The sequence below is a fragment of the Amycolatopsis thermalba genome (assembly GCF_023376025.1).
GTDB lineage: Bacteria > Actinomycetota > Actinomycetes > Mycobacteriales > Pseudonocardiaceae > Amycolatopsis_E > Amycolatopsis_E thermalba.
The window spans coordinates 57,672-112,878 of the sequence record NZ_CP091196.1; the positions used below are offsets into that span (position 1 = coordinate 57,672).

The window sequence follows — 55,207 nt, forward strand, 5'->3', positions numbered from 1 at the left end:
CGTTGCCGGGCGGTCAGTCGATCGGCTGGGCGCCCAGGTGCTCGGCCAGCAGGCGGCGCGCCAGTTCCCCGCGCACATCAGCTCGGACTCCAACGTCCCGCTTAGCAGGCGGGCCCACCAGCTCCCCAGCTCACCGCGCGCATCAGCCCATCGGCTCGGGCTCCAACACCCGCCAGCAGGCAGCCAGCTCCCCGCGCCGGGCGGTCAGTCGATCGGCTGGGCGCCCAGGTGCTCGGCCAGCAGGCGGCGCGCCAGCTCCTCCGGGTCGTTCTGCGGGGCGGGCGCGCTGTCCGGCACGGGGCCGCCCGCCTCGGCCATCATGGCTTCCTCGTCGTCCGGCTCGGGCGGGAGGGGATGTCGTCGGCGGGCTCCGGGGGTGGTTTCGGGGCTCGCGGGGCCGGCTCGGGTGGTGGCGGGGCGGCCTGGGGGGCCGGGGCCGGGCGCTGGAAGGTCCGCTGTTGCTGCTGCGGGGCCTCGCGCTGGGGCGGGTTCGGGCGCGGGCCCGGGCCGTCGCGGCGGGCTGAGCCGCCGCCTCCGCCGCCGCCGTGCACGCACCGCACCTGCCACGTTCCGCCGAGCACCTCGTGCAGCGCGCCGGCGATGAAGTCCGCGTTGCGCGGCTCCGACAACCGCCGCGCGAGGGGCTCCGCGCTGTGCGCCAGCACGACCAGCGAACCCTCCACGCTCTGCACCGTGGCGTTGATCATCATCGCCTCGGTGCTGCGGCTGGTCTTGCGGATGGCGGACAGCAGGTCCGGCCACACCCGCCGGATCGCGGCCGCATCGATCCCGCCCGGCGCGGGCGCCGCGTCAGCAGGCTCTGGAGCCGCCGGCTCGGTGGGGCGACGCACCGGCGCCTCCGGCGCGGCATCCCCGGCGGGGCGCGCCGTCTGCTCCGGCGCGACGTTCGGTTCCGTGGCCCGGCGCGCCGGTGCCTCCGGCGCCGGCCGGGCAGCGGCCTCGGCTGCCGGGCGCGACGGCCCGTCGGCCGCCGGAGCGGCCTCGGCGGCCGGGGGCGCGGGCGCCTGAGCAGCGCGCTGCGAAGGCCGCTGGAACCGCTCAGGAGCGGCCGCGACCTGCCCGTCGGCGGCCGGCAGGCTTCCCCCGCCGCTCACCGTGACCCGCCGCTCCAGGCGCTCCAGCCGCTGCAGCACCGCCGCTTCGCTCTCCGACGCCGAAGGCAGCAGCATCCGCGCGCACAGCAGCTCCAGCAGCAGCCGCGGCGCGGTCGCGCCCCGCATCTCCAGCAGGCCGTTGTGCACGATCTCCGCGTACCGGGTCAGCGTCGCCAGGCCGGCGCGCTCGGCCTGCGCCGTCATGCGGTCCAGCTCGTCCGCGGGCGCCGACACCAGGTTGCGCGCCGCCGCGTCCGGGACCGACCGCAACAGCACGAGGTCGCGCAGCCGGTCGAGCAGGTCGCTCGCGAAGCGGCGCGGCTCGTGCCCGGCCTCGACCAGCCGCTCGACCGTGCCGAACACCGCGGCCGAATCGTCCGCGGCCAAGCCGTCGATCATGTCGTCGATCAGGGCCGAGTCGGTGACGCCGAGCAGCGAGATGGCCCGGTCGTAGGTCACGCCGTCCGGGCCCGCGCCGGCCAGCAGCTGGTCCAGCACCGACTGCGTGTCGCGCGCCGAACCGCCGCCCGCGCGGATCACCAGCGGGTACACGGCCGGGTCGACGTGGATGCCCTCGGCCGCGACGTTGCGCTCCAGCAGGTCCCGCATCGCGCTGGGCGGGATCAGCCGGAACGGGTAGTGGTGGGTCCGCGACCGGATGGTGGGCAGCACCTTGTCCGGCTCGGTGGTGGCGAAGATGAAGATCAGGTGCTCTGGCGGCTCTTCGACGATCTTCAGCAGGGCGTTGAAGCCCTGCGTGGTGACCATGTGCGCCTCGTCGATGATGAACACCCGGTAGCGCGATTCGGCCGGCGCGTAGAAGGCGCGGTCACGCAGCTCGCGGGCGTCGTCGACACCACCGTGGCTGGCCGCGTCGAGTTCGGTGACGTCGATGCTGCCCGGCCCCTCGGGCGCCAGCGCACGGCACGAGTCGCACTTGCCGCACGGGTCGGGGGTCGGGCCTTCGACGCAGTTCAGCGAGCGGGCCATGATGCGCGCGCTGGAGGTCTTGCCGCAGCCGCGCGGCCCGGAGAACAGGTACGCGTGGTTGATGCGGCCCGCGGTGAGGGCGGCGCGCAGCGGTTCGGTGACGTGCTCCTGCCCGACGACCTCGGCGAAGGTCGCCGGACGGTACTTGCGGTAGAGAGCCAGAGCCACGACGCGAGAGTACCGGCACCCACCGACAAGCCAGGCTCAGCCCACGGCGCCGAAGGAGACACCAGGGAGGAAGGCCGCGGAGCGAAGGCCCAAGCCACGAGGGCACCTGGAGCGAGCTAGAGAGGCAAGGAGGCAGAGGCGAACCGGCAGCCAGCAGCGAGACCGCGAGCCGAGATAGCCCAGCGGCCAGGCAGCGAGTCGGCCCAGCGGCGAGACGGCGAGGCCCCCAGGCGGGGTCGACAGTCAGACAGCCCAGCAGCCAGGCAGCGAGCCAACCCAGCGGTGAGACGGCGACACGCAGGCGGCGAGACAGGCAGCAAAGCACCCGAAAGGAAGCCGACGCGCTGGTCCCCACCCAACGCGCCCAGCGCCCGCCAAGGCGAGGAGCTCGCACCGTGGGGGTCCGGGGGTCGCCCCCCGACGAACACAGCGGACGCAGTCCCCTTCGTGCAAGGGGGAGCCCTTGACGAAGGGGACCCCCGCACCCGTCAGAGCCTGCTTATCCTTGCTGCCTTCCGGCCCTGGGGAGGTTCACAGGATGGACGCCGCGGGGGTCCACCGTCAGTGTACTCAACCGGCCGCGGCCGCTGTCGTCAGGTCGTAGACCGTCGTGCCGCCCACCGTTTGAGCAGTGAAGTTCTCCGTCACCCACTGCTCGATCTCGCCGGAGCCTCGGCCCATGCCGTCGGAGACGTAGTACGTGATCTCCCCGTCGGCGACGTACCGCTTGAACTCGTCCAGCGTCGGCGCCGGGTCGCCGCCGTTGAAGCCGCCGATCGCGATCACGGCGGTGTCCGAGCCGAGCGCGAGGCCGGCCGCCGACTGGGAGCCGTTGGAAGCCGCGGACCACTTCGTCGTGGTCTGCCGGAGCAGCGCGATCAACTCGCTCGACTCCGCGCCTGCCCGGTCGCCGAAGCCCATCGAGTTGCCGGACGGCCCGGACGTCGGGATCGACCCGGTGTGCCCCTGACCCGCCGTGACGACGGCGTACGCCCCCGGCGCGAGCAGGCCCGTGATCACCCCGGCCACCGCCAGCACGGTCCCCGCCCGCCGGAGACGGTCGAGCCCGAACAGCAGCCCGGCGACCACCAGCGCGGTCAGCACCAGCAGCACCCACCGCAGCCACGGCTGCCAGTCCGGCGTCCGGTCGAGCAGGATGAAGTCCCACACCCCGGTCGCCGCGAGCATCAGCGCCAGCACGATCCGGGCGGCGAAGTTGTGCCGTCCACGCCACAGCTCGACCGCTCCGATGCCGATCAGGCCGGCGATTCCCGGGGCCAGCGCCACCGTGTAGTACGGGTGGATCGTCCCGCTCATGAAGCTGAAGACCAGCGCGGTGACGACCGTCCAGCCGCCCCACAGCAGCAGCGCGGCACGCGTGCGGTCCAGCCGCGGCGCGAACCGGGTGAACCACAGCCCGGCGACCAGCGCGATCAGCGCGGCGGGCAGCAGCCAGGAGATCTCCAGCCCGAACGACGCGCCGAACATGCGCAGCAGCCCGGTCTCCCCGCCGAACATGGTGTTGCCGCTCATACCGGCACCACCGCCGCCACCGTTGCCCGCACCGCCGAAGATCCGGCCCAGCCCGTTGTACCCGAACGCCAGATCCAGCGGCGTGTTGTCGGTCGACCCGCCGATGTAGGGCCGGGACCCGGTGGGCCACAACGCGACCGCCACGATCCACCAGCCCGCGGCGACCACGACCGCGACACCGGCCCCGAGCAGCTGGAGCAAGCGTTTGCCCAGCCCGGCCGGCGCGGCGACCAGGTACACCAGCGCGAACGCGGGCAGCACCAGGAACGCCTGCAGCATCTTGGTGAGGAACCCGAACCCGAGCGCGGCACCGGCGAGCAGCAGCCACCCGGTGCTCGCCCGGTCCAGGGCCCGGACCGTGCAGTAGGCGCCGGCCACCATCAGCAGCACGAGCAGCGCGTCCGGGTTGTTGAACTTGAACATCAGCGCCGCGACCGGGGTCAGCGCCAGCGCCGCGCCCGCGATGAGCCCGGCCAGCGGGCCCGAGGTGCGGCGCACGGCCGCGTACAGCAGGGCCACCGACGCCACGCCGCACAGCGCGTTGGGCAGCAGCATGCTGAAGCTGGAGAAGCCGAGCAGCCGCCCGGACAACGCCATCAACCACAGCGACGCGGGCGGTTTGTCGACCGTGATCACGTTGCCCGGGTCCAGCGACCCGAAGAACAACGCCTCCCAGTTCTTCGTGCCGGCCTCCACGGCCATCGCGTAGAAGTCGTTGGCGTATCCGGACGCGCTCAGGTTCCACAGGTACAGCGCGGCGGTCGCGACCAGCAGGACGGCGACCGAGGACCGGACCCACGGTGGCCGGCCGGCGGTCCGCGATCGCGCCGCGGCGGGGACCGGACCGAGGCGGGCCGGATCGGAGGAAACAGCCGCAGTCGACATGTCGAGTCGGTTCTCCTATCGGTTCTTTCGGAAGACCCAGTTGCGGAACAGCAGGAACCGCAGGACGGTCGCGGCCAGGTTGGCCAGGACGAGCACCACCAGCTCGGCGAACCGCCCGGGTTCGCCGCCGGCGTGCAGCAGCGCCAGCGATCCGCTGGTCAGCGCCAGCCCGAGGCCGAAGACGATCAGGCCCTCGAACTGGTGCCGCCCGGCGCCCTTCGGCCCGCGCACGCCGAACGTGAACCGCCGGTTGGCCGCGGTGTTGGCGACCGCGGTGACCAGCAGCGCGATCAGGTTCGCCGCCTGCGCGCCGATCCCGGTCCGCAGCAGGACGTAGAGCGCCAGGTAGGCCAGGGTGCTGCCGACGCCGATCGCGGCGAACCGGACGAGCTGCTTGGCCAGTGTCGGCGGGACGCCGGGTTCGGTGACGGCGATCGGGTGCCTCCCCAGCTGGGCGCGGATCTGGCTGATGGGCAGGGTGCCGCGCGCGAAGCCGCGGATCATCCGGGCGACGCCCTTGAGGTCCGCGGTGGCGGTGGCGACGATGTCGACCGACGAGTCCGGGTCGTCGACCCAGTCCACCGGCACCTCGTGGATGCGCAGGCCGGAGCGCTGCGCGAGGACGAGCAGCTCGGTGTCGAAGAACCAGCCGGTGTCTTCGACCAGCGGCAGCAACTGCCGGGCGACGTCGGCGCGGATGGCCTTGAAGCCGCACTGCGCGTCGCTGAACCGGGCGGCCAGCGCGCCGCGCAGGATCAGGTTGTAGCTGCGCGAGATGAACTCGCGTTTCGGTCCGCGCACGACCCGGGCGCCGCGGGCCAGCCGGGACCCGATCGCCAGGTCGGAGTGCCCGGAGATCAGCGGCGCGACCAGCGGGAGGAGCGCGGCGAGGTCCGTGGACAGGTCGACGTCCAGGTAGGCCAGCACCTGGGCGTCGGAGGCGGACCAGACGGCGTTGAGCGCCCGGCCGCGGCCCTTCTGGTCCAGGTGCCGCACCTCGACCTCGGGCAGTTCGGCGGCGAGCGCCCGCGCGAGAGCCAGCGTCGAGTCGGTGCTCGCGTTGTCGGCGACGGTGATGCGGAACGGGTAGGGCAGTGCGTCGGACAGGTACGCGTGCAGGCGGCGCACGCAGGGCGCGAGGTCGGTCTCCTCGTTGTACACGGGGACGACGACGTCGAGGACCGGGGACGTGCTCCGTTGCGGTGGGTCGGCCGGCAGAGGTGCGGGGGAGGCGTCGGCGGAGGTCGTCATGAACACTGACGGTGGCCCGCCGCGTTGTGGCGATCATGTGCCTGAGCTGTGCGCAGCCTGTGAGCGGCTCCCGAACGGCTTACCTGGGAAAACGCACCGTGAATTCGGTGTGACCCGGCCTGCTTTCGACACCGACGCGGCCGCGGTGGGCGGCGACGACGGCGGCCACGATCGCCAGGCCCAGCCCGGTGCTGCCGGCCGCGCGGGAGCGGGAGGTGTCGCCGCGGGCGAACCGCTCGAACACCGTCGGCAGGACCTCCGGCGCGATGCCCGGCCCGTTGTCGGTCACGCGCAGCACCACCTCGGTGTCCTCAGTGGACAGTTTCGTGGTGACCACGGTGTCCGGCGGGGTGTGAGTGCGGGCGTTGTTGAGCAGGTTGAGCACGACCTGGTGCAGCTGGTCGGCGTCGCCGGCGACGGTGATCGGGTCAGCGGGCACGTCGAGCCGCCACCGGTGGTCCGGACCGGCGACGGTCGCGTCGGACACCGCGTCGGCCACGATCCGGGAGAAGTCGACCGGCTCGTGGACGCGGTGCCGCCCGGAGTCCAGGCGCGCGAGCAGCAGCAGGTCCTCGACCAGGGTGGTCATCCGGGCCGATTCGGACTCGACCCGGCCCAACGCGAATGCGATGTCCGGCGGCACGGTGTCGCCGCCGCGCCGGGCCAGCTCGGCGTACCCGCGGATGGCCGCGAGCGGCGTGCGCAGCTCGTGGCTGGCGTCGGCGACGAACTGCCGCACCCGGCTTTCGCTGGCCTGCCGCGCGGTCAGCGCCGCGCCGACGTGCCCGAGCATCTGGTTGAACGCCGCGCCGACCTTGCCGACCTCGGTGCGGGTGTCGGTGTCGACCGGTTGCACCCGGATCGACAACGCGACCTCGCCGCGGTCGAGTTGCAGCTGGGACACCTTGGCGGCGGTGTCGGCGAGCCGGTCCAGCGGACGCATGGTGCGCCGGATGGTGATCGCGCCGAGCCCGCCCGCGACGAGCAGGCCGCCGAGCGCGACCCCGCCGAAGATGAACCCGAGCCGCCACAGCGTGTCGGTCACCTCCGCCAGCGGGAGACCGGTGATCAGCAGCGCGCCGTCCGGGGCCCGCACCGACACGACGCGGTAGTCGCCGAGATCGCCGAGGTCGACACTGCGCCGCTCGCCGTCGGCGGGCAGCGCGAGCAACGTGCGCAGCTGCTCGGCGGGCACCGGATCACTGGGGAACGGGTTGTCCGACGAGGTGGAACCGCCGCGCAGCACCCCGGCCCGCACGGCGCCGTCCGGGAACACGACGACGGCCAGCGTGCCGATGCCCTGCCCCGGGACCCGCAGCGAGTCCGGCGGCGGCTGGTTCGGCGGGCCGTTCCACGACCCCGGCGGCGGCTGGCGGGTGCCCCGCTCGCTCGCCGCGACGAGCCGGTCGTCGAGCTGGTGGTAGAGGAAGCTGCGCAGCGCGAGCTCGGTGACCAGGCCGACGACCAGGCACACGAGCGCCAGCAGCGCGATGACCTGCGCGATCAGCTTGCCGCGCAGGGAGGAGGGCAGGAGCCGCCGGGAGCGGGCGTGCTCAGCCTGCCGGCTTGAGGACATACCCCGCGCCGCGCAGCGTGTGGATCATCGGCTCCCTGCCCGCGTCGATCTTCTTCCGCAGGTAGGAAATATAGAGCTCGACGATGTTGGCCTGGCCGCCGAAGTCGTAGCTCCACACCCGGTCCAGGATCTGGGCCTTGGACAGCACGCGCTTGGGGTTGCGCATCAGGTAGCGCAACAGCTCGAATTCGGTGGCCGTCAGCGAGATCGGGTCGCCACCGCGGAACACCTCGCGGCTGTCCTCGTCCAGGGTCAGGTCGCCGACCGTCAGGGTCGAGCCCTCGGTGGCGGCCACCACCCGCGAGCGGCGCAGCAGGGCACGCAGGCGGAGCACGACCTCTTCCAGGCTGAACGGCTTGGTCACGTAGTCGTCGCCGCCCGCGGTCAGGCCGGCGATGCGGTCCTCCACCGCGTCCCGCGCGGTGAGGAACAGCACCGGCAGGTGCGGCGTCTCGGCACGCAGCTTGCTGAGCACCTCCAGGCCGCTGAAGTCGGGCAGCATGACGTCGAGCACGACGGCGTCGGGGCGGAACTCGCGGGCCACGCGGACCGCCTCGGTGCCGGTGCCGGCGCTGCGGGTCTCCCAGCCCTCCATGCGCAGGGCCATCGACACCAGCTCGGCCAGGGTCTCCTCGTCGTCGACGACGAGGACCCGCACCGCCGAGCCGTCGGGGTGCTTGAGGCCGGCCTTGCCCGCGCCGGACATCGCGGCGTTCATGCTGGTCATGGTCTCATCCTGGGCCGCGCCGGTGGGTCCTTCCTGTGACCCGTCTGTGTGTTTCCTGTGAGCGCTCGCCGTGCACAGCGTCCGCCCACCTCGTACACAGCCTCCGCACAGTTGGCCTGCCGAACCTGTGGGGTGGCAGGGGTGGCCCCTGCCGCGACCGACAGCGAAAGGGACACGATGAGCACGGAGCCGACGACCACCGAGGCACCTGCCGCCGCGTGGGGAGACCCGCAGCCGCCCGCGCCCAAGTGGTCCGGCAGGAAGACCGCGATCGCCGCGGCCGTGGCGGTCGTCATAGCCGCCGTCGGCGGGGTCGCGATCTACGCGGGCACCTCGTCCGAGGCGAACCAGCAGGGCGGCATGGGCGGTTTCCCGGGTGGCGGCCGGATGGGTCAGATGGGTGGTTCGGCGTCGATCCTGCGGGAGGCGCTGCACGGAGACTTCACGGTGGCCGCCGGCGGCGGGTACGCGGTCGAGCGGTTCCAGACCGGCGAGGTCAGCGCGCTGAGCGCCACCTCGATCACGGTGCGCAGCGAGGACGACTACACCCAGACGTACGTGATCGACTCGGCCACCCAGAAGGCGAGCAACCTGGCCACCGGCTCGACGGTGACGGTGCTGGCGAAGGTCTCCGGCGACACCGCCACCGCGACGTCGATCACCGAGGGTTCGGCCCAGCAGAGCGGGCCCGGCGGGTTCCCCGGCGGCCAGGCTCCTGGTGGTCAGGGCCCGGGTGGCGGCCGGCCGTGAGCCCCGGCGCTTCCGGGTCGGCCGGCGACCCGGAAGCGCCGCACTGTGGGGAATAACACACGAGTTTCGATAATCGGCGTCAGCGCAGGTCGAACTGGCCCGCCTTGACGCCTTCGAGGAAGGCCGCCCACTCGCCGGCGTCGAACACGAAGACCGGGCTGCTCGCCAGCTTGGTGTCGCGCACGCCGACCAGCCCCGGCGCGGCCAGGTTGACCTCCACGCAGTTGCCGCCGTTGGGCTCGCTGGCGAAGGACTTCTGCCACTTCGACTCGTCGAACAGGTGCACCGCGTCGTGCGGGTCGTAATCCACCGGTCGCGGGTATTCCGGCATCAGTCCCTACCTCCGTGCCTGAGGTCCCACCCCGTCGCGTAGCGAACAGGGGCGAGCCTGGTCCTTTCGTTGGAACCACGTGGGTCCAGTCGGGTGAGGTGAATGTTGATCACTCGACACCGGGATTATTCCAGGAGTAGGATTATTCCTGCCGGTCGGGTCGATCACACGGCCCGGTTCCAGTCCTTGGGGGAGGTTCGACGGTGCTCGGAGACGTGACGGAACGCCCTGCGCCGCCGCACCGACCGGATTCCTCGGTGGCCGCCCCCGCCAGCCGCACCGAAGCGCCCGGCGCGGACGCCACGGAACAGCCCGCGCTGACGCGCCGCCCGGATTCCGTCGTGGCTAACGGCCGCGACGAGCCCACGCGCCCACCGACACGCCGCCCGGATCCCTCCGCCGTCGTGGCCACCCCCGCACCCCGCGTGGAAGCCCCCGGCGCGAACGCCACTGAGCGGCCTGCGGTCACGCGCCGCCCGGATCCCCTCGCCGCCGGGGCCGCCCCCGCCAGCCACACGGAAGCCCCCGAACTGGACGCCACCGGGCAGCCCGCGCTCACGCGCCGACCGGATCCCCTCGCCGCCGGGGCCGCCCCCGCCAGCCACACGGGAGCCCCCGAAGTGGACGCCACCGGGCAGCCCGCGCTCACGCGCCGACCGGATCCCTTCATCGTCGTCGGGAAGGTCAACGGGCGTGACGAGGCCGCCCGCGCGGCGAGCCCGGCGGAAGCGCTGTCCCGGATGCTCGGCTGGCTCGCCGCGGACGCCGACGCCTCCGCGGTGTGGTACCTGCGCGAGGACTGGCCCGGCCCGGTCACCGTCATCGGGCGGCAGGCGCCCGGCACCGCGCGCGAATCCCGGCGGTGCGCGCACCTGTTCCCGCTGGAACCCGGCACGGTCCTGCGCGGCGCGATGACCGCCGGTTGCGGCGCGCGCCTCCGGCTACCGGAGATCGAATGGCTGCCCCTGGGCGCCGGCATGCCGTGCGAGCGCTGTCTCGTCGGCGTCTGCCGGAACCCCCGGCCGCGACTGGAAGGGGGACGGAGATGACCGTCCGCATCCTGACCGACCCGACCACGCCCCACCGGAGCGAGCCGGCGGCCGCACACCGTGGCCGTCGCAGGTGGACACTGCTGCCGCGCTCGTTCCGGCGGCACTGGCACGCGTGGCGCCACAGCGCGGAACTGGCGCTGCCCCGCCCACGGACCTAGCGGGCCGCACCCCCGCAGCCAACGGCCGGCCACCCGAGCACCTACGCCACCCGGCCGAGTTCGCGACGATCCCCGCATTCCTCGACGAACAGCCCTGACTCAGCGCTTGCGGCCCACCCCGCACCAGCCGATCGACATCGACGGGCGCGCCACGAAGTTCTGCGTCACCGGGGACGGTGCTTCCGCCAGCCGCCACTGCGGCAGCCACACCACACCCGGCTCCACCATCTCGAAGTCCCCGAAGAAGGACGCGATCTCGTCGTACCGGCGGGAGAACGCGGGCGTCCCGGACTTCTCGTACAACGCGAACGCCGCCCGGATGCTCGCCGCGTAGTCCGCGGGCACGTCGAGGTCGTCGTACGTCGCATGGGAGATCGCCAGGTACGAGCCGACTGGCAGCCGCGCCCGGTAGGCGGCCACGATCTCGCCCGCGGGCTCGTCGTTGGGGATGAAGTGCAGCGCCGCGCAGAAGATCAACCCGATCGGCCGCGTCCGGTCGAGCACGCCGGTGCCCATCGCCGCCCGCCACACCGCGTCCGGGTCCCGCTGGTCGGCGCGGACGATCGCGTGCCGCGAGGGGTCGCCCTCACGCTCCAGCATCAACTGCCCGTGGGCGACGGCGACGTGCTCGCGGTCCACGTACACGCAGCGGCTGGCCGGGTCGAGCGAGTGGGCGATCCGGTGCACGGTCCCCACGGTCGGCCCGCCGGAGCCGACGTCGAGGAACTGGTCGACGCCGTTGCGCAGGCAGAACCGCACGACGCGTTCGAGGAACTCCAGGTTCGCGCGGGCGATCAGCGGCGCGAACGGGACCTCGGCCAGCACGCGGTCACCGAGGGCGCGGTCCATCGCCCAGTTCCCCGTCCCACCCAGGTAGTAGTCGTACATGCGGACGGCGTTGGGACGGTCCAGGTCCACGCCGTCCTGATCCGGTTCGGTCACGCTCAACCCCCGACAAGTTGATCTTGACCGGAGCCTAGGCCCCCATCGCCACGCGGTACTGATCGGCCATGTTCTTCAGGAACTCACGCGTCTCCTGCCGTTCCAGCGCCGCGCCGCGCAGGCGGTCCCACGCGTCGACGAACAGCTGGAAGTCCTTCTGGTCGTCCAGGTAGACCCCGCCCGCCGAGTGTTCGATGTAGACGAAGTCCCGGGTGCGGTCGGGGAAGCGCATGATCGTGAAGTCGTTGGGCACCGCGGCCAGCCGGGCCCCGAACGGCAGCACGTGGATGTACACGCGCTGGCGCCGGTCCAGCTCCAGCAGGTGCTCGATCTGGTCCAGCATCACCGCGGGCGCCCGGCCGCCGGGCGCGCGGTGCAGCGCGGCCTCGCTGATGATGAACCGGTAGTACGGCGGCTGCGGCTGGTCGAAGACCGCCTTGCGGTCCAGCCGGTTGCGCACCAGCGACGTCACGTCGGTGGCGCCGAACTCGGTGAACTGCTTGAGCATGTAGTGCTCGGACTGCAGCGGTCCGGGGATGCGCTCGCCGTGCCAGGTCATGATCTCCACGGCGGCCGGTTCGAGGTCGGTGAACGTGCGGAACCAGTGCGGCACCACGGACCGGTAGCCGGACCACGCACCCCGCTGCCCCGCCGCCGCGCGTGCCAGGCTCATCAGCGCCTCCGACTCGTCACCGTTGACGCCGAACGCCTCCAGCATCGTGCGCACGTCACCGAGCTTGACGCCCACCGCGCCGGATTCGATCTTGTTGACCTTGCCCTGGGTGCAGCCGAGGACCTCGGCGACCTGCTGCTGGGTCATCTTCGCGGCCAGCCGCGCGTGCCGGAGCTCGTTGCCGAGTTGCTTGCGACGGGAAGTAACGGTGCTCGCCATTGCCTAGTTCCGCGCCCTCACCCGCTCCACGGCACCTCGTCCCGCCTCATCCCTGGTAGTGGAACCCACGACCGTACTCCATGCCGCACCGTAGCGCGGCAATGACTGGATGGAGTTTGGCAGGAAACGCGGCCCAACGCTAGTTACTCACGCGTTCACCTGCGGGAACAGGCGTCGCGCTAGGGTGCGGAGAGAGCTTCGAGAGGGAAGGCTGCGCATGAGCAAGAAGGCGAGCATCGGCGTCACGGGCCTGGCCGTCATGGGCCGGAACCTGGCGCGCAACCTGGCGCGGCACGGGCACACCGTCGCCCTGCACAACCGCTCGGAACAGCGCACTCGCGACCTGGTGGAGCAGTTCGGCGACGAAGGCGAATTCATCCCCACCTACTCCGCGCAGGAGTTCGTGGACGCGCTCGAGCGGCCGCGCAAGCTGGTGATCATGGTCAAGGCCGGCGCCCCGACGGACGCCGTCATCGAGGAGTTCGCGCCGCTGCTGGAAGAGGGCGACGTGATCGTCGACGCGGGCAACGCGCACTTCGCCGACACCCGGCGCCGCGAGGCCGCGCTGCGCGAGCGCGGGCTGCACTTCGTCGGCACCGGCGTCTCCGGCGGCGAGGAGGGCGCGCTGCACGGGCCGAGCATCATGCCCGGCGGGTCGAAGGAGTCGTACGAGTCGCTCGGGCCGCTGTTCGAGAGCATCTCGGCCAAGGTCGACGGCGACCCGTGCTGCACCCACATCGGCCCGGACGGCGCCGGTCACTTCGTGAAGATGGTGCACAACGGCATCGAGTACTCCGACATGCAGCTGATCGCGGAGTCGTTCGACCTGCTGCGCGGCGCGCTCGGGTACGAGCCGGGGCAGATCGCGGAGGTGTTCCGCACCTGGAACACCGGGCGGCTCGACTCGTACCTGATCGAGATCACCGCCGAGGTGCTGGCGCACACCGACGCCGCGACCGGCAAGCCGTTCGTGGACATCGTGACCGACCAGGCCGAGCAGAAGGGCACCGGCCGCTGGACCGTGCAGATCGGCCTGGACCTCGGCGTGCCGATCAGCGGCATCGCGGAGGCGGTGTTCGCGCGGTCCCTGTCCGGCAGCGCGGACCTGCGCGCGGCCAGCCGCGGCCTGCCCGGCCCGACGCGCGCCCCGCTGACCGGCGCGGCGGCGGAGACCTTCGCCGATGACGTCGAGCGCGCGCTGTACGCGTCGAAGATCGTCGCCTACGCGCAGGGCTTCAACCAGATCCAGGCCGGTGGCGCGGAGTACGGCTGGGACATCGACCTCGGCGCGCTGGCCGCGATCTGGCGCGGCGGCTGCATCATCCGGGCGAAGTTCCTGGACGACATCCGGGCCGCCTACGCCGCCGAGCCGGGCCTGCCGACGCTGCTCACCGCGGGCGACTTCCGCAAGGCCGTGGAGGACGCGCAGGACGCGTGGCGGTCGGTAATCTCCACCGCGGTGCGGCTGGGCATCCCGACGCCGGGCTTCTCGACCGCGCTGGCCTACTACGACGGCCTGCGCGCCGAGCGGCTCCCGGCCGCCCTGGTGCAGGGGCAGCGCGACTTCTTCGGCGCGCACACCTACCGCCGGGTCGACCGGGAGGGCTCGTTCCACACCCGCTGGGCCGAGGACGGCCGCCCCGAGGCCGGGGCTTGATCGCCGCGTGACGGGCGTCCGCGCGGCGCCCGTCACGCGTCCGGGTACACGGCCCGGAGCATGTTGCGGATCTCCTCCTCGACGGCGCCCTTGGCGACGCCGAGTTCGGTGAGCACGTCGTAGGCCGGCCCCTCGGCCTGGTCGAGCAGGGCGAGCAGGATGTGCTCGGTGCCGACGTAGTTGTGCCCCAGCCGCAAGGCTTCCCGCACGGTCAGCTGGATGACCTTGCGGCCGGCGGGGCTGAACGGGATGTGCGTGGGCAGCTCGTCCACGGGCGGCGGCAGGGTCGCGTTGACCCGCTCGCCCACCGTTTCCGGCGTCACGCCGAGGTTCTCCAACGCCTTCGCCGCGAGGCCGTCCCGCTCGCCGACCACGCCGATCAGGATGTGCGCGGTCTCGATCTGCTCGTTGCCCGCGCCGCGGGCGACCTTCTCGGCGTTCACCATCACCCGGCGGGCGCGTTCGGTGAAGCGGGTGAAGGCTTCCTGGCCGGTGCCGTCGAACTCCTTGGGCACGAACCGCTTCTGCGCCGCCTGCTTGGAAACCCCCATGCTGGCACCGATCTCCGTCCACGACGCGCCGCTTCGCCGCGCCTGGTCGACGAAGTGGCCGATCAGGTGGTCGGCGACGTCGCCGAGGTGCTCACCGAGCAGCACCGCGTCGGAGAGCTGCTGGAGGGGATCGGAGTCCGGGTGCTGCCGCTTGATGGCCTCGATCAAATCGTCGAGTCGAACTGAACTGGTCATACGTCAACCCTAGGTTGACGATCGTGGCGACGTCAACCCAGGGTTGACGATTCGGCTTCAGGCGAACGGCAGCCCCACGTAGTTCTCCGCGATGCTCGTCGCCGCGGCGCGGGAGGACGCCGTGTACCGCAGCTGCGACAGCTGCAGCCGCCGGCCGAAGTCGTCCGCCGCCGGGTCCACGTGCAGCATCGAGGTCATGTACCAGGAGAAGTGCTCGGCCCGCCACACGCGCCGCAGACAGATGTCCGAATAGGACTCCGCCAGCTCGCCGCGCTTGTGCTGCAACAACTCCACCAGCGCACGGGACAGCACGCGGACGTCCGCGACCGCCAGGTTCATGCCCTTGGCGCCGGTCGGCGGGACGATGTGCGCGGCGTCTCCGGCGAGGAACAGCCGGCCGTACTGCATGGGTTCGGTGACGAAGCTGCGCATCGGCGTGATGCCCTTGTCCAGGATCGGCCCCTCGCGCAGCACGAAGTCGTGCGCGTTCGTGGTGAGCCGGACGTCCAGTTCGGACCAAATGCGGTCGTCGGACCAGTTCTCGATCTTCTCGTCGCTGGGCACCTGCAGGTAGAGCCGCGTGATCTCCGGCGAGCGCATGCTGTGCAGCGCGAACCCGCGTTCGTGGTGGGCGTAGATCAGCTCCTCGTGCGAGGGTGGGGTCTGCGCCAGCACGCCCAGCCACGCGAACGGGTATTCGCGGTCGAACGTCGTGATCCGGTCCGCGGGGATCGTCGGGCGGCTGACGCCGTGGAAGCCGTCGCAGCCGGCGATCGCGTCGCACTCCAGCGTTCGCGCCACCCCGTCGGCGTCGCGGTAGGTGACGCGCGGGTTTTCGGTGTCCACGTCGTGCAGCTCGACGTCGGTGACCTCGAAGTGGATCGGGTAGCCCTTGGCCTCGTGCGCGGCGATCAGGTCCTTGACGATCTCCTGCTGCCCGTACACGGTGATCGACTTGCCGGTCAGCTCGGTGAGCGCGATGCGGTGGTCCTGACCGTCGAACCGCAGCGAGAACCCGTGGTGCGGCAGGCCTTCGGCGTCCATCCGCGTGCCGACGCCGATCTCCCGCAGCAGCTCGACCGTCGGGTGCTCGCAGACCCCGGCGCGCACCCGCTTCTCCACGTAGGCGCGGCTGCGCGTCTCGAGGACCACGGCGTCGACACCCTCGGCGTGCAGCAGGTACGACAACAGCAGACCTGCCGGCCCGGCGCCGATGATCCCGACCTGTGTGCGCGTCACTGCGACCTCCAAACTTCGCTGTTCCGGCACCCAGGATGCGGTCGGGCCGGGCCCGAGGCCAGCATGACTTCCATTCAGTGGAAGCTCATCGCCGCTGCTCGGCGAGCCACTCGTCGAACGTGGTGGGTGCGAGGCGGGCGCCGTCACCGGCGAGCATCACCTCGCCGGCCATCTCCGGGCCGAACAGCCCGGACCAGGTCGGCGCGAACGTCGCCGACCGGCCGCGGGCCTCGTAGGTGCGGCGCGCCATGTCGACGAGGTCCTGCGGCTCGGGGCCGGCGAGGTCGAGCCGGTCGGTGCGGGGTTCGGCGGCGGCGATCTCGGCGAGCACGGCAGCGACGTCGTCCGGGGCGACCGGCTGGACCAGCAGCGGCGCGATCGTCACGACGCCGTCGCGCTCGCCCCAGCCGGCGACCATCTCGGCGAAGTCGTGGAACTGCGCGGCGCGGACGATCGACCACGGCACCGGCCCCTCGGCCACGAGCCGTTCCTGCTCGCGCTTGCCGGCGTAGTGCGCGTTGCCCTCGACCCGGTCGACGTTCAGGATCGACAGCAGCACGTGGTGCCGCACCCCGGCGCGTTCCTCGGCGGCCAGCAGGTTCCGGGTGGTGCCGCCGAAGTACGCCACGGTTTCGTCTCTGTCCATCGGCGGCGCGCTCAGGGCGTCGACGACCGCGCCGACGCCGGTCAGCGCCTCGTCCAGGCCCACGCCGGTGGCGATGTCGACGCCGGTGGCACGGCTGATCCGGACGACCTCGTGCCCGTCCCGCTCGAGGACGGCGACGGTGCGGCTCCCGATGTTGCCGGTGGCCCCGGCGACTGCGATGCGCATGCTCTCTCCTTTTGTGGACTTAATGGGTCCACAATATCGGAGATACACTGGTCGCGTGAAGCTGCCATCGAGCACGGAGTGGGTCCTGCACTGCGCGACGACGCTGGCGCAGCTCGAACCGGGCCGCACCGCCTCGACGGCGCAGCTCGCGGAGTACTTCGACCTGCCGGCGCCCTACCTCGCGAAGCAGCTGAAGGCGCTGGTCCGGGCCGGCGTGCTGACCGCGACGACCGGCCCCCGCGGTGGCTTCCGGCTGGCCCGGCCCGCGGCGGAGATCACACTGCTGGAGATCGTCGAGGCGGTCGACGGGGCGTCCGCGCCGTACGAGTGCCGGGAGATCCGGCAGCAGGGCCGGGGCGCCCTGGCGCCGGAAAACTGCCGCGACACGTGCATCCTGGCGGCGAAGATGGCGAGCGCCCACGAGGCCTGGCGGGAGAGCCTGAAGGCCGAGTCCCTGGGCGACATCCTCGCCGAGTTGCCGGAGTGGGCCCCGGCCCGGACGCGGCGCCTGCTGGCGGGGATCACCCCGGCCCGCCGAACGAGCTGAGCCGTTCCCGCTCGGCTCCGGCCCAGTCCCCAGCCGCCGCACGGCGCGAAGCGCCGCCGGGCCACCCCCGGCGTCCGGGCTCACCGCCGCCGAACCGGCCTCCGCCACCCCACCTGAGCCGCACCCGCACCCGCCACCTGGGCCGCCCGCCAGCGCGGTCCGCCGCCCGGTCGCCGCTGCTCCGACCCAGCCCCCACAGAGCGGCCCAGCCACCACCCGGCGCGAAGCGCACCAGGCCACCCCCGGCCAGCATCTGGCTCACCGCCGCTGAGCCGGTCTCGCACCCGGCGCCGGCTCAGCCACCACCCGGCGCGAAGCGCCGTCGAACCACCCCCGGCCAAGCGTCCGGCTCTCCGCCGCTGAACCGGCCCTCGCCCCGCCGACTCCACGACGGCCGCAACGCCCGGGCACCGGCCACTGCCCCCGCCCACCGAGCGACCTGAGCCGCGGCCGCACCGGCACCCAGCTCCGGCCCAGCCCCCACAGAGGGACCCAGCCCACTCGGCCGCGAAGCGCCGCCGAGCCGCCCCCGGCATCCGGCTCACCGCCGCCGAACCGGCCCCGCCACCCGACCCGAGCCGCACCCGCACCCGCCACCCAGCTCCGGCCCCGCCCCGCAGGGCAGCCGCACCCGCCACCTGGCTCCGACCCAGCCACCAGAGAGCGACCCAGCCACCAACCGGCGCGAAGCGCACCAGGCCACCCCCGGCCAGCATCTGGCTCACCGCCGCTGAGCCGGTCTCGCACCCGGCGCCGACTCAGCCACCACCCGGCGCGAAGCGCCGCCGAACCACCACCGGCATCCGGCTCACCGCCCCTGAACCGCCCCACCGACCCGGCCGCCGCAACGCCCGCCCGCCCCCGCACCCGGCCTCAGCTGGGCTGCCGCAGTGCCCTCGGCGCGCCCAGCGCTCGCGAGATTCCCCGCGCCGCCGCGCGCACCGCGGGCACCATCGACCGTGGGTCGGGCCCCGCGGCCGGGATCACGATCGAGATCGCCGCCACCACGGCGTCCTCGGGGCCGTACACCGGCGCCGCCACCGACAGGGACACCATCTCCACCTGCCGGTCGCTGATCACGTACCCGTCGCGGCGCACGTCGGCCAGTACGCGGCGCAGCTCGTCCGCCGAGGTGATCGTCTTCGGCGTGTACCGGCGCAGCGGCGCGGCCAGCACCTGCTCCTGCACCTCGGCCGGTGCGTGCGCCAGCAGCACCAGCCCGACCCCGGTCGCGTGCGCGGCCAGCCGCCCGCCGGGCCGGGACACGATGCTCACCGCGTTCCGCCCGGAGATCCGCTCCACGTACACCACGTCCGGCACGTCGAGCACCGCGAGCTGCACGTTCTCGTGCGTGGCCTCGTACAGGTCCTCGAGAAAGGGCATGGCGGCATCTCGGAGAACCAGCCCGCGCGGCGACAGCGACGCGACCTCCCACAGCCACAACCCGACCCGGTACTGCCCGTCGTCCTGCCGTTCCAGCGCCCCGCGCCGCGCCAGCTCGCCCACGATCCGGTGCGTCGTGGACAGCGGCAGCCCGGTGCGGCGGCTCAGCTCGGACAACGTCAGCGCCGGGCGCTCCGGGGTGAACGCGGCCAGCACGTCCAGCACGCGGTCGACGACCGAGGGCGCCTGCGCCGATGTGTGCCGCATCAGCTCAGGCTAACGGCCCCACACCAGCTCGGCGGTCTCGACGATCCGCTCCAGCTTCGCCTTCTGCTCGTCCTGCGTGAGGTCGTTGCCCTCCTCGGTGGAGGAGAACCCGCACTGCCCGGACAGGCACAGCTGGTCGAGATCGACGTAGCGCGCCGCCTCGTCGATGCGCCGCCGCAGCGAGTCGACCGTCTCCAGCTCACCGCGCTTGGTCGTGACCAGCCCGAGCACGACGTACTTGCCCTTCGGCACGAACCGCAGCGGCTCGAACCCGCCGGAGCGCTCGTCGTCGAACTCCAGGAAGTAGCCGTCGACCTCCAGCTCGTTGAACAACGCGTCGGCGACGAAGTCGTACCCGCCGGAGGCCACCCACGACGAGCGGAAGTTGCCGCGGCACAGGTGGGTCGTCACGGTCAGCCCCGCGGGGCGGCCGGCCAGCGCGGCGTTCATCGTCTTGATGTTGCGCACGTGCTGCTTGTCCGGGTCGCCGCCCATCTCGGCGACGAGCCGCCGCTGCGCCGGGTCGTTGAGGTAGGCCAGGCTGGTGTCGTCGAGCTGCAGGTAGGTGCAGCCCAGCTCGGCCATGCCGGCGATCTCCTTGGCGTAGGCCGCGGCGAGGTCGGTGTAGAACTCCTCGAGGTCGGGGTAGACCTGCTCGGAGACGGCGCGGCGGCCGCCCCGGTAGTAGATCATGCTGGGCGACGGGATGGTCTGCTTCGGCGTCTGCGCAGGATCCACAATGGACTTCAGGAACGCGAAGTGGTCGCCGAAGATCGTGCCGGACAGCCCGACCTTGCCGTCCACCTTCAGCCCGGCCGGGCTGAACTCGATGTCCCCGGCCGCGTTGTGGAACTTGACGTGCAGCTTCTCGTCGCTGCGGGAGATGCCGTCGAGGGCGTAGATGAAGTCCATGTGCCAGGAGGCGCGGCGGAACTCGCCGTCAGTGGCCGAGCGCAGCCCGACCTCGCGCTGCATCGCGACCACGTCGCGGATCGCGCTGTCCTCCACGGCCTTCAGGTCCTCGGCGCCGATGGCGCCCCGCGCGAAGTCCTCGCGGGCCCGGTGCAGTTCGTCGGGCCGCAGCAGGCTGCCCACGTGATCGGCGCGGAACGGCGGTGTCGTGCGCACAGTCATGCCCCGATCTTCGGGCACCGCATCACCGCGCACAACCCGCCTTCCGCCCCGCGGAAACCCGCCTCGACGACCGCGGGACGGAAGGTTCTCCGGATCAGGCCGGCGGGCCGAGCACGACGACCGAGTTGTGGCCGCCCATGCCGAGCGACGACTTGACGGTCAGGCCGTCACCGACCGGGACCCGGCCGGTGAGCAGCTGCGGGTGCCCCGGCGCCACCGCGGGCGGCGCCGGGATGTACCCGCGGTCGTAGCCGAGCGCGGCGACCGACACCTCGACCGCCGAGGCCGCGCCCTGGCAGTGCCCGACGAGCGGCTTGACCGAGTACACCCCGGTCGAGGCCCCGAACTCCTGCTCGAGGATGGTCGCCTCGGCGGTGTCGCACTGCTTGGTCCCCGGCCCGTGCGCGTTGAGGTAGCGCACCGCCGCCGCGGGCACCCCGGCGTTGGCCAGCGCGTCCCGGAAGCAGCCGCGGACCTGGCGCAGGTCCGGGTCGACCGAGGTCACGTGGTACCCGTCGTGGTTCATCGCCCCGCCCAGCGCGATCGCGTAGGGGCGAGTCGCGTTGCGGGACAGCACGAACGCGACCGCCGCCTCACCGACCAGGAAACCGCGGCTGCCCTCCTGGAAGGGACGGCACGCCTCCAGCGGTTCGGTGTCGGTGACGGCCACGCCGAGCCGCACGAAGTGGCGCACGTTCTCCTGCGTCGCCGACACGTCGGTGGCGACGAACACCACGTCGTCCACGATCCCGGCGTCCAGCCACGCCTTCGCGGTGAGCAGCCCGGCGTTGCCGGAGGCGCACATGGCCGACACGTTCATCGCCGGTCCGTGGAACCCGTACTCCTGCATGAACGTCGACATCGGCGTCGACGGCATCAGCCCGAGGTACTCCCGCGGCCGCACGTCGCCTCCGCGGTCGAGGTAGAACTCCCGCCAGAGGTCCACCTCGCCGAGCACCACCGCGTGCAGCAGTCCGACCCGCTTCCCGGGCTGCCAGCCGCGCTCCCCCGCATCGGCTATCGCCTCCCGGGCAGCGGCCCGCATCGCCCGCGCGAACCGGCTCGGCCCGTCCACCGGGTTGCCGCCGTCGGCCACCTTCGCGACCCAGCCGGGTTCCTCCGGACTGGCCCCGTAACCGGCTTCCAGGCCGGCCGCCGGCTTGCCGGACGTCAGCCCATCCCACAGGTGTTCGCGGCCCCAGCCGTAGCCGGTGACGGCACCGATGCCGCAGATCGCCATTTCCCGCGAGTCCATCGCACTCGCCCCTCCTTCGTCATTGCCTCTACGATCCGTCCCGAGGGACGGACTCATGCCAAGCCAACGTCGGCCGGCCGGAAGGGCATAACCGAGCGAAGTCCGCCACCGGAGATTGGTGCGGACGGACTACGGGAAACCGGCCGAATGGTGTAATCGAACAGCAGAAGATGCTCGGCGGATCGGACGGAAGATGGAGCCAAACGCCAACCACGGGGTGGGCGTCCCTGGCCTGTCCGTCGATCACGAACAGGTGATCGACTTGGCGTTGTCCGCCGATCGCGCGGTGATCTGGTCGTTCGCGTTCGAGGGTGACGTGCTCGCCTGGCGGCCCGGTCTGGACCGGCTGCTCGCGCTGCCCGGGGCGCCCGAGAGCGACGTCCGCAAGACGCTGGCCGAGCTGGTCGAGCCGCTGCTCGTGGCCGCCCGCACCGCGCCGGTGTGGCACGACCTGGAGCTGGAGCAGCCCTACCGCACCCCGGCGGGCGACGCGCGCTGGATCCGGTTCCACGCCCGCACGTTCGAGGGCGGCCTGCTCGGCATCGCCACGGACGTCACCGACCGGCACGAGGACCGGCGCGAGCTGGCCGACCTCGCCGACCGCTACCGGCTGCTCGTCGAGCTGAGCCCGGACGGGATCGTGGTGCACCAGTACGGCGTGCTGACCTACGCCAACCCGGCCGGTCTCGGGTTCGTCGGCGCCAAGTCCGTCTCCGAGGTGCTCGGTCGCCCGATCACCGACTTCGTCGATCCGCCGTCGGTGCCGTCGATGCTGCGCCGGATCGCCGGGCTGAACGAGCCGGGCGCCACGTCGGAGCCGGCGGAGGCGGTGCTGACCAGGCTGGACGGCGGCCAGGTCACGATCGAGTCGGTGTCGGTACGCACGACCTGGGAGGGCAAGCCGGCCTTCCAGGTGATCATGCGGGACGTCAGCGCGCAGAAGGCCGCCGAGGCCGCGCTGCGCTTCCAGGCCGCGCTCGTGCAGCACGTCAGCGACGCGATCATCGCCACCGACGCGCGGGGCCGGGTGACCAGCTGGAACCCGGCCGCCGAGACGATCTACGGCTGGCGGGCCGCCGACGCGCTGGGCCAGGAGGTCGGCCGGCTGGTCGGCGCACCGCTCGACCCGGGCGACGTGCTCGCCCACGGCGGCGTCGCGCAGGCCACCCACCGCGCCGCGGACGGCTCGGCGCTCGCGGTGCGGGTGTCGGCGGCCGAGATGGACGACGGCTACGTGCTGGTGTGCGCGGACGAGACCGCCCGGCGCCGCGCGGAACGCCAGTTCAGCACGGTCGTCGCGGCGCTGGACGAGGGTGTGCTGGTGATCGGCCCGCACGGCCGGGTGATCTCGGCGAACCCCGCGGCCGAGCACATCCTCGGCGCCACCGAGGCGGAGCTGATGGCCACGCCGCCGGACAACTGGCCGCTCTACGACGAGGACGGGCGGCGGCTCGACCCCTCGGAATACCCGTCGGAGCAGCTGCGCCGGGGCGGCGAGCCGCAGCAGGGCCGGGTGTTGCGGGCCAAGCGCGCGGACGGCCGGATCGTGTGGCTGTCGTTGTCGTGCCGGGCGATGAACCCGGAGGACATGCCGTCCTCGGCGTACGTGCTGTCGTTCACCGACATCACCGAGCGCAAGGCGATCGGCGAGCGGCTCGCGCACGACGCCACCCACGACCCGCTGACCGGCCTGGCCAACCGCACGCTCGTGTTGCAGCGGCTCAACACGGCGCTGCACGAGGAGGGCTACGGCGCCACCGCGGTGCTGTTCATCGACCTGGACAAGTTCAAGGTCATCAACGACTCGCTGGGTCACACGGTCGGCGACCGGGTGCTGCAGATCGCCGGTGAGCGGCTGCGGCACGCGGTGCGCGCCGGGGATGTGGTGGGCCGGCTCGGCGGCGACGAGTTCGTGGTGATCGCGTTCGGCGTGCACGACGAGTCCGGGGTGCGGGCGCTGACCAACCACATCCGGGACGCGGTGACCACGCCGATCTCGGTCGACGGGCGCCGCCTGCACGTCGACGCGAGCATCGGGATCGTGCTCACCGGCCCCGGCGACCAGCGCGACGCCGACGAGCTGCTGCGCGACGCGGACGTGGCGATGTACCACGCGAAGACGCTCGGCCGCGGCCGCTACGAGTTCTTCGACGTCGAGCTGCGGATGCGGATGCAGCGGCGCCTGCGGCTGGAGCAGGACCTGCGCGACGCCGTCCGGCACGGCCGGCTGTGGGCCGCCTACCAGCCGGTGGTCGACCTGCGCACGGACGAGATGGTCGCGGTCGAGGGCCTGCTGCGCTGGACGCACCCGGTGCACGGGCCGATCTCGCCCGCCGAGTTCATCCCGCTGGCCGAGGAGAGCGACCTGATCAACCTGCTCGGCTCGCACATCCTGCGGGAGACCACGCGCGAGGTCGCCGGGCGGCGCGCGCAGGGCGCCGCGGTCGGGCTGAAGATCAACCTGTCCACCCGCCAGCTCGACGACCCGGCGCTGGTCCTGGCCGTCGAGGAGGCGCTGGCGGTGACCGGGCTGCCCGCGGAGGCGCTGTGCCTGGAGATCACCGAAAGCGCGCTGATGCGGGATTCGACGGTGACCAGCAAGACGCTCGCCGCCCTGCGGGAGCTCGGGGTGTGCCTGGCGATCGACGACTTCGGCACCGGGTACTCGTCGCTCGCCCAGCTGCAGCGGCTGACGCTCGACACGTTGAAGATCGACCGGTCCTTCATCACCCGGCTGGGCGAAACCGGCGACGCCGAGGTGATCGTCACGAGCATCATCGCGATGGCCCACGCGGTGCACCTGACCGTCGTCGCCGAGGGCGTGGAGAACGCCAAGCAGCTGGAGATCCTCAAGCGGCTCGGCTGCGACCAGGCGCAGGGCTACTACCTGGGCAGGCCGCTGCCGGCCGCGGAGCTGTGGTCCTGATCCTCGGCCCGGCTGCCGCGGAAGGTGTAGCGGTAGCCGCTCGGTGAGACGCCGAGCGCGGCCTGCAGGTGCTGGCGCAGTGATCCGGCGCTGCCGAACCCGGCGTCCTCGGCGACCCGGTCGATCGGCAGGTCGGTCTCCTCCAGCAGCTGGCGGGCGCGCTCGACGCGCTGCTGCGTGAGCCACTGCCCCGGCGAGAGGCCGACCTCCTCGCGGAAGCGGCGGGTGAAGGTGCGCACGCTCATCGACTCGCGGGCGGCGAGCTGCCGCAGCGTCAGCGGACGGTGCAGGTTCTCCAGCGCCCAGGCCCGCGCCGCGCCGGTCGAGGACACCGTCGGCTGGGGCACCGGCCGCGGGATGTACTGGGCCTGACCGCCCTCGCGGTGCGGGGCGACGATCGTGCCGCGCGCGACCTCGTTGGCCACCGCGGCGCCGTGGTCGCGGCGGATCATGTGCAGGCACAGGTCGATGCCGGACGCGACACCCGCCGAGGTCAGGATGTTGCCGGATTCGGTGTAGAGGACGTTCGGGTCGACCTGCACGCGCGGGTACAGCGTGCGCAGGTCGTCGGCGGACTGCCAGTGCGTGGTGGCGGGGCGGCCGTCCAGCAGCCCGGCGGCGGCGAGCACGAAGGCGCCGCTGCAGATCGAGGCGATGCGCGTGCCCGGCGGGATCGCGGCGAACGCGTCGGCGAGCGGGCCCTGCAGCGGGCCGCCGGGCTGCGGGCCGTAGTCCTCGTCGGAGGAGGACACGACGATCGTGTCGGCCTCGGCGAGGGCCTCCAGGCCGTGCTCGACGTTGACCGTGAAGTCGGTGTCGGTGCGCACCACGCCGGGGCGGAGGGTGCAGGTGCGCACCTCGTACAGCGGTTCGCCGTCGGTCATGGCCTGCCCGAACAGGCGGTGCACGATCCCGACCTCGATCGGCAGCAGACCGTCGCGGACCAGCACGGCGACCCGGTGCCGACCGTCGTTGGCGAAAACCGTCATGGCCCGATCCTGTCACATACTGACCATCGGGCCACTCGTCGGCGCGTTCTCGTGAGCGGAGCCTGGATGTCATGAACGTGTTGTGGATCTTCGCCCACCCCGAGGGACGCTCGCTCAACGCCGCCCTGCGCGACGAGGGCCTGAAGGCGCTGGAGGAGTTCGGCCACTCGTACCGGGTGTCGGACCTGTACGCGATGAAGTGGAACCCGGTGGTCGACTACGAGGACTTCGCCCACGACCCGCGCGAGCGGATGCTGGTCGCGGCGGCGTCGCAGGAGGCGTACGAGTCCGGCCGCCTGCCCGCCGACATCCAGGCGGAACAGGAGAAACTCGCCTGGGCGGACGCGATCGTGGTGCAGTTCCCGATGTGGTGGTACGGGTTACCGGCGATCCTCAAGGGCTGGTTCGACCGGGTCTTCGTGAAGGGCCTCGGCTACGGGATCGCCGCGCCGGACGGCACTGTGCTGCGGTACGGCGACGGCAAGCTCACCGGCAAACGGGCGATGGCGGTGACGACGATCGGTGCGCGGCCGTCCAGCATCGGGCCGCGTGGCGTCCACGGTGAACTCAACGATCTGCTGTTCCCCCTGCACCACGGCACGTTCTGGTACACCGGCATCGCGCCACTGCCGCCGTTCGCCGTGCTGGGCGCCGACCGCCTGGACGAGGCGGGGTACGCCGCGGCGGTCGAGGGGCTGCGGGACCGGCTCCGCACGCTGGAGACGGCGGAGCCGATCCCGTTCCGCTACCAGAACCGCGGCGAGTACGACGAGAACCTGGTGCTACGCGCCGATCTCGCTCCGGGCCGGTCGGACCTGGCCGTACACCTGCAGGACTGACACGACCATCAGCAGCGCGCTGACCACGACCGGCGACCGGAACCCGAATCCCGCGTCGAGCGCGAGCCCGCCCAGCGCCGGGCCGAGCGTGTTGCCGACGTTGAACGCGGCCGTGGTGAAGCCGCCGGCCAGCGCGTTGCCCGGGGCCTGGTAGAACACGCGCGCGGTGAGCGCCGGCGCGAGCCCGAAGGCCAGCATCCCCTGCAGGAACACGAGAACGAGCGTGACGACCGGGCTGGACGCGCTCAGCGCGAGCGCGATCCAGCCGGCGGTCAGGGCGGCCGTGCCGGTCAGCAGGACGGCGCGGGGCCGGGCGTCGGCGACGCGGCCACCGAACACGATCCCGGCGCACGCGCCGACGCCGAACAGCACGAGCGTGACAGGCACCCACGCCTCGGACAGCCCGGCCACCTCGGTGACCAGCGGCGCGAGGTAGGTGAACGTGCAGAAGGTCGCGCCCTGGACGAGGGCGTTGGTGAGGTAGGTGAGCAGCAGCGGACGACGCAGCAGCGGCCGGACTGCGGTCGCCTCGGTGTCCGGTTTGGACACCGGGATGGTGCGCACGACCGCGACCGTGGCCGCGACGGCGAGGGCGGCCACGGCCCAGAACGCGGAGCGCCAGCCCCACGCCTGGCCGAGCACGGCGCCGCCGGGAACGCCCGCGACGCAGGCCAGCGTCACCCCGCCCATCACGACGGACATCGCGCGGCCCTTGGCATCCGGCGCGACGAGCGCGACGGCGACGGTGGTGGCCAGCGCCCAGAACCCGGCGTTGGCCAGTGCCGCCGCGATCCGCGTGGCGAGCAGGACGGCGTAGCTGCCGGTGAGCGCGCCGAGCACGTGCGCGGCGGCGAACACGACGAGGAACGCGGTGACGGCCCGGCGCTGCGGCCAGCGCCGGGCGAGGATGGCGAGCAGCGGCGCGCCGACGATCATCCCGACCGCGAAGGCCGAGGTCAGGTAGCCGGCGTCGGCGATCGAGACGTGCAGATCGGTGGCGATGTCCGGAACCAGGCCGGACAGCATGAATTCCGAGGTGCTCTGGGCGAAGACGGCGAGCCCGAGCAGGTAGACGGCAAAGGGCATGGCAAAGCTCCCGAGTCGGAGAAACAGGGGTCAGCGGGTGATCCGCTGGCCTCTGTCCGACTCGGGGCTGTTCACGCTGGGCAGCCTAGCGGGCGCGGCCGGGGCGATCGACTCATTTTCCGTCGAAGCGGCGCAGGTCGTCGATCTCCGCGGTGAGATCGGGCAGCGGTTCGAAGGGCTGGACCTCGACGCGGCCGGCAGCGCGGGTCCAGGTGCCGGCGACCCGGCCATCGACGAGGACCGCCGCCCGGATGATGCCGCCGCCGGGGTGGACGAGCTTGCGGTGTTCCGGGGCGACGGCGTGGTCCCGCGTGCGCCAGCCGAGGAGGTACTCGTCGAAGGCGGGGATCAGGCGGACGGTGGGGCCGGCGTCTCTGGTGTCCACTGTGGTGGGTCGCCACGCGCGTTTCAGGTGGCGCACCGGGAGTCCGGACCAGGCGGCGAGGTCCGCGGGCTCGGCCGGTTCGTGGGCGGCGCGGTATCGGGCGACGAGCCGGTCGAGGGCGGTGTCGCCGGGTTCGGTCGGCAGGGGTGCGCCCAGCCAGTCTCCGGCGTGGACGTAGGTGGGCTTGCCCCGGCGCTCCGGCCCGAGCACGACGAGCCCGCGCGCCGCGGCGAGCATCGCCAGGTGGACGGTCGCCTGCCCTTCGGTTCCCGTTCGCTCGCCGAGCTCGGCTTTGGCGAGCGGGCCCTGGCCGTCGAGGGCCGCGGCTGCTCTCGAGCCGTCGGGGTTGTCGACGCCCAGTTCCTCGAGCCGGCGCAGCGAGTTCGCCGGGTTCGGTTTGACCAGCGGGTACAGCCAGGGCAGGTCGTCGCGGGCGATGAGGTGGAGGGTGCCGCGCGGCCCCCAGCAGCGGACGAGCGTCCGGTCGTGGCGGGCGGTGTCGACTTCGGCGGCGGTCAGGCCGGGCACCCGCGCCCGCAGCGCCAGGGGGAAGGCGGCCGGTTCCTGCGCCTGCACGGCGAGCAGATGACGGACGGCGCCGACGAGCGTGGTCCCGGCCGTGCGGTCCAGGAGCTGGGCCGCGACCCGGCGGCGCCGTACGTCCATGCCGGCAGGCTACCGGCGCCGGCGGTCGGCGTTGTCGAACTTCCGGACGGCGAACGCGTACGCCTCGTCGAGCAGTTTCCGGGCTTCCGGCCAGGTCCGGTCCGGGTTGATGACGCAGACCCAGTGCTGGCCCCCGTACACGGGGTGCGGGAAGAGGACGTCCAGGGCGGTGACGTCGTAGTCGCCCGGCGGCACGACTTCGGCGAACCGGTCCCGCGTGAGACCGATGTTGAGGCGGAAGACCCCGGGCCGGTCCAGGTTGGACGTGTTGTCGAACTCGGTGTCCGAGGTGACGATCGTTGCCCAGGGCATCTGACGCTGCGGCGGAAGATCCCCGCGGGGGTCGTAGATGGCGAAGATGTCCCCGTTCGCCTCGGCGATCCGGGTGCCGTCGAAGGCGGCCAGTTCCTGTCGAATGTGCTCGATATCCACCGCGCCAAACAAGCACAATACTGATGATCAATGTGCGGCACAAGTGATGAGTGTCACTACTCCTCCACCCACACGAGGAGGTTCCCCCAGGCGAGTTAATCGCGCAAGATGACCGATATGTCCGAAAGAAGACGCCGAGTCATCTCGCTCGCGCGGGCCGCGTGGCACCGCGGGCTCGCCGGCATCGGCCTGACGCAGTCCGAACGCCGCCTCGCCGCCGACGCGCAGCTGTTCTGGACCGACCGGGCCGACCGGGGCTGGAAGGACAACTCGCACTGGGCGGACGCCCCGGTGTTCGGCGAGAAGGTGCCGTGGCAGGAGATCGGCCGCCAGCACCTGGACATGTTCCGCCGGGGCGCGCGGATGGCCGGCTTCGACCGCCCGTGGGAGCGAGTGGTGGAGTGGGGTTGCGGCGGCGGCGCGAACGCGGTGCACTTCGCGCCGCACGCACGGGAGTTCATCGGGGTCGACATCTCGACCGAGAGCCTGCTGGAGTGCGAGAAGCAGGTGAAGTCGGTGTGCGACACCCCGTTCCGCGCGGTGGCGATCGACGTCCCGCGGCCGGAGTCGGTGCTGCGGGAGGTCCCCGAACCCTGCGACGTGTTCCTTTGTCTCTATGTCTTCGAGGTGCTGCCAACGCCGGAGTACGGCGATCGCATCCTGCGGCTCGCGCACCGCATGCTGTCGCCCGGCGGTCTGGCCCTGATCCAGATCAAGTACGACGAGGGCCGGTGGGTGACCCGCCCGCGGCGACGTTCCTACCGGACGGGCCCGTCACAGATGACGACCTACGCGATCCCCGAGTTCTGGCAGCTGGCCGCGCGGGTGGGTTTCCGCCCGGAGGCGATCGAACTGGTCCCGGAGAACGAACTCGACAAGCGCTACGCGTACTACTTCCTGAGCAAGCCGGCCTGAGCGGGCGCGGCCGGCCCTCAGACAGCGAAGCCGGAAATCCGTTCCGGAATCACCCGGACGATCAACCGGAGGACATCGTCCGACTCGGGAGGCGGGTCCTCGCCGAGGTACTTCTGCGAGAGCTGCCGTGGAAGCGCTTTCTCCGGGTCCTCGATCAGTTCGACGGTGCCACGGATGTCCACCGAGTGGACGGGTTGGCGGTGTCGTAGACGGTGAGGCTGATCCGCGGGTCCCGGGTGAGGTTGCGGGCCTTCTGCCGCCCTGCCGTGGTGGAGAACAGCACCGCGTCTCCGTCCCGGGCGATCCAGACCACCGAGGTCTGCGGCCCGCCGTCCGGGTTCAGCGTCGCGACGGTGGCGAAGTTCCTCCCGTCCAGAAGCTTGCGGATCTCCTCGTTGAACGCCACCGACATGACCTCACCCTTCCGCTCGCTGCTTGCGTATCAACGGATGCGGAGGCCGAGTTCTTCCCGGCTCCAGCTACGCGGCCAGGCCCTGATGAACCGACCGCAGAGTGTGCGCGGGCACCACCACGCTCACCTGTTCGGGGCGGGCGCGTGTCGAACAGCCGGGCCCGCCCCGATGTGGCGATCCGGATCAGGTCGTCGGCGGGGGCGTGAAGGTGGCGGGCGGCGGTGTCTCATCCGGAGTCACGCCCATCGACAGCGACGCCCGGAAGCCGTGGCTGAGATCTGGTCCGAGGGGCTGTACCCGCAGCGTGCTCTGCGCACCACCCTGCTGCTGGTACAGGAAATCGGTCTCGTTCGTCACGCGCTCCGGTGCACCGGGCCGATCCGAGTAGGGCATGGTCGCAACGACCCGCGCGTTGAGCTCCTCCGGCAGGTACAGCTGACCGGTGTGGACTCTCTTGTCGCCCACGTGCACCAGCACGTGCATGTGGATCGCCCGGCCGAAGTAGTAGCCGGGGTAGATCGTCCGGAACGTGACCTCGCCGTCGGCGCGGCTGATCTGCGTCCCGCGCAGGAACGTCGAGGGATCGGTCGGATCGATGTGCGGATCGGGCATCGGCGCGACGTTCGGGTCGAGGTCGAGGTGTCCGGAGTAGTAGCCGAGGGCGTCGCAGTGCCAGATGTCCACGACAGCGCCCGGCAGCGGGGCGCAGGATTTCGCGTCGACGACCCTGAGGGTCAGTTCGACCGGCACACCCTGCCGGTCCTCACGGATGTCACTGCGAATGAGCTTGCGGTCGATGTAGTACGGGCCCTCGATGGCCTCGGGCGCCAACACGCAGTTCGGCGGGGTCGCGTTCGAGACAGGGCTGGCCTGTGCTGCTCCGGAAGCTGCCTCGTCGGCCGGAGCGCACGCCGCCACACCCAACCCCGCCACGCCGAGACCGACTGCGGTGAGCAGGGTCCTGCGGGAGGTTCCGTGGCTGGCTGATTCCGGTGAAGGTGTTCGCTGGTCATCCACGACGGCTCAATGTAGGCATGAATGATCCACGCCGATCCCGTGCTGGACCACAAATTCGTCGAATCGGCTGATGCTAGGGCTGGTACCAGGTGGACGCTTTGCGGGTACGCGACGAGCTCTGCAGCATCCGCTCCAGGGCCATGCCGAGCGGTGTTCCGGCGGCGAGCGGGCCGATGTGCCGTTCGACGAGCGTGAGCCAGAATTCCGCGCTGGGCGCGAAGTGCAGGTGCAGGGCGCGGCTGTGCTCCTGGACCCGGCGGATCGCCTCGATCTTGCGCGTCCCGAGACCGTGGCAGATCAGGTGGATTTCCTGCCGGACGGGAACCCGATGCTGCACGGTGCGCAGGAACCGGACCAGTTCGCCCGCGTCCGGTGCTCCGATCCGCTGCGACAGCAGTCTGGCCAAGCGGCCGCGCATCGCCATTCCCCGGGTCGCCGCTGCCTGTTTGGTGCGCGCGTCGGCCTCGGGCCCTCGATCCGGGTCCGCGGCCAGAACCATGACCGCCTCCGGGGGCGCGATGTACAGCGCGCTCCACGCCGCATCGTCGGAGCGCTGCTCCTCGCGGACGCGGCCGGTGTTGGGAGTGATACCGAGCCGCTGCCAGATGCGCACCACCGACGAGGGCGAGATCCCGACCCGCTGGGCCATGTCGCGCTTGGTCCAGCGGACTCCGTTCGGTGGCGGCTCGGTGAACGTCGCGTCCACAACGGCCTGCACCTGTTCCTCGGCGATCGTGCGGGGTGCGCCGGAGCGCGGCCGGTCCTTCAGCGCGGGGAGCCGGCCTTCGCGAAACCTCGCCCGCCACTTGCCGACGACCTGGGCGGAGACGCCGAACTCGCGTGCGATGTCCACGTTCGTCCGGCCTTCTTCACAGGCGAGCACGATCTTGCAGCGCAGCACGACCGCTTGGGACGTGGAGGGGAGGCCGATCCAGCGCGTCAGAGCCTGACGCTCCGCCTCGGTCAGCGCGAGTTCGGATGTCGAGTCGGACCTGCCCATCGCCGGTTCATCGTAACGAACTTCCGGTCCACCACTCGCGGCTGGTCGTGGGCGGTCCGCGCCAGCGGCGGAAGCGTCCGCCGCTGGTCCAGAGCCGACGTCCCGGGCCGTAAGGCGAGGCGCAGCGCCAGCTCCACCTCCCGCCGGGCACCGCTCCTCCGGTGTGGTCACCACCCCTCGGGAGCGTCCCGGCCCCCGCTGCTCAACGGGTACTTCTGGAGCCCCAACTGAAACCCTCATCGAGCACCCTCGAACGCCAAACGGCCCCCACCATGATCGGCGGGGGCCGTTTGTGCTGCTAGAAGCGGTGGCCAGGGCCGGGGTCGAACCGGCGACCTTCCGCTTTTCAGGCGCAGATGTTTCCGCTGGTCATGCGGGGTGCACGGCCGGTTCGTGCACCCCGCGTGCCCCAATCAGTGCTTCACGATGATGGTCTTCGGAAGCTTGATCGCGTCGCCCCGTTCGGCCAGCTTGCTCAGCTCCCCCGGCCAGTTCCTTGTCCCTCCCTCGACCGCGTGGAGATACCGGAGCGCCGCCGCTGCCGACGAGTGCCCGAGGCGCTTCTTGAGATCCGCCAGTGTCGCGCCAGTGCTTGCGGCGAGCGTCTGTCCGGTGTGGCGGAGGTCGTGAAAGGACACATCCACACCGACGCGCTTCCGGGCACGGACGAACGCCTGGTAGACCGCGTTACCCCGCATCGGCTGACCATCCCGGCCGACGAAGAACCGCTCCGCCCCCGCCCACTTGGTCATGTGCTCGACCAGGTAGGGCTTCAGATGCGGAGGAAACGCGATCTCCCGCCGCCCGGCATCCGTCTTGGGGTCCTTGTCGTACTTCTTCGGGCTCTCCAGCAGCTCCACCCTGTTCTTGCGCACCGTGATCACCCCGGCGATCAGGTCCACATCCTCGGTCCGGAGCCCGCACACCTCCCCGCGCCGCAGCCCGCACCAGGCAGCGAGCAGGACGGCCGCCCGGTACCGAGGAGTGATCGCCTCGACCAGCTCGGCTACCTGCCCCGGTGTTGCGATCCCCCGTTCCTTGGCCTTGTCGGACCCAGCGCCCGGGATCTGGCATGGGTTGACCTGGATCGCCCCGTCGCGCTTCGCCTGGTTCATCACTGCCCGCAGGAAGCGGTACGACTGAGCGATGGAGGTTTTGCCTCCTGTCCCCGCCAGCGCCTTGCCGTACCAGCTCCGCACGACCGGCGGGGTGATCGCGATCAACGGCAGATCAAGCAGCTCCGTCATGTGCAGGCGCATGTTCCGCCGACACGTCTCCTCCCAGCGGTCACCCACGTCCGGGTTGTCCCGGAGGTAGGCATCGGCGTAGTTGCCGAACGTTTCCCGGCCGAGCTTGTCATCCAGCCAAGCCCCGCGGCTGATGTCCGCCTCGACCCCGACGAGCCAGCGATCAGCATCGGTCTTCGTCCGGAACGTGTTCGACGCGTACTGCCGCTTTCCGTTCGGCGCGATCAAGGCGCGCCGCCGTCGGCGGCGCGCGGGGACCGTCCCCTGACGTTCCGAATATGTCGGGGCGCGGCTGACGCCGGGCTGCCGCTCCGCTCCGCCCGGCGAGCCGCGCAGCACAGCTTGGGTGCTCGTCCCCGGCTGCGCAGCCAACGGCGGCGCGCCTCAGGGACCCGCCACCAAGCAACACCTCAGCTCGGCGGCGCGGACATGCGTTGCGAAGGCCCCCTCCTGCTCGAGCGTCTTACGGCGGTCCAACCGCATCAAGGGCGCGCCTTCGGCGTCGCTGCGCGATGAGCTTCGCTCACCCTTGACCCGGCCGCCCCGCCGCAAAGCACGGCAGGGACGAGGGGGCGGGGGAACCGAGCGAGCAAGAGCACCCCCGATTCACTAGTAGCTGTTCACGTCCCAACAGCGGCGAAACTCCGTCTCCCCCATGCGAGTGTTCCAGATCCTTCGCGACGCTGGACGAATCTCCGCGGACTTATAGCTACGTCCCGGGTTGAACCAGGCGAAGGTCTCAACCTTGGCGGAGCCGAGAGCGAGAGCTTCGTCCAGTGCCGGCTCAAGGTCGCTGTCCTGGGACGCAAGGATGACGAGGTCGACATTTGGATCAAGAGCTTCTCGGACGAGCGCCAGGGCGCAGAGTACATCCACACCTTTTTCCGCCTTACCTCTCACCAGGTATTTCCCGTCTGGCCCCACGACCTTCGCCCCGGTCGCGTCGCGGTGGTAGTCGTACTTCAGAGGACGCAGGTGCACTGTCACGCGGCCATCGCGCTCCCAGTGCGCCTGCTGCGCCAGGTTTCGTGCGTACGCCTTGGGGTCGTGGTCGGGCGATGGCAAGCCGCGGTATACGAGAACCTTGCGAAGCACGGCGTGATCCATCCCCGGACGCTGTCGCTGGTTGCGGACCTGGATCAACTGGTTGGCGAAGTGAAGAGGGTCCACGAGAGCCTCATGCGGAGGGCCGAACCTCGTTGAGTCGAAGAGGCCGTGGCCGGTGAGGTGGACGTTCTGATAGTCGATGATCACCGACGCGCGGAGAGGCATAGCGGTAAGGGTACGACAATAAAAAAGCCCCACCAGTCCCGGAGGACGGTGGGGAGCTATGAGTACATAGTGCCATGAACGTCCGTCGCCTTCAACCGGGGGGTGGGCCCGGGCACGGGCCGAGTGACGTAGCTCATCGCGACCAGCATCGTGCCCCCCGCGTGCCCCAAGGGGCGGCAATCCGGGGTCAACCAAGGTCAACGCCGGGCAGAGCCGCAGGAGATCGCAGACATGAAAAAACCGCCCCGACCTGCATCGGAGCGGTTCATCGACCGTGGCCAGGGCCGGGGTCGAACCGGCGACCTTCCGCTTTTCAGGCGGACGCTCGTACCAACTGAGCTACCTGGCCGGAAACGCCGGCTGAAGCCAGACGCTATTGCGACCCTGACGGGACTCGAACCCGCGACCTTCGCCGTGACAGGGCGACGCGCTAACCAACTGCGCCACAGGGCCATATGCACTTGTCATGCGTACTCCCAACGGGATTCGAACCCGCGTTGCCGCCTTGAAAGGGCGGAGTCCTAGGCCGCTAGACGATGGGAGCCCGGCCGGTTCGGGTGACCGACCGACCGCGCTCTCAGGTCTCCCTGGGAGCGATTACAAGCATAGGGCACCCCGAACCCGCCCTTCCACCGGGTATCCCTTAACCCCGAAAACCACCCCTGAACTGCGCAAACACGCGAGGACCCGGCCCGGCTGGCCCGGTCACTCTTCGCGACCGACCGCGGCCAGCGAGCGCACCAGCTCGCCGAGCTCCGGCTCCGGCAGCACCTCCAGCAGCTCCGCCATCCGCTCATCGGTCAGCGACTCCGCTCGCCGCCAGCGCGCTTCCAGATCCGGGCGACGACGGGCGCGGGCGATCAGCTCGTCGGCCGCCTCCGGGGACCACGCCGTCCGCAGCAGGCGCGCGCGTCCGCCCTCCGGGTCGGCCACCACCGCCTCCGGCACCGTCAGCCCCACCGCCCGCAGCGCCGCGAAGTGCAGCCCGCCCCGGTACTCGCGCAGCAGCATCAGGCCGTGGCCGACCCGGGCGACCGGATCCGACGGCCACTCGACCTGCTGCCACCCCGCGAACAGCGCCAAGCCGCTCGCGTCCGCGGCCTCCACCAAGCGGGGCAGCAACGCGGCCAGCGGCGACTCGCGCAGGTGCGCCTTCGACCACCGGTACAACGCCTCCGTGTACGCCGAGACCGCCGCGTCCGCGCCCAACCGCTCGGTCGCCCGCGGCAGGACGGCGTCCACCACCCACCGCGGGAAGATCCCGAACAGCTCGGCGACCACCGCCGGTGACGGATCACCCAGCACCGCGGACCGGCCGCGGAAGTACAACGCCCGCCGCCCGAGCCCGGCCTCGCGCTCCACCTCGGCCAGCTCCGGCGACGTCATGAACGCCCCGCCCCACTTCTGCACCGCGGGACGGATCTCCTTCGCGATCTCCACTGCCTGCCTCCATTCGTAACGCTGTTATGATACACGCAGCGGAAGCCGTGACGGCAATTTCACCGACAGCGAAGCAACTGGGTGGAAATTGTTTGCCCCGGACCGGACAACGCCGGTATCTTTCCGGGTCTGGGGCCGCTCAGGGGTGCTGCCAGGGGGTGCACCCCTGAGCGGGAATTCATCGCTGGACCGGGTTCACGCCTTCCTCGTCCGGCACCAGCCCGAGCATGTCCAGCAACTGGGCGCAGTCCTGCGCGTCGATCGCGCCGGCGGCCACGGCCAACCGAGCCCGTCGCACCTGGTCGTCCGACACGCGGGGCGCGTCGGCCTGCCCCGAACGCTGCGTGGGGACACCGGCCGGATCGCCGCCTTCGTATCGAAGGAGGAACTGCCGAACTTCCACAGACCCGCTCATAGCTCCTCCCGAAAGGACTGTCGCGCCAACAACTTCGCCGCGAGGCTAGCGAGCGGAACGTCGGCGACGCAGCCCCCCGCAGAGTGAACCTGTGAATACGCAACGTCCCCATTCCGCGCCGCGGCAGATGAACCGCAGACGACGAGGCGATGACGGTTCGGGGCAATTTTTCCCGCGCAGCACTCGCGTCACCGGGCCGCGTCGTGTAACAATCGACTTGCTGACACACCCCCGGTCAGCGCCTGTGGAGATCCCCTCCGGCCCCCGCGTTCCTCCCCCTGGCGCGGGGGCCCCTCCATTTCCGGGACTCTTTCCGGCTCGCATTCGTCACTGCGACATGTGGGTGCACGCACCCCCCGGATGGCCCAGCGAAACCGGAAGAACCGGTGTGTCCTGCACCACAATGAGGGCCGTCTCGAGACCGAACCGTTATCGTGGCCGGGTGCCTCTTCCCTCTCTCGGACGCCGGAACAACACCCGGACCAACCTGAAGCCGGTCAACCCGGGCAAGCACCGGAACTCGCCGGACAAGGAAGCGCAGAGCGCCGTCGAGGACCACGAGCTGACCAGCTACCTGGCCGCCCTCGCGCCGGAGACCGGTCCGGAAAGCACCGGGACCGGCAAGCGCTTCGGCGAAGCGCAGGTCTACCAGCTGCGCATGAACCTGATCGCCAGCTCCCAGCTCAAGGACATCGCCGCCGAGCGCGGCACGTCGCCGCAGGCCCTGGCCCGCGAGTGGGTCCTGGAGCGCCTCGCGTGGGAGGCGCAGGCCGCCTCGCAGGAGCGCCGCCAGTTCGCCGACCACACCGGCGTCGCCGACACCGACCAGCACCACTTCGACCAGAACTGGGACCGGCCGCGCGCCGGCCAGGTCTGACGACGGAGAAAAAACCGTCCCCGGCGGAAAATCCGCCGGGGACGGGACGTTGCGGACCGGTGAGCGTCAGATGACGCGCACCTTCTGGGCCTGCGGCCCCTTCTGCCCCTGGCCGATCTCGAACTCCACGCGCTGGTTCTCCTCGAGGGTGCGGAACCCGCGGCCCTCGATCTCCGAGTAGTGCACGAAGACATCGCCCTCGCCGTTGTCCTGGGCGATGAAGCCGAAGCCCTTCTCGGCGTTGAACCACTTCACAGTGCCTTGCGCCACCGCTGTTGCTCCTCGTCAATAACCCGGGCCGCCCGGACGGTTTCGACGGGTGAGCGACGAGCGCGTGCGGCTCCAGGCTCGCGTCGAAAGTTCCGCGAGTGTGTAGCCACGACCACGCAAAACAACGGCCTGCGCCGCAGCCTACCCGGATCAGCGCGTTTTCGGACCCCATTGACTCAGTCACGGAAATGGCCTAGAGCCCGTCACCCGATCACTGTCGGACCCACTCGATAGGCTGATCAACTAGCGCCCGACCGTGGCGTTCCGACACCGGGATCCCTCGATAGTGACGGGAGTCACACTCCTGAGCGTCAACGATCACCTACACACACGCGTCTGTCTGGCGACAGGGGAGAAGGGGCTTCAGAAGGTGACAGGACTCCACAAGCGGCGCAAGCCGCTGGCACTGATCGGGCTCGGACTGGCCGCGCTGCTGGCCGTGAGCGCGTGCAGCGGCGACGGCTCGCCGGGCACCACCGGGGGCGGGCAGGCCGCGTCCGCCGAGGCGCAGCAGACCTCGGCGGGGCCGGCCAAGCTCGCCGTGCAGCCGGCCGACGGGGCCACCGACGTGGCGCCCGCGGACGCCGCGCAGGTGACGGTGACGGACGGTGAGCTGCAGTCGGTCACGCTCACCAACCCGGACGGCAAGCAGGTCGCCGGCCGGCTGGGCGCCGACAAGCGCAGCTGGACGATCACCGAACCGCTCGGCTACGGCAAGAAGTACACGTGGTCGGGCACCGCGCTGGGCGCGGACGGCAAGCAGGCCACCATCACCGGCTCGTTCACCACCGTCAGCCCGCGCAAGCAGCTGTCGGGCAGCCTGAACGTCGGCGACAACCAGGTCTACGGCATCGCGATGCCGATCGCGCTGACCTTCAGCTCCAAGGTCGCCGACAAGGCCGCGGTCGAGCGTGCCCTGACCGTCGAGACCACGCCGAAGACCGAGGGCTCGTGGGCCTGGGTGTCCGACACCAGCGTGCACTGGCGGCCGAAGGAGTACTGGCAGCCGAACACGCAGGTCAAGGTCGCCGCGAACCTCTACGGCCTGAAGATCGGCGAAGGCACCTACGGCAAGCAGGACGTCACGGCCGCGTTCTCGATCGGCCGGTCGCAGATCGTCAAGGGCGACACCCGGACCCACCGGATGCAGGTGATCCGCGACGGCGTGCAGATCGCCGACTACCCGGTGAGCTACGGGCTGGACTCCGACCCGGGCCGGGTCACGCACAGCGGGGTCCACGTCGTGATGTCCAAGCACGCGACCTACTCGATGAGCAACCCGCGCTACGACTACTACGACGTGAACGTGCCGTGGGCGGTGCGGATCTCCAACAACGGGGAGTTCATCCACGGCCTGGCGTCGTCGATGTGGGCGCAGGGCAAGCAGAACGTCTCGCACGGCTGCCTGAACCTGTCGCCGGCGCGGGCGAAGGAGTACTACGACGGCGCGCTGGTCGGTGACCCGGTCGAGATCACCGGCAGCACGCAGACTCTGTCCGCGAAGGACGGCGACTACTCGGACTGGACCTACTCGTGGGCGGACTGGACGAGGCTGTCCGCCCTCGCCGGCTGATCTGGAAAGGCGTGAAGGCCACTCCCGGTTCGGGGGTGGCCTTCACTGTTTCCGGGGTGACGACTCCAGGTCGCCGGCGACGCGGGCAGCCGCGTGGCGGGCGATCTGATCGGTGCGCTCGGGGACCGGCCAACCGGATCGGCCCGTCCCGGGCCGCGTGACGGGGCGAGGGCGCGCGAGGAAGTAGCAGCATCTGCGGAACCCCACCCCGGAAAACACCGGGTGGAGCACCGAGCGCAGCTAGCGCGTGGCCGTCCTAGGGCCGGTGGCGGCGCGGGCAGCCGCGCGGCGGGTGGTCTGATCCTCGCGCTCGGGACCGTCGAACCGGATCGGCCGGTCCCGCACCCCCCGGAAAACACCGGGTGGAGCACCGCGCTCAGCTAGAGCGCGTGGCCGTCCAGGGCCGGGGGCGGCGCGGGCGCCAGTGGGGCCTCGTCGCGTTCCGGGGTGTCGAGCAGCGGTGGTACCGCGACCATCTGCTGCGTCATGTCGTCCAGCAGCAGCCGCGCCGCTTCACCCGCTCCGGGCCGACGTTGCTCGCCCATCCCGCAGCCGCCTCCTCGGGACGATTCCGGTTCTGCCACGGTTCATTCTGCCGTGGCCGAGATCACCCCTCAACGGGGGTCTGTCGGTGAAATGCTCACCAACTCCGTGGCGATGAGTAACACGGGGATCATCCCCGGCCACATCCCTGTCACACGGCGCGGTGAACGACCGCGCCCGAATACTCACGAGGAGGAAGCAATGGTGTTCGCTGCTCTGCTGGTGGAAGCCGGCTTGGCGGTTGCGGTGGCATCGGCCCTGACCACCTACGCACGGCGTCACTTCGCTCCTCGTGCCGCGGGCGACGCTGCCGAGGTCACCGAGTGAGCGAGGGCCGGGCCCCAACCGGGACCCGGCCCTCACCCTTCCGCCGACCGTCAGTTCGTCGCGGCCTTGGGCGCGGGCGGCGCGGTCACACCCTCTTCGTTGATGTGGTCCATCGGGACCCGCGCCGTCTCCGGGATCCGCATGATCGGGATCAGCGCGATCGCCGCGGCGATCATCAGGTAGAACGCCGGCCAGTCCTGGTTGCCGGTGCCGTGGATCAGCGCGGTCACGACGACACCGCAGGTACCACCGAAGATCGACGTCGAGACGTTGTAGCCGATCGCGAAGGCGCCGTAGCGCACGCGGGTCGGGAACATCGCCGGGAACGTCGACCCGATCACCGCGAGCATCAGCACCAGCAGCAGCGCCACGATGAGGAACCCGAGGAACAGCAGCACCGTGCTCCCGCTCTGCATCAGCTTGATCGACGGGTAACTCAGCACGAGGAACCCGATCGCCGCGGTCAGCAGCATCGGTTTTCGGCCGACCCGGTCGGAGAGCGCGCCGATCGGCGCGATCAACGCGATCTGGATCAGCTCCACGATGATGATGATCACCGTCGCCGTGTTGTCGCTGATCTTCAACGTGTCCGTGAAGTACGTCGGCATCGTCGTCAGCAACATGTAGTCGGCGATGTTGAGCAGCAGCACGATCCCGATCAGGTTCATGATCATGCGCCAGTTGCGGGACAGGGTCTCCTTCAGCGGCGCCTTCTCCGCCTTCTCGCCCGCGGCCTCCAGACGCCGGAACTCCGGCGTGTCCTCGAGCTTGTTCCGCAGGTACAGACCGATGACGCCGAGCGGAAGCGCCACCCAGAACGGGATGCGCCACGCCCAGCTGTCCACCTGGTCCGCGGTGAACGACAGCGTCACCGTCAGCACGACCACGTTGCCCAGCACGTAACCGGCCAGCGTGCCCATCTCCAGGAAGCTGCCCCAGAACCCGCGCTTGCGGGTCGGCGCGTACTCGGCGATGAACGTCGCCGCGCCGCCGTACTCACCGCCGGTCGAGAACCCCTGGATCAACCGGAGCAACAGGATCAGGATCGGCGCGCCGATACCGATCGCGTACTCGCCCGAGTACGTCGGCAGGCAGCCGACCAGGAACGTGCAGCCGGACATCAGCAGAATCGTGATCGCCAACACGCGCTGACGCCCGATCTTGTCGCCCAATGGGCCGAAGAACGCTCCGCCGAACGGCCTAACCACGAACCCGATCGCCACCAGCGCCAGCGATTTCAGAATCGCGTTCCCCTCGCCGGGAAAGAACACGGTGCCGATGCTGGCGGCAATCGCACCCGAGGTGAACACCCCGTAGTCGTACCACTCTGTGGCGTTACCCATCGCCGAAGCGATGACGGCTCGTCTGACCGTCTTCTCGTCGACCTCGGGTGCCTGCGCTGTGTTCGCCATCTTTCGCCCCGACCTCCTCAAACCGTTTCGTACCAGCGCGGTCAAGGTTGCGACCTTAGTGCCATCGGGTAGTGATTTTCTCTCCTGTCGTGGTTTTTGTCTCTCCGAACCCGGGGTGGCCGGGCGTTTTCCCGGTAGAACCGGTTACCGTGTCCGATGTGAGCGACAAGCGCCGACCTGCGACTCCCTGGCCTCCGGTCCAGACCGAACAGCCGGAGATCCACCCCAAGGCCCCGGGCCGGGCACGAAACTCGAGATGCACTACGCGGAGTGCTTCGGGTGTGGTGAGGTCGACAACGGACTGCACATGCACTCCACGGTCGGCGATGCCGGCATCGTGTACTCGCGGTTCCCGGTGACGCGCGCGCACCAGGGCGCGCCCGGGCTCGCCCACGGCGGGCTGCTGGCGTGCGCCTTCGACGAGGCACTCGGCTCGACGGTCGGCAACCTGCTGCGTCGTCCCGCGGTGACCGGCAAGCTGGAAACCGACTTCCTGCGCCCGGTTCCGGTCGGCACCACGCTGTTCATCGCCGCGCGTGTGGACGGTGTGGCGGGCCGCAAGATCTACGCGAGCGCGGACGGACACCTCGACTCGGCGGACGGCCCGGTCGCGGTGCGGGCGCGCGGACTGTTCGTCCAGGTCGGACTCGAGCACTTCACCACACACGGCGATCCCGAGGCGCTGAAGAAGTTCACGCAGCAGCCGACCCGCCGCGCGGAGGACTGGGACATCAACCCCTGACACTCCCCGGCGCGGCGCGCGAAGGGGCGAACACGGCGCGACGAGCAGCAAACCCGTCGCGCGAGGCGGCGGGTCCGCCGGCGCGTGCCGCCTGTGTCAGGTGAGCGTGCGGGGGCGCACCGAGTTCGCGCGGTCGACCAGCTCGATGCGCTCGCCCGGCGTGTGTGCCAGCCGCGCCAGTGTGCGGTAGCAGCGTTCCAGTCCGAAGCGGACGTCGCGTTCGGACAGTTCGCAGCCCAGCACCTTCGCCGCCGTGCGGTAGCCGGGTGGCGCGCCCTGCACGTAGGTGAACGCCGCCTCCAGCACCTCCGCCGAGATCCGCGTCCGCCGTTCCGCGTCCAGGCGCAGGTGCTCCAGCTTCGCGCCCGCGTCCACCAGGTCCGCCTCGCTCACCGACGTGTTCGGCCCGCTCGCCCGCGTCTTGATCTTGATGGCCGCCACCTGCGCCGCGACGTAGTGCGTCGACGCCGACGGCACCGACTCCAGCACCTCGATCGCACCCGCCCGCGCACCCTGCGCCAGGTACACGCGCGCCAGCCCGAACGCCGCGCTCACGTACGTCCGGTCGGTGCGCCACACCTGCTCGTACAACCGGGCCGCGGTGAAGTAGTCACCGATACCCTCCGCGCTCACCGCGAGCGCGAGCTTCGGCGCGATCTCACCGGGCAGGTCGTCGTACACGGTCTCGAACGCGACGTTCGCCACGCGCGGCCGCCCGCCGGCCAGCTCGATGAGCCCGCGGTGCCAGTCGATCCGCCAGTCGTGCGGGTACCCGGCCCGGATCGCCAGGTACTGCGCGGCCTGCAGCTGACGGCTCGCCTCGGCCAGCTCGCCCAGCTCGATGCGCGCGCGGACGATCCGCAGCCGCACCTCGATCGAGTCCGGCGGCGCGCCGGCCAGCGCGTCGATCGCCGACCGCGGGTCCACGGCCGTCGTCGTCGCCAGCACACCGGCCGCCGGGTCGTCGGTGTCGACCTGCGGGATCGGCAGGCCGGACACCACCTCGACGGCGTCCGGCAGCGGCACCGTCCAGCCGGCCTCGGGCACCACCAGATCCACCCCGAAGGCGTTGGTCTCCGGACCGAACACAGTGGACACCGCGGGACGCGGTTTCCCGGTGCCCATCGAGATGATCTCGCGCAGCACCCCGGCGAGCTGGTCGGCCATCTCCTCGGCGGAGAGGAACCGGCGGTCCGGATCGGGGTGCGTGGCGCGCTTGAGGAACCGGTAGTACGAGCCGAACAGCTTGAACAGCGGGATCTCGTCCGGCGTGGGCAGCCCGGCCTTGTACTTCGTGGTGTAGCCGTTGAACTCGAAGCTCAGCACGGCCAGCGTGCGGCCCACGGTGTAGAGGTCCGACGCGATCGACGCGCCGTGCGTGGTCAGTTCCGGCGCGCTGTAGCCGGTGGTGAAGAACAGCGGGCTGGTGTAGTCGTCGATCCGCCGCACCGCGCCCATGTCGATCAGCTTGAGCTGCTCGTGGGTCTGGATCACGTTGTCCGGCTTGAGGTCGCAGTACAGCAGCCCCTGGCTGTGCAGGTACCCCAGCGCGGGCAGGATCTCCAGGCCGTAGGCGATGACCTGCGCGATCGGCAGCGGCTCCGGACGGCCGGCGGCGCGCTGGTGGGCCAGCGCGAGCTGGCGCAACGACTGACCGCCGATGTACTCCATCACGATGTAGCCGATGGCGTGCCCGGTGCGCGCGTCCGGGTGCTGCACGAAGTTGTAGATCTTGACGATGTTCGGGTGCTCGACCTCGGCCAGGAACCGGGTCTCGTTCACCGCCGCCGCGACGGCCGTCGGATCCCCGGTGTCGATCAGTCCTTTGAGGACGACCCAGCGGTCGTTGACGTTGCGGTCCTTGGCGAGGTAGATCCAGCCGAGACCGCCGTAGGCGATCGCGCCGAGCACCTCGTACTGCCCGCCGACCAGGTCGCCCGGCTGCAGCGTGGGCAGGAACGAGTAGGCGGTGCCGCACTTCTCGCACACGCCCTCCGGCCCGGCCGAGCCGCGGCCGACCTTGGCGGAGCAGTTGCCGCAGTACCGCTTCTCCTCCGACACCACCGGGTTTTTCAGCACCGCGGACGCCGGATCGCGGTAGGGCACCGGCGGGACCTCGACCAGGCCCGCGCCGAGACGGCCGCGGCGCGTCCGCCGCCCGGTCCGCCGGGAAGTACCCGGGAAAGCACCGGTTCCGGTGCCCGGCCCGGTGCCGGGCTGGCTGCCCGACCCGGTGTGACCGCTGGACCGCTCGGGGAGCACGCTGTCCGTGCCCGGGTCCGGCAGCACACCGGGACCGCTCGGCTCGGGCCGCGGCGCGGGTGGCCGGATCATCTCGGTCATCGGGGCGGGCGAGGCGAGCACGCTGGTGAGCTGCACGTCGTCCGGCTGCACGGGTTCCGCGGGCGGGCGGACCGGCTCGATGATCTGCGTTTCGGCGGCCGAGGGCACCGGTTCGCCGATCGGCGTCGGCCGGGAGCCGCTCAGCTCGTCGGCCGGCCTGCTCCAGCCGGTGCCGGGCTCGTCGGCGAGCGAACCGGTGATCGGCCGGTCGTCCGGGCGTGCGTGACGCGGACGACGTTCCTCTTCGGACACTGTGGACACCCCCTCAGCGGTAGGACACGGACGGCGGCGAACCCGGTCCGAGCGCCGGCTCGATCCAGTACCGGTACGTGTTCTGCCAGGCACCGCCGTTGCGGACGTTCTCCAGCACGGCGTTGACGAACCGGACCATGTCGTCCTGCCCCAGCGGGATGCCGACGCCGTAGTACTCGCGCGTGAACGGCTCGCCGACGACCTCCAGGTTGGGGTCCTGCCGCGCCATGCCGGCGAGGATCACGTCATCGGTGGAGATCGCGTCGACCTGGCCCTGCTGGATCAGCACCAGGCAGTCCGACCAGTTGTTCACCGACACCGGGATCGGGCGCGACGGCGCGGTGCTGATCGTGGACAGCGAAGTCGAGTTCTTCGCCGCGCACACCCGCTTGCCGCCGAGGTCCGGCAGGCCGCGGATCCCCGAGTTCTTCGCCGCCAGCACCGCCTGCCCGGCCTGGTAGTAGGGCGCGGAGAACGCCACGTCCTTCATCCGCGTGCAGGTGATGCTGTAGGTCCGCACGACGATGTCGACCTGGCGATCCTTCAGCACGTCCTCCCGCGCCGACGACGGGATGGCCACCCACTGGATGTGGCCCTCCCACCGGCCGAAGATCGACGCGGCGATCTGCTTGACGATCTCGATGTCGAAGCCCTCCAGGTTGCCGCTGGAGGGGTTGAGGAAGCCGAACAGGAAGTTGGTCTGGTCCACCCCGGCGATCAGGCGGCCGCGGTCGCGGATCTTGTCCATCGTCGACCCGGACGGGATCGACCCGCTCGGCGAGAGGCTGCGGGTGTCGCAGTTGTTGTCCGCCCCGTTGCCGCGCCCCGGATCGCCGCCGCCGACCCCGGCCGGCATCGGCGCCTGCACGTCACCCACCGGCGCCGGGTCGGCCGGCGTCCCGGCGCTGCCGCAACCGGCGGCCAGCAACGCGACGGCCGCCACGAGCGCGGCCACCTTCCCCCGAGCCATCAGCGGTACTCCCTCAGCCTGTCCCTGATCCCCATGGTGGCGCCCGCCGCGGCGACCACGGCGAGCACCGCGAAGCCGGGCGCGAGCAGCGTCAGCGCGCGGTCGCCGCCCCGGGTGTCGTCGAGGAACGCCTGCCTACCGTGCCCGATCGCGGCGACCAGCGCGTCGTCGAGGTTGGCGAAGGTCGTCGCCGCGCCGCCCTGGACCGACGAGTCGACCGCGAGCTTCACGGCGTCGGAGTAGGCGCCGTCGACGTCCTTGGCGCGGATCTCCTGGTGCGTGTTCAGCCACCGCTCGGCGCTGTCCGCCGCGCCCTGCACCTCGCGGGCCATGTCCCCGGTGGCGAACCCGCGCGCCTCGTTCAGCAGGCCGGTCACCTGCGGGGCGAGCGTGTTGAACTCCTGTTCGTAGGTGCCGCCGTCACCGCGCGCGACCAGGGTCAGCATCTCGTTCGCGCGGGCCTGCAGCGCCGCGATGCGGGCGCGGACCAGCACGTCGACCTGGTGGCTGCCCTCGGAGTCGCCGCTGCTGACCAGCACGCTCTGCACGGTGACCGCCGTCGCACCCCACAGCAGCGCGAGCACGGTGGCCCCGGTCGCCAGGACCAGCCCGATGTTCAGCACCCGGTTGGTCTTGCGGGTCAGGTAGACCTGGGTCGCGATCAGCGCCGCGAGCAGCGCGAGCACCAGGAGCGTGGTGGCCCACGGGAAGCCGCTCGCGTCGTCCTGCTCCTCGGCCAGCCGGTCGGTGTCGATCCGGTACAGGTCCTGGGCGGCGGGCAGGATCGTGGTGCGCATGAGGCTGGAGGCCTCGAGCAGGTAGGACGAGCCGACCGGGAAGCCCTGCCGCTTGTTGGCGCGGGCGGTCTCGACCAGGCCGGTGTAGACGGGCAGCTGGCGGGTCAGGATCTCGACCTGCGCGGCGGCCTCCGGCACGCCGGCCGAGTCGGACGCGGCCTTGGCCAGCGCGACCCCGGCGCGCGCGATCGCGGTGTCGTAGCGCTGGCGCAGCGACGGCGGTTCGACGCCGATCGCGAGGAACGCGCTCGCCGCGGTCGCGTCGGCGTCCGACAGCGACCGGTACACCTCCTGCGAGGCCGCGGCCAGCGGCTCGCGGTGGTCGATGAGGTCGTTGATCGTGTTCTTGCGGTCCTGCAGGGTGATCGTCGCGACCACCCCGGTGACCAGCGCCAGCACGACGAGCCCGACCGCGATCACCGTCAGCCGGCCCGGTGTGGTGCGGGCCGAGCGCGCGATGCCGCGGACCGCGGCGCCGGGCAGGTCGAACAGGCCGGCCAGGCCACCGCGCGGAACGTTCGGGGACGCGGCGGGTTCCGGCACTCCACCGCCCGGGCCACCGGGCACGGCAGGCCGCGTCGCGGTAGCAGTCATCGGTTCCACCCCTCGCCCTCGAACCACACGCGCATGAAGGTACCGGACGACACGATCTTCCGGACCGAGGTCGGCGGGATTGTGAACACTGTTGTCGAAGGTGGGAAAAACGACGGCAGCCCCCGCCTCACGAGGAGACGGGGGCTGCCGTTCGAAGTCGAATCAGAGGACGTTGACGCCGGTGGCCTGCGGACCCTTCTGGCCCTGGCCGATCTCGAACTCAACCCGCTGGTTCTCCTCCAGGGTGCGGAAGCCGCGACCCTGGATCTCCGAGTAGTGGACGAAGACGTCGCCGCCGCCCTCGTCGGGAGTGATGAAGCCGAACCCCTTCTCGGAGTTGAACCACTTCACGGTGCCCTGAGCCATGCAAAAATCTCCATATACTGCAAACAAACGGCACACCGGTTCGATGCACCGGGTCGATGACGGATCGGTTTGCCTCCCCGAGTGGGGAACCACTACGCCCGCCAAATCTTGCGAGCGTGCCTGAACACGAACACAAAATCTTCGAAGACCTCCACCAGTAGATCACAGATCCGGCGGAAGCGCTAGCTCTTGCGTGACCGCTGGAACAGCGCGGACAGCCTGGTGTCCGGATCGATCACGTCCGGATCGGTCCGCACGTCGACGACGCTCGGGCGCTGGTGCTGCAGCGCCCGGGTGAAGGTGGGCTCCAGCTGCTCGGGCGATTCGATCGTGTAACCGGCCGCGCCGAACGAGCGGGCCCACGCCGCGAAGTCCACCGCCGTGAGTGACACACCGTTCAAGCGACCGTGCTTGGCCGCCTGGTGCATGGCGATGTCGGCGTACAGGCCGTTCTGGAACACCACGACGAGGATCGGCGCGCGGTAGCGCACCGCGGTCTCCAGCTCCTGCCCGGTCATCATCGCCGCGGCGTCCGAGATCACGGCCACGACCGTGCGCTTCGGGGCGGCCAGCTTCGCGCCGAGCGCGGCCGGGACGGCGTAGCCGCGCACCCCGTCCGGCGGCTCCACCTGGGTGTGCGGCTCGGTGAAGCACCAGTACCGGTGCACGAACCGGGCGGTGGAGTCCGAGTCCGCGGTCACCACGGTGTCCTCGGGCGCGACCTTGCGCAGCACCCGGACCACGTCGGCCGGGTGGACCAGCGGGTTGTCCGGGCTGGTGCGCGGCGGGGTCATGTGGGTGTGGGTGGCCGCGTTGGCCGCCGAGCTGCGCCGCGACCGGGCGACGCCGACCGCCACCAGCTTCCGCAGGAAGGGACCGGCCTCACAGTCGATCCGGAACGTCAGGCCGCGCCGGTGGGTGGCGGGCAGGCCGGGGCCGATCACCACCAGCGTCTGCGCGGACAGCGGGTACCGGTTGTTCTGCGTGGTCACCTCGTCCAGCCGGGTGCCGATGGCGAGCACCACGTCGGCCCGCTCCAGCGCGTCCAGCTGCCCGGGCGGGATGCCGACGCCCAGGTGACCGGCGTAGCGCGCGTGGTTCTCCGGGAAGCTGTCCTGACGGCGGAACGCGGTGTAGACGGACAGGCCGAGCTGCTCGGCGGCGGCGATCAGGTTCTTGCGCGCGCTGCGCCCGATGCCGCCGGCGATCACCACCGGGTAGCGCGAGTCGGCCAGCAGGGCGGCGACCTCGTGCGCGGACCGCAGCACCGCGCCGGTGTCGTCCAGGCGCGGCTCGGGCTCCGGGATGACGCCGTCGAAGGGCGCGACCCAGAAGTCGGCCGGCACCGCCAGGATCGCCGGCCCCCGGCGCCCGTCCCGGGCGGCGCGGGCCGCCCGCGCGGCGAGCACCGGCACCTGGGCGGCCGTCTCGGCGCGGCCGGTCCACTTCGCGAACGGGCCGAACAGCGTCAGCGGGTCCAGCTGGGCGACCTCGTCCTGGATGCCGGGGCCGCCCAGCTGGACGCTCGCGCGCTCCTCGACCAGCACGACCATCGGCGAGCCGTCCTGGTGGGCCGAGCGGACGGCGACCAGGAAGTCCGCGATGCCCGGGCCGGGGCCGCCGAGCAGCAGCGCCGGGACCTCGCGCAGCTTGCCCTCGGCCTCGGCCATGAACGCCGCGCCCGCGTGCTGGCGCGCTGTGACCAACGCCATCAGCGGTTCGAACCGGAGGGCGTCGAGGAGTTCGAGGAACGAGTTCCCGGCCACGGTGTAGGCACGCCGGACCCCGGCGTCGACCAGCACGCGGACCGTGATCTCGGCAACGGTCCATCCCTCTTGGTACCCGATGGGAAGAGGTTCCCAGCGCGGCGCTACTCCGGTCAAGTGATCTTGAGATTCCCTACGAGTGAACGATCACCCCAGAGTAGAGGCCTTAAGCTGCCGCCCGTGACCTCGTACCCGCATTGGCAGCAGGTGCCCACCCGCTGGAAGGACAACGACGTGTACGGGCACGTCAACAACGTCGTCCACTACGCCCTGATGGACACGGTCATCAACACCTACCTCATCGAGCGCGGCGGGCTGGACATCCACGACGGCGGCGTGATCGGGCTGTGCGTGGAATCGCACTGCAACTACCACGCGTCGGTGGCGTTCCCCGAGGTGCTGTCGATCGGCCTGCGGGTCGCGCACCTCGGGCGCAGCAGCGTGCGGTACGAGATCGGGATCTTCCGCGAGGATCGGGGCGAACCGGTCGCCGAGGGTCATTTCGTGCACGTGTTCGTCGACCGCGAGACGCGGCGGCCCGTGCCGGTCGAGGGGAAGCTGCGGGAGTCGCTGGAGGCGCTGGCCTGACACGGGCAGGCGCGCAGCCGGCAGCGGCCCGGTGGCCGCAGGCCCGGCATCCGGTCGGTCGCCTGCGCGAAGATCGTCGTCAGTATCCGCTCCGGGTTTCCACGCCAGTTCAACTGGAAGATCACCCGATCCCCCTCGGTTCGGTAGCACTGCCCCTCGTTCATGGTGCTCGCGGGCGGCGGCACGTCGCACCGCCGAACCGGCGGCGTGGCGGGGGTTTCGGGTTCACCGGCAGTGAGGCCCGTGGGCTTTCCACCACCCGTTCGCCACACGATGTCCGGGTCCGGGCCCCTCTGCACAGGTCATCGCGTCATCGGCGGATCGGGCACGGTACGGCCATCCGGGTGGCCGCGGAACCGGTCGGTTATTTTCCGTCGCCACTGCTCCTGGCGGCCGGTGGTGCGCGCCACGCGGCTAAGCTGCGGTCGGAAGTGGTGTTCGACGGTGGGTGAGGATCGGTGATCACTGGGTTCGGCGTGGCCGTCGCGGTGAGCGCCGCGCTGGTCGCCGTGTGGGCCTTCGTCTCCGCCGCGCGGGGCCGGGAGCCGGGGCGCGCGCTGCTGGTGGCGCTCGGGGTGGTCGAGGTCCTGATCGTCGCGCAGCTGGTGGTCGGGATCGTGCTGCTGATCGGTGGTGACCGGCCCGGGAGCATGGTGACCTACCTGGCCTACCTCGTCGGTTCGCTGGTGATCCTGCCGGCCGGGGCGGCGTGGGCGCTGGCCGAGCGGAGCCGGTCGAGCACGGTCATCCTGGGTGTCGCGTGCCTGGCGATCCCGGTGATGGTCGAGCGGATCCACCAGATTTGGAGTGCCGGGCATGGCTGAGCGTTCGGAGCGGCGGACGGTGGCGACGGGGCCGGGCCGGATCCTGGTGGCGGTGTACGGGATCTTCGCGCTGGCCGCGACGTCGCGCGCGGCGGTGCAGATCTCGACGAAGTGGCACGAGGCGCCGCTGGCCTACACGCTGTCCGCGCTGGCCGCGGTGATCTACATCGTGGCGACGGTCGCACTGGCGCGCCGCGGGGAGCTGTCGTTCCGCCTGGCGGTGGCGGCGATCGGGATCGAGCTGCTCGGGGTCCTGGTGGTCGGGACGCTCAGCGTGTTCGACCAGGAGGCCTTCCCGGATGCCACGGTGTGGTCGGGTTACGGCGAGGGGTACCTGTTCATCCCGCTGGTGCTGCCGGTGATCGGCCTGCTCTGGCTGCGGCGGACCGCGCGCCGCTAGATGGCGTCCGGCCCGCGCTCGCCGGTGCGAACGCGCACGACGGTGTCGACGGGGGTCACCCACACCTTGCCGTCACCGATCCGCCCGGTCCGGCACGCCTGGACGACCGCGTCGAGTGCCCGTTCCACGAGCTCGTCGTCGAGCAACACCTCGACGCGGAGCTTCTGCACGAAGTCGACCTGGTACTCGGCGCCGCGGTAGACCTCGCGGTGCCCCTTCTGGCGGCCGTAGCCCTGCACCTCGGTCACGGTCATGCCGAGAACCGCGAGCTGCTCGAGAGCCTGCCGAACACCATCGAGAACGAACGGCCGCACGACAGCGGTCAGCAGCTTCACTCGGTGCTCCTTCTTCCCCGGCGTCCGGCCACACTAGAAGCGCCCTACGCCGGCGACACGGGCACCACCCCGGACCGGACTGGGTGGCGATGGTCGCTAAGCTGACCTCACGGGGCGTTAGCTCAATTGGTAGAGCTGCGGACTTTTAATCCGTAGGTTCTGGGTTCGAGCCCCAGGCGCCCCACTCTTCCCCCAGGTCAACGGCCTGGGGGATTCTTCATTTCGGACCCCAGGAACCCGGACTGCACGAAAACTGCACACTTTCATTCCTCCTCATCATCGGTGCCGAACATCGACTCCAAGGCAGCCACGGCATGTTCGTTGCTGACCCGCTTGGCCCGGTAGTGCTTCTCCACCACCCGCGGCGTGTTGCCGAGCTGGTCGGCGATCTGAGTGGTCGTCAGACCCGCATCGTCGAGCACGGTCGCTACCGTCTTGCGCCAAACGTCCAGCCAATCGAGTCAAGCGGGACAGTGGCCGGGTGATGATCAAGCGTCGGCTGTTGCGGACTCCGGAGGTGGCCGAGGTCCTGGGGATCTCTGCGCGGACGCTGACGCGGTACGTCAAGCTCGGCCTGCTGAAACCGACGGAAACGACGCTGGGCGGGCACTACCGGTGGGACCTGCAGGACGTGCGTGCGCAGATCGCCAAGCTGCGACGGGACCACGAGGCCCCCTCCGATGACTCGTAGACTCGTGTACTTGTGGAGATGAGTACACGTGTCGAGGGTGACACAGAGGTAGGCAGTGGTCAGCACGAGCAGACAACTGGGAGAATTCAGCGATGGTCGATCCGTCCAGCGGAGTAGCCGTCTACCGGCAGATCGCACACGCGCTGCGGGAGAAGATCGGCGGCGGCGAGTACGAACCTGGCTCGAAGCTGCCCAGTGAGACCCAGCTCGTCGAGCAGTACGACGTCTCCCGCCGGACAGTGCGCGAGGCCATGCGGCTGCTCGCCGCCGACGGCTTGGTGACGATCAAGCATGGTGTTGGGGTGTTCGTCCGCCCGCCGGCCAGCGTCACTCGACTCGCCCGGTCTCGCCTGTCCCGAGCCGCGCGCGCCCGGAACGAAGGCGCCTTCCTAGCCGACGCCGCGCGCCAGGGCTTCACGCCGAGTACCAGTGTGCGGATCCGGTTCGAGCCCGCGGATGCCCGCGCTGCGGAACTGCTCGGCATCGCAGAGGGCGACGAGGTCACCGTGCGAGACCGCGTCATGCGCGCGAACGGCTTGATCGTGCAGCTTGCGGTGAGCCGGTTGCCGCGGGAGTTCACGCGCGGGACCGTGCTCGAAGAGGTCGACACCGGCAAGGGCGGCGCCTACGCCCGGCTCGAAGAGGCCGGCCACGTCATCAGCCAATTCATGGAAGACGTCGGCGCGCGAATGCCGACGGACGAGGAGCGCACCCAGCTCGAGCTGCCACCTGGCACGCCGGTGCTCACCGTGACCCGCCTGGCCTTCCGCACCGACGGCGTCGCCCTGGAGATGAACGACATCATCATGGCTGCGGACCGATACCGCCTCGTCTACGAGTGGGAAGCCGAGTAATCAATTCCCGAGTGAGATCGCGACCCTGTTGGCCTCTTGCTCGCTGAAGCCGATCTTGCCCCGATGGCTGACCTCGATCTGGTACGGGCCCTGGCCGGTTGGGACATTCGGTATGACGATGTCGAACTGGCAGGACACGCTCGGCCCGTGCCGTCCTGGTCCGAGCTGCCCGATCGCTGCGACGGAACCGGAACTGGTGTAAACCGTGACTTGGGCACCACCTGAGATGTCGCTGTAGCCACGGCTCCCCTGACAGTCGCCTCCGTCGGGCGCATAGGCGGTAACTCCGTCCTTCAGAGTGAAGGTCCCTGTGACTGTGAATGTCGTCGGGCCGCGGTCCTCTTCGCCGGAGGTGACCATGAGCGTGATGACGACCGCCAGCGCCGAGGCCGTGATGACGACGGCGAGGAATACCCAAGGCCACACCAGCCGCTTCGGGGATTGCTCACTCCTGTCGGTTGTCAGGAGGGCTATCGGACGAGTCGGGTTCTAACCGTTACCAGCCGGTCAAGTGCGCGCGGGAAGGATGCAGGTGCGATGGTCACGGCGATCATGGTGGTCCCGGTCCGCGCGCAGCCACACCCGGCCGAGCAGCGCGTTGATCGAGCCGAACGCGTGGTAGATCGCGCCGTTCGACACCCCGGCGGCCGCCGCGAGGCTGCGGACGGACACCGCGCCGTCCTCGGCGACCAGGCGCTCGGCGGTGTCGAGCAGCCGGTCGAGGTCGTGCACGCGGGGCCGGGGCACGACCGGAACCGTAACGGAGCGGCTGCTCCAAAACTAGCGGCACCGGTCGCAACGGGGCTCTGGGCGCCAGGCGTCCGCTTGCGCGTCGAGTTCGCGGCGCACCTGCCGACGCGGCTTGACGTTCCCGGACTCGTCGTGCCGCGGTGTGCCGAACACGCGCATTTCCCGGCGCGTCCGGCCGCACCCAGGACACCGCAGGCGCCGGAAGACGCGGCGGCTCACCATGTCGTGCAGTCGGACGAGCCGAAACGCCTGTTACGAGGCCGGGAAGCGCACACCCGCGAGGATATGGGAGCCCGCCCGGGACCTGCCCGGGACATGGGAGTCGGCGGGCGGGCTCGAACCGATGGTTTCGCTTCCCCGCGAGGACCTCAATAACCCAACTGGGTCAACAAGGACAACGGGGCTATGCGGGTCAAGAGGGCCATGGGCCGCGCGCACCCCGCATGTCACCCAATACGGTGACGATCATGACTGCACGCCGACGCACGGTGGGCTCGGGTGAACTCGCGGCCGAGCTGGGCCTGTCTCGGCGGTCGATCAGCCGTTACGCCGAACGCGGCTGGATCCGGCCGGCGCTCATCACCCCCGGCGGCCAGTACCGCTGGGACGTCGAAGACGTGCGCAAACAGCTCGACGCGCTGCGGGAACGGCGCACGGACGAGCCCTGACCGGTCCGAATAGGACGATCTGGCGACGGCGAAGTAAGCGCTTTCTCAGCCTCGGCCGAGTGGCGGAACCGAGCACGACGCGACCGGGCACGGGACGATGACCGTGCCGGACGAGTGTGCGGAGGGGATGCGGATGCCGGAGTGGCTCGAGGCCGGGGTGTGGGGCCTGGTCGGCGGTGCGGCGCTGGTGATCGGCGCGGCGGTGGCGTGGTTCGTGCGCGTGCCGTCGCGCGTGGTCGCCTGGATCATGGCCTTCGGGGCCGGGGTGCTGATCTCGGCGCTCGCGTTCGACCTGATGGACGAGGCCGAACGCACCGGCGGCCTGCTGCCGACGGCGATCGGGTTCCTCGGCGGCGCCGTGGCGTACGTGCTGGCGAACGCCGGGCTGGCGCGGCGCGGCGCGCGGCACCGGAAGCGGTCGCACGACCGGCAGCCGTCGGAGTCCGACGTGCAGGGCAGCGGCAGCGCGATCGCGATCGGCGCGCTGCTGGACGGGGTGCCGGAGTCGGTCGTGCTGGGGTTGTCGCTGCTCGGCGGCGGCGGGATCGGGGTGTCGGTGCTGGCGGCGGTGTTCATCTCGAACGTGCCGGAGGGGCTGTCGAGCGCCGCCGGGATGAAGCAGGCGGGCCGCGGCGCGCGGTACGTGTTCGGGGTGTGGGGCGGGATCGCCCTGGCCAGCGGGGTCGCCGCGTTGCTGGGGAACCTCGTGCTCGGCGGAGCCGCGCCGGAGACGATCGCGGTGATCACGGCGGTGGCGGCGGGCGCGATCCTCGCGATGATCGCGGACACCATG

At 71.1% G+C, this 55,207-nt stretch carries 55 protein-coding genes, 4 tRNA genes, 1 other RNA gene and 1 pseudogene (1 of these 61 running past the window's edge); 19 read left to right on the forward strand and 42 right to left on the reverse strand.

Annotated elements, in window-relative coordinates:
- Positions 1-317 precede the first annotated feature (317 nt).
- From L1857_RS00260 to L1857_RS00285, 6 genes are all read right to left on the reverse strand, one after another.
- Complete coding sequence (locus L1857_RS00260; RefSeq protein WP_429727716.1) at positions 318-2,273, reverse strand: DNA polymerase III subunit gamma and tau; 1,956 nt, start codon at positions 2,271-2,273, stop codon at positions 318-320.
- Between the two features lie 465 nt (positions 2,274-2,738).
- An RNA gene (gene ffs / locus L1857_RS00265) (signal recognition particle sRNA small type) lies at positions 2,739-2,835 on the reverse strand.
- Between the two features lie 8 nt (positions 2,836-2,843).
- On the reverse strand, positions 2,844-4,691 hold the full coding sequence (locus L1857_RS00270) for an ArnT family glycosyltransferase (RefSeq protein WP_116115119.1): 1,848 nt from the start codon (positions 4,689-4,691) through the stop codon (positions 2,844-2,846).
- Between the two features lie 15 nt (positions 4,692-4,706).
- Positions 4,707-5,942 (reverse strand): bifunctional glycosyltransferase family 2/GtrA family protein, encoded by a 1,236-nt coding sequence (locus L1857_RS00275; RefSeq protein ID WP_116115137.1) that lies wholly within the window; start codon positions 5,940-5,942, stop codon positions 4,707-4,709.
- 79 nt (positions 5,943-6,021) lie between these two features.
- Positions 6,022-7,518: a sensor histidine kinase gene (locus L1857_RS00280; protein WP_116115121.1), complete on the reverse strand. Its 1,497-nt coding sequence runs from the start codon at positions 7,516-7,518 to the stop codon at positions 6,022-6,024.
- Complete coding sequence (locus tag L1857_RS00285; RefSeq protein WP_116115123.1) at positions 7,496-8,245, reverse strand: response regulator transcription factor; 750 nt, start codon at positions 8,243-8,245, stop codon at positions 7,496-7,498. The genes L1857_RS00280 and L1857_RS00285 overlap by 23 nt, the downstream gene beginning before the upstream one ends.
- A 177-nt stretch (positions 8,246-8,422) precedes the next feature.
- Here L1857_RS00285 and L1857_RS00290 point away from each other — a divergent pair, with 177 nt between their 5' ends.
- Positions 8,423-8,995 carry a hypothetical protein gene (locus L1857_RS00290; RefSeq protein ID WP_249464251.1) on the forward strand — a complete coding sequence of 191 codons (573 nt, stop codon included), beginning with the start codon at positions 8,423-8,425 and terminating at the stop codon, positions 8,993-8,995.
- A 79-nt stretch (positions 8,996-9,074) separates the two neighbouring features.
- On the opposite strand, the gene L1857_RS00295 is transcribed toward L1857_RS00290, so the two are convergent.
- Positions 9,075-9,326: a DUF397 domain-containing protein gene (locus tag L1857_RS00295; RefSeq protein WP_094006333.1), complete on the reverse strand. Its 252-nt coding sequence runs from the start codon at positions 9,324-9,326 to the stop codon at positions 9,075-9,077.
- 620 nt (positions 9,327-9,946) lie between these two features.
- On the opposite strand from L1857_RS00295, the gene L1857_RS00300 reads away from it, so the two are divergent.
- The gene (locus L1857_RS00300; protein ID WP_116115127.1) at positions 9,947-10,375 is read left to right on the forward strand and encodes a hypothetical protein; all 429 of its coding nucleotides are present in this window, start codon (positions 9,947-9,949) and stop codon (positions 10,373-10,375) included.
- Between the two features lie 260 nt (positions 10,376-10,635).
- On the opposite strand, the gene L1857_RS00305 is transcribed toward L1857_RS00300, so the two are convergent.
- Entirely contained in the window at positions 10,636-11,478 is an 843-nt protein-coding gene (locus tag L1857_RS00305) for an SAM-dependent methyltransferase (protein ID WP_233157330.1), read from the reverse strand.
- A 34-nt stretch (positions 11,479-11,512) separates the two neighbouring features.
- Positions 11,513-12,370, reverse strand: a complete 858-nt coding sequence (locus tag L1857_RS00310; RefSeq protein ID WP_094006334.1) for a helix-turn-helix domain-containing protein — start codon at positions 12,368-12,370, stop codon at positions 11,513-11,515.
- A gap of 217 nt (positions 12,371-12,587) precedes the next feature.
- Between L1857_RS00310 and gndA the strand changes: the two genes are divergently transcribed.
- A complete protein-coding gene (gene gndA, locus L1857_RS00315; protein WP_116115131.1) occupies positions 12,588-14,027 on the forward strand; it encodes an NADP-dependent phosphogluconate dehydrogenase in 1,440 nt (479 codons plus the stop codon).
- A gap of 32 nt (positions 14,028-14,059) precedes the next feature.
- On the opposite strand, the gene L1857_RS00320 is transcribed toward gndA, so the two are convergent.
- The 3 genes from L1857_RS00320 to L1857_RS00330 form a co-directional block, all read right to left on the reverse strand.
- Positions 14,060-14,773: a Clp protease N-terminal domain-containing protein gene (locus L1857_RS00320; protein ID WP_116115133.1), complete on the reverse strand. Its 714-nt coding sequence runs from the start codon at positions 14,771-14,773 to the stop codon at positions 14,060-14,062.
- Positions 14,774-14,830: 57 nt separating this feature from the next.
- Positions 14,831-16,012 carry a 4-hydroxybenzoate 3-monooxygenase gene (gene pobA, locus L1857_RS00325; RefSeq protein WP_116115135.1) on the reverse strand — a complete coding sequence of 394 codons (1,182 nt, stop codon included), beginning with the start codon at positions 16,010-16,012 and terminating at the stop codon, positions 14,831-14,833.
- Positions 16,013-16,097: 85 nt separating this feature from the next.
- Entirely contained in the window at positions 16,098-16,844 is a 747-nt protein-coding gene (locus L1857_RS00330; RefSeq protein ID WP_094006338.1) for an SDR family oxidoreductase, read from the reverse strand.
- A 55-nt stretch (positions 16,845-16,899) separates the two neighbouring features.
- On the opposite strand from L1857_RS00330, the gene L1857_RS00335 reads away from it, so the two are divergent.
- Positions 16,900-17,391, forward strand: coding sequence for an RrF2 family transcriptional regulator (locus L1857_RS00335; protein WP_094006339.1), 492 nt, complete (start codon positions 16,900-16,902; stop codon positions 17,389-17,391).
- 873 nt (positions 17,392-18,264) lie between these two features.
- Here the strand turns inward: L1857_RS00335 and L1857_RS00340 are convergent.
- From L1857_RS00340 to L1857_RS00350, 3 genes are all read right to left on the reverse strand, one after another.
- Positions 18,265-19,041: an IclR family transcriptional regulator gene (locus tag L1857_RS00340; RefSeq protein WP_094006340.1), complete on the reverse strand. Its 777-nt coding sequence runs from the start codon at positions 19,039-19,041 to the stop codon at positions 18,265-18,267.
- Between the two features lie 9 nt (positions 19,042-19,050).
- Entirely contained in the window at positions 19,051-20,175 is a 1,125-nt protein-coding gene (locus L1857_RS00345) for a 5-methyltetrahydropteroyltriglutamate--homocysteine S-methyltransferase (protein ID WP_094006341.1), read from the reverse strand.
- Between the two features lie 94 nt (positions 20,176-20,269).
- Complete coding sequence (locus tag L1857_RS00350) at positions 20,270-21,430, reverse strand: beta-ketoacyl synthase N-terminal-like domain-containing protein (RefSeq protein ID WP_167481604.1); 1,161 nt, start codon at positions 21,428-21,430, stop codon at positions 20,270-20,272.
- A 193-nt stretch (positions 21,431-21,623) separates the two neighbouring features.
- Here L1857_RS00350 and L1857_RS00355 point away from each other — a divergent pair, with 193 nt between their 5' ends.
- Positions 21,624-24,356: a sensor domain-containing protein gene (locus L1857_RS00355; protein ID WP_094006342.1), complete on the forward strand. Its 2,733-nt coding sequence runs from the start codon at positions 21,624-21,626 to the stop codon at positions 24,354-24,356.
- Here L1857_RS00355 and L1857_RS00360 read toward each other — a convergent pair.
- Positions 24,314-25,345 carry a GlxA family transcriptional regulator gene (locus L1857_RS00360; protein WP_116110973.1) on the reverse strand — a complete coding sequence of 344 codons (1,032 nt, stop codon included), beginning with the start codon at positions 25,343-25,345 and terminating at the stop codon, positions 24,314-24,316. The genes L1857_RS00355 and L1857_RS00360 overlap by 43 nt on opposite strands.
- Positions 25,346-25,416: 71 nt before the next feature.
- Between L1857_RS00360 and L1857_RS00365 the strand changes: the two genes are divergently transcribed.
- Positions 25,417-26,184 (forward strand): NAD(P)H-dependent oxidoreductase, encoded by a 768-nt coding sequence (locus L1857_RS00365; RefSeq protein WP_116110974.1) that lies wholly within the window; start codon positions 25,417-25,419, stop codon positions 26,182-26,184.
- Here L1857_RS00365 and L1857_RS00370 read toward each other — a convergent pair.
- The 3 genes from L1857_RS00370 to L1857_RS00380 all read right to left on the reverse strand — a co-directional run bounded on the left by L1857_RS00370 (position 26,128) and on the right by L1857_RS00380 (position 28,753).
- On the reverse strand, positions 26,128-27,270 hold the full coding sequence (locus L1857_RS00370; protein WP_116110975.1) for a Cmx/CmrA family chloramphenicol efflux MFS transporter: 1,143 nt from the start codon (positions 27,268-27,270) through the stop codon (positions 26,128-26,130). The genes L1857_RS00365 and L1857_RS00370 overlap by 57 nt on opposite strands.
- A 112-nt stretch (positions 27,271-27,382) precedes the next feature.
- Positions 27,383-28,321, reverse strand: coding sequence for a winged helix DNA-binding domain-containing protein (locus L1857_RS00375; protein ID WP_249464253.1), 939 nt, complete (start codon positions 28,319-28,321; stop codon positions 27,383-27,385).
- A gap of 9 nt (positions 28,322-28,330) precedes the next feature.
- Positions 28,331-28,753, reverse strand: a complete 423-nt coding sequence (locus L1857_RS00380) for a DUF6194 family protein (protein WP_116110977.1) — start codon at positions 28,751-28,753, stop codon at positions 28,331-28,333.
- A gap of 117 nt (positions 28,754-28,870) precedes the next feature.
- Here L1857_RS00380 and L1857_RS00385 point away from each other — a divergent pair, with 117 nt between their 5' ends.
- Positions 28,871-29,668, forward strand: coding sequence for a class I SAM-dependent methyltransferase (locus L1857_RS00385; protein ID WP_116110978.1), 798 nt, complete (start codon positions 28,871-28,873; stop codon positions 29,666-29,668).
- Positions 29,669-29,685: 17 nt separating this feature from the next.
- Here the strand turns inward: L1857_RS00385 and L1857_RS35540 are convergent, their stop codons facing one another.
- The 11 genes from L1857_RS35540 to L1857_RS00435 form a co-directional block, all read right to left on the reverse strand.
- Positions 29,686-29,850, reverse strand: a complete 165-nt coding sequence (locus L1857_RS35540; protein WP_346009485.1) for a pyridoxamine 5'-phosphate oxidase family protein — start codon at positions 29,848-29,850, stop codon at positions 29,686-29,688.
- Positions 29,823-30,080, reverse strand: coding sequence for a PPOX class F420-dependent oxidoreductase (locus tag L1857_RS00390; RefSeq protein WP_346009483.1), 258 nt, complete (start codon positions 30,078-30,080; stop codon positions 29,823-29,825). Before L1857_RS00390 ends, L1857_RS35540 begins: the two co-directional genes overlap by 28 nt.
- 184 nt (positions 30,081-30,264) lie before the next feature.
- Positions 30,265-31,098: an intradiol ring-cleavage dioxygenase gene (locus L1857_RS00395; RefSeq protein WP_116110979.1), complete on the reverse strand. Its 834-nt coding sequence runs from the start codon at positions 31,096-31,098 to the stop codon at positions 30,265-30,267.
- A 73-nt stretch (positions 31,099-31,171) separates the two neighbouring features.
- Positions 31,172-32,098, reverse strand: coding sequence for a helix-turn-helix domain-containing protein (locus L1857_RS00400; protein WP_162831072.1), 927 nt, complete (start codon positions 32,096-32,098; stop codon positions 31,172-31,174).
- Between the two features lie 413 nt (positions 32,099-32,511).
- Positions 32,512-33,684 (reverse strand): site-specific integrase, encoded by a 1,173-nt coding sequence (locus L1857_RS00405; RefSeq protein ID WP_249464255.1) that lies wholly within the window; start codon positions 33,682-33,684, stop codon positions 32,512-32,514.
- 270 nt (positions 33,685-33,954) lie between these two features.
- Complete coding sequence (locus tag L1857_RS00410) at positions 33,955-34,617, reverse strand: NYN domain-containing protein (protein WP_116110981.1); 663 nt, start codon at positions 34,615-34,617, stop codon at positions 33,955-33,957.
- A 275-nt stretch (positions 34,618-34,892) separates the two neighbouring features.
- Positions 34,893-34,966, reverse strand: a tRNA-Phe gene (locus L1857_RS00415).
- Between the two features lie 30 nt (positions 34,967-34,996).
- Positions 34,997-35,070 (reverse strand) — tRNA-Asp (locus L1857_RS00420).
- An 18-nt stretch (positions 35,071-35,088) separates the two neighbouring features.
- Positions 35,089-35,161 (reverse strand) — tRNA-Glu (locus tag L1857_RS00425).
- 161 nt (positions 35,162-35,322) lie between these two features.
- Positions 35,323-36,057 (reverse strand): SCO6745 family protein, encoded by a 735-nt coding sequence (locus L1857_RS00430; protein ID WP_167481546.1) that lies wholly within the window; start codon positions 36,055-36,057, stop codon positions 35,323-35,325.
- Between the two features lie 178 nt (positions 36,058-36,235).
- Positions 36,236-36,472, reverse strand: a complete 237-nt coding sequence (locus L1857_RS00435; protein WP_020418281.1) for a hypothetical protein — start codon at positions 36,470-36,472, stop codon at positions 36,236-36,238.
- A gap of 442 nt (positions 36,473-36,914) precedes the next feature.
- Between L1857_RS00435 and L1857_RS00440 the strand changes: the two genes are divergently transcribed.
- Positions 36,915-37,349: a hypothetical protein gene (locus L1857_RS00440; protein ID WP_116110982.1), complete on the forward strand. Its 435-nt coding sequence runs from the start codon at positions 36,915-36,917 to the stop codon at positions 37,347-37,349.
- 66 nt (positions 37,350-37,415) lie between these two features.
- On the opposite strand, the gene L1857_RS00445 is transcribed toward L1857_RS00440, so the two are convergent.
- Positions 37,416-37,619 carry a cold-shock protein gene (locus L1857_RS00445; RefSeq protein ID WP_094006381.1) on the reverse strand — a complete coding sequence of 68 codons (204 nt, stop codon included), beginning with the start codon at positions 37,617-37,619 and terminating at the stop codon, positions 37,416-37,418.
- 370 nt (positions 37,620-37,989) lie between these two features.
- Between L1857_RS00445 and L1857_RS00450 the strand changes: the two genes are divergently transcribed.
- Entirely contained in the window at positions 37,990-39,192 is a 1,203-nt protein-coding gene (locus tag L1857_RS00450) for a L,D-transpeptidase (protein WP_116110983.1), read from the forward strand.
- Between the two features lie 380 nt (positions 39,193-39,572).
- Here L1857_RS00450 and L1857_RS00455 read toward each other — a convergent pair whose 3' ends face one another.
- The gene (locus L1857_RS00455; protein WP_167481545.1) at positions 39,573-39,737 is read right to left on the reverse strand and encodes a hypothetical protein; all 165 of its coding nucleotides are present in this window, start codon (positions 39,735-39,737) and stop codon (positions 39,573-39,575) included.
- Between the two features lie 52 nt (positions 39,738-39,789).
- On the opposite strand from L1857_RS00455, the gene L1857_RS00460 reads away from it, so the two are divergent.
- Positions 39,790-40,062, forward strand: a complete 273-nt coding sequence (locus L1857_RS00460; protein WP_143266210.1) for a hypothetical protein — start codon at positions 39,790-39,792, stop codon at positions 40,060-40,062.
- 50 nt (positions 40,063-40,112) lie between these two features.
- Here L1857_RS00460 and L1857_RS00465 read toward each other — a convergent pair whose 3' ends face one another.
- Entirely contained in the window at positions 40,113-41,474 is a 1,362-nt protein-coding gene (locus L1857_RS00465; protein WP_094006383.1) for an MFS transporter, read from the reverse strand.
- A 256-nt stretch (positions 41,475-41,730) separates the two neighbouring features.
- Here L1857_RS00465 and L1857_RS00470 point away from each other — a divergent pair, with 256 nt between their 5' ends.
- A complete protein-coding gene (locus tag L1857_RS00470; protein ID WP_094006384.1) occupies positions 41,731-42,216 on the forward strand; it encodes a PaaI family thioesterase in 486 nt (161 codons plus the stop codon).
- A 96-nt stretch (positions 42,217-42,312) separates the two neighbouring features.
- Here the strand turns inward: L1857_RS00470 and L1857_RS00475 are convergent, their stop codons facing one another.
- The 5 genes from L1857_RS00475 to L1857_RS00495 form a co-directional block, all read right to left on the reverse strand.
- On the reverse strand, positions 42,313-44,811 hold the full coding sequence (locus L1857_RS00475) for a serine/threonine-protein kinase (RefSeq protein WP_094006385.1): 2,499 nt from the start codon (positions 44,809-44,811) through the stop codon (positions 42,313-42,315).
- A gap of 13 nt (positions 44,812-44,824) precedes the next feature.
- Positions 44,825-45,781 (reverse strand): glutamate ABC transporter substrate-binding protein, encoded by a 957-nt coding sequence (locus tag L1857_RS00480; RefSeq protein WP_094006386.1) that lies wholly within the window; start codon positions 45,779-45,781, stop codon positions 44,825-44,827.
- Positions 45,781-47,172: a hypothetical protein gene (locus L1857_RS00485; protein ID WP_249464256.1), complete on the reverse strand. Its 1,392-nt coding sequence runs from the start codon at positions 47,170-47,172 to the stop codon at positions 45,781-45,783. Before L1857_RS00485 ends, L1857_RS00480 begins: the two co-directional genes overlap by 1 nt.
- A 162-nt stretch (positions 47,173-47,334) precedes the next feature.
- Positions 47,335-47,538: a cold-shock protein gene (locus tag L1857_RS00490; RefSeq protein ID WP_094006388.1), complete on the reverse strand. Its 204-nt coding sequence runs from the start codon at positions 47,536-47,538 to the stop codon at positions 47,335-47,337.
- Between the two features lie 182 nt (positions 47,539-47,720).
- Positions 47,721-49,352 carry a thiamine pyrophosphate-dependent enzyme gene (locus L1857_RS00495; protein ID WP_283258031.1) on the reverse strand — a complete coding sequence of 544 codons (1,632 nt, stop codon included), beginning with the start codon at positions 49,350-49,352 and terminating at the stop codon, positions 47,721-47,723.
- A 132-nt stretch (positions 49,353-49,484) separates the two neighbouring features.
- Between L1857_RS00495 and L1857_RS00500 the strand changes: the two genes are divergently transcribed.
- From L1857_RS00500 to L1857_RS00510, 3 genes are all read left to right on the forward strand, one after another.
- A complete protein-coding gene (locus L1857_RS00500) occupies positions 49,485-49,892 on the forward strand; it encodes an acyl-CoA thioesterase (protein WP_094006389.1) in 408 nt (135 codons plus the stop codon).
- A gap of 458 nt (positions 49,893-50,350) precedes the next feature.
- Positions 50,351-50,716 carry a hypothetical protein gene (locus L1857_RS00505; protein WP_116110985.1) on the forward strand — a complete coding sequence of 122 codons (366 nt, stop codon included), beginning with the start codon at positions 50,351-50,353 and terminating at the stop codon, positions 50,714-50,716.
- Complete coding sequence (locus L1857_RS00510; protein WP_094006446.1) at positions 50,709-51,116, forward strand: hypothetical protein; 408 nt, start codon at positions 50,709-50,711, stop codon at positions 51,114-51,116. Before L1857_RS00505 ends, L1857_RS00510 begins: the two co-directional genes overlap by 8 nt.
- On the opposite strand, the gene L1857_RS00515 is transcribed toward L1857_RS00510, so the two are convergent.
- The gene (locus tag L1857_RS00515) at positions 51,113-51,451 is read right to left on the reverse strand and encodes a P-II family nitrogen regulator (protein ID WP_094006391.1); all 339 of its coding nucleotides are present in this window, start codon (positions 51,449-51,451) and stop codon (positions 51,113-51,115) included. The genes L1857_RS00510 and L1857_RS00515 overlap by 4 nt on opposite strands.
- A gap of 111 nt (positions 51,452-51,562) precedes the next feature.
- Between L1857_RS00515 and L1857_RS00520 the strand changes: the two genes are divergently transcribed.
- Positions 51,563-51,635 (forward strand) — tRNA-Lys (locus L1857_RS00520).
- Between the two features lie 79 nt (positions 51,636-51,714).
- Here L1857_RS00520 and L1857_RS00525 read toward each other — a convergent pair.
- The gene (locus L1857_RS00525) at positions 51,715-51,873 is read right to left on the reverse strand and encodes a hypothetical protein (RefSeq protein WP_158224446.1); all 159 of its coding nucleotides are present in this window, start codon (positions 51,871-51,873) and stop codon (positions 51,715-51,717) included.
- Between the two features lie 62 nt (positions 51,874-51,935).
- On the opposite strand from L1857_RS00525, the gene L1857_RS00530 reads away from it, so the two are divergent.
- Positions 51,936-52,142 carry a helix-turn-helix domain-containing protein gene (locus L1857_RS00530; protein WP_094006392.1) on the forward strand — a complete coding sequence of 69 codons (207 nt, stop codon included), beginning with the start codon at positions 51,936-51,938 and terminating at the stop codon, positions 52,140-52,142.
- Positions 52,143-52,234: 92 nt separating this feature from the next.
- Entirely contained in the window at positions 52,235-52,996 is a 762-nt protein-coding gene (locus tag L1857_RS00535) for a GntR family transcriptional regulator (RefSeq protein ID WP_116110986.1), read from the forward strand.
- On the opposite strand, the gene L1857_RS00540 is transcribed toward L1857_RS00535, so the two are convergent.
- Positions 52,997-53,422 (reverse strand): hypothetical protein, encoded by a 426-nt coding sequence (locus L1857_RS00540; RefSeq protein WP_116110987.1) that lies wholly within the window; start codon positions 53,420-53,422, stop codon positions 52,997-52,999. It lies immediately after the preceding gene.
- Positions 53,423-53,563: 141 nt separating this feature from the next.
- Positions 53,564-53,743 (reverse strand): annotated as a pseudogene (locus tag L1857_RS00545) (helix-turn-helix domain-containing protein); the annotation flags it as partial.
- Between the two features lie 470 nt (positions 53,744-54,213).
- On the opposite strand from L1857_RS00545, the gene L1857_RS00550 reads away from it, so the two are divergent.
- Both L1857_RS00550 and L1857_RS00555 read left to right on the forward strand, forming a co-directional pair.
- A complete protein-coding gene (locus L1857_RS00550; protein WP_233157335.1) occupies positions 54,214-54,414 on the forward strand; it encodes a MerR family transcriptional regulator in 201 nt (66 codons plus the stop codon).
- A gap of 133 nt (positions 54,415-54,547) precedes the next feature.
- On the forward strand, positions 54,548-55,207 hold the 5' portion of the coding sequence (locus L1857_RS00555) for a ZIP family metal transporter (RefSeq protein WP_094006447.1). The gene runs 93 nt beyond the window's last position; 660 of the gene's 753 nt are visible here — the first part of the coding sequence; it begins with the start codon at positions 54,548-54,550; its stop codon lies beyond the right edge, outside the window.

Coding starts and splice junctions, on each gene's coding strand:
- L1857_RS00270 (WP_116115119.1), bottom strand. CDS start 4,691: ATGTCGACTGCGGCTGTTTCCTCCGATCCGGCCCGCCTCGGTCCGGTC.
- L1857_RS00275 (WP_116115137.1), bottom strand. CDS start 5,942: ATGACGACCTCCGCCGACGCCTCCCCCGCACCTCTGCCGGCCGACCCA.
- L1857_RS00280 (WP_116115121.1), bottom strand. CDS start 7,518: ATGTCCTCAAGCCGGCAGGCTGAGCACGCCCGCTCCCGGCGGCTCCTG.
- L1857_RS00285 (WP_116115123.1), bottom strand. CDS start 8,245: ATGACCAGCATGAACGCCGCGATGTCCGGCGCGGGCAAGGCCGGCCTC.
- L1857_RS00290 (WP_249464251.1), top strand. CDS start 8,423: ATGAGCACGGAGCCGACGACCACCGAGGCACCTGCCGCCGCGTGGGGA.
- L1857_RS00295 (WP_094006333.1), bottom strand. CDS start 9,326: ATGCCGGAATACCCGCGACCGGTGGATTACGACCCGCACGACGCGGTG.
- L1857_RS00310 (WP_094006334.1), bottom strand. CDS start 12,370: ATGGCGAGCACCGTTACTTCCCGTCGCAAGCAACTCGGCAACGAGCTC.
- gndA (WP_116115131.1), top strand. CDS start 12,588: ATGAGCAAGAAGGCGAGCATCGGCGTCACGGGCCTGGCCGTCATGGGC.
- L1857_RS00320 (WP_116115133.1), bottom strand. CDS start 14,773: ATGACCAGTTCAGTTCGACTCGACGATTTGATCGAGGCCATCAAGCGG.
- L1857_RS00330 (WP_094006338.1), bottom strand. CDS start 16,844: ATGCGCATCGCAGTCGCCGGGGCCACCGGCAACATCGGGAGCCGCACC.
- L1857_RS00340 (WP_094006340.1), bottom strand. CDS start 19,041: ATGCGGCACACATCGGCGCAGGCGCCCTCGGTCGTCGACCGCGTGCTG.
- L1857_RS00345 (WP_094006341.1), bottom strand. CDS start 20,175: ATGACTGTGCGCACGACACCGCCGTTCCGCGCCGATCACGTGGGCAGC.
- L1857_RS00350 (WP_167481604.1), bottom strand. CDS start 21,430: ATGGACTCGCGGGAAATGGCGATCTGCGGCATCGGTGCCGTCACCGGC.
- L1857_RS00355 (WP_094006342.1), top strand. CDS start 21,624: ATGGAGCCAAACGCCAACCACGGGGTGGGCGTCCCTGGCCTGTCCGTC.
- L1857_RS00360 (WP_116110973.1), bottom strand. CDS start 25,345: ATGACGGTTTTCGCCAACGACGGTCGGCACCGGGTCGCCGTGCTGGTC.
- L1857_RS00365 (WP_116110974.1), top strand. CDS start 25,417: ATGAACGTGTTGTGGATCTTCGCCCACCCCGAGGGACGCTCGCTCAAC.
- L1857_RS00370 (WP_116110975.1), bottom strand. CDS start 27,270: ATGCCCTTTGCCGTCTACCTGCTCGGGCTCGCCGTCTTCGCCCAGAGC.
- L1857_RS00375 (WP_249464253.1), bottom strand. CDS start 28,321: ATGGACGTACGGCGCCGCCGGGTCGCGGCCCAGCTCCTGGACCGCACG.
- L1857_RS00385 (WP_116110978.1), top strand. CDS start 28,871: ATGTCCGAAAGAAGACGCCGAGTCATCTCGCTCGCGCGGGCCGCGTGG.
- L1857_RS00390 (WP_346009483.1), bottom strand. CDS start 30,080: ATGTCGGTGGCGTTCAACGAGGAGATCCGCAAGCTTCTGGACGGGAGG.
- L1857_RS00400 (WP_162831072.1), bottom strand. CDS start 32,098: ATGGGCAGGTCCGACTCGACATCCGAACTCGCGCTGACCGAGGCGGAG.
- L1857_RS00410 (WP_116110981.1), bottom strand. CDS start 34,617: ATGCCTCTCCGCGCGTCGGTGATCATCGACTATCAGAACGTCCACCTC.
- L1857_RS00435 (WP_020418281.1), bottom strand. CDS start 36,472: ATGAGCGGGTCTGTGGAAGTTCGGCAGTTCCTCCTTCGATACGAAGGC.
- L1857_RS00455 (WP_167481545.1), bottom strand. CDS start 39,737: ATGGGCGAGCAACGTCGGCCCGGAGCGGGTGAAGCGGCGCGGCTGCTG.
- L1857_RS00465 (WP_094006383.1), bottom strand. CDS start 41,474: ATGGCGAACACAGCGCAGGCACCCGAGGTCGACGAGAAGACGGTCAGA.
- L1857_RS00470 (WP_094006384.1), top strand. CDS start 41,731: ATGCACTACGCGGAGTGCTTCGGGTGTGGTGAGGTCGACAACGGACTG.
- L1857_RS00480 (WP_094006386.1), bottom strand. CDS start 45,781: ATGGCTCGGGGGAAGGTGGCCGCGCTCGTGGCGGCCGTCGCGTTGCTG.
- L1857_RS00485 (WP_249464256.1), bottom strand. CDS start 47,172: ATGACTGCTACCGCGACGCGGCCTGCCGTGCCCGGTGGCCCGGGCGGT.
- L1857_RS00490 (WP_094006388.1), bottom strand. CDS start 47,538: ATGGCTCAGGGCACCGTGAAGTGGTTCAACTCCGAGAAGGGGTTCGGC.
- L1857_RS00510 (WP_094006446.1), top strand. CDS start 50,709: ATGGCTGAGCGTTCGGAGCGGCGGACGGTGGCGACGGGGCCGGGCCGG.
- L1857_RS00530 (WP_094006392.1), top strand. CDS start 51,936: ATGATCAAGCGTCGGCTGTTGCGGACTCCGGAGGTGGCCGAGGTCCTG.
- L1857_RS00535 (WP_116110986.1), top strand. CDS start 52,235: ATGGTCGATCCGTCCAGCGGAGTAGCCGTCTACCGGCAGATCGCACAC.
- L1857_RS00550 (WP_233157335.1), top strand. CDS start 54,214: ATGACTGCACGCCGACGCACGGTGGGCTCGGGTGAACTCGCGGCCGAG.